52 protein-coding genes, 7 tRNA genes and 1 pseudogene (2 of these 60 cut by a window edge) are annotated in these 54,816 nt (G+C 71.4%); 22 read left to right on the forward strand and 38 right to left on the reverse strand.

Annotated features, from left to right (window positions below; all coding sequences use genetic code 11):
• Together P3G67_RS06600 and pgsA are read right to left on the reverse strand one after the other, a co-directional pair.
• Positions 1-157, reverse strand: partial view of a phosphatidylinositol mannoside acyltransferase gene (locus P3G67_RS06600; RefSeq protein WP_276092617.1) — the 5' end (the start) only. 782 nt of this gene lie to the left of the window's left edge; only the first 157 of its 939 coding nucleotides appear in the window; the start codon lies at positions 155-157; its stop codon lies beyond the left edge, outside the window.
• A complete protein-coding gene (gene pgsA / locus P3G67_RS06605; RefSeq protein ID WP_276092618.1) occupies positions 154-816 on the reverse strand; it encodes a phosphatidylinositol phosphate synthase in 663 nt (220 codons plus the stop codon). The genes P3G67_RS06600 and pgsA overlap by 4 nt, the downstream gene beginning before the upstream one ends.
• A gap of 289 nt (positions 817-1,105) precedes the next feature.
• On the opposite strand from pgsA, the gene P3G67_RS06610 reads away from it, so the two are divergent.
• Both P3G67_RS06610 and P3G67_RS06615 read left to right on the forward strand, forming a co-directional pair.
• Positions 1,106-3,304 (forward strand): elongation factor G-like protein EF-G2, encoded by a 2,199-nt coding sequence (locus P3G67_RS06610; RefSeq protein WP_276092619.1) that lies wholly within the window; start codon positions 1,106-1,108, stop codon positions 3,302-3,304.
• A 229-nt stretch (positions 3,305-3,533) separates the two neighbouring features.
• Positions 3,534-5,120: a hypothetical protein gene (locus tag P3G67_RS06615; RefSeq protein WP_276092813.1), complete on the forward strand. Its 1,587-nt coding sequence runs from the start codon at positions 3,534-3,536 to the stop codon at positions 5,118-5,120.
• Positions 5,121-5,231: 111 nt separating this feature from the next.
• Here P3G67_RS06615 and P3G67_RS06620 read toward each other — a convergent pair whose 3' ends face one another.
• The 4 genes from P3G67_RS06620 to P3G67_RS06635 form a co-directional block, all read right to left on the reverse strand.
• Positions 5,232-5,792 (reverse strand): HIT family protein, encoded by a 561-nt coding sequence (locus P3G67_RS06620; RefSeq protein ID WP_276092620.1) that lies wholly within the window; start codon positions 5,790-5,792, stop codon positions 5,232-5,234.
• Positions 5,793-5,874: 82 nt separating this feature from the next.
• Complete coding sequence (thrS, locus tag P3G67_RS06625) at positions 5,875-7,857, reverse strand: threonine--tRNA ligase (protein ID WP_276092621.1); 1,983 nt, start codon at positions 7,855-7,857, stop codon at positions 5,875-5,877.
• A 200-nt stretch (positions 7,858-8,057) separates the two neighbouring features.
• Positions 8,058-9,251, reverse strand: a complete 1,194-nt coding sequence (locus P3G67_RS06630) for a hypothetical protein (protein WP_276092622.1) — start codon at positions 9,249-9,251, stop codon at positions 8,058-8,060.
• Positions 9,251-9,817, reverse strand: a complete 567-nt coding sequence (locus P3G67_RS06635; RefSeq protein ID WP_269854940.1) for a DUF4365 domain-containing protein — start codon at positions 9,815-9,817, stop codon at positions 9,251-9,253. The genes P3G67_RS06630 and P3G67_RS06635 overlap by 1 nt, the downstream gene beginning before the upstream one ends.
• 242 nt (positions 9,818-10,059) lie before the next feature.
• Between P3G67_RS06635 and P3G67_RS06640 the strand changes: the two genes are divergently transcribed.
• Positions 10,060-10,788: an exonuclease domain-containing protein gene (locus P3G67_RS06640; RefSeq protein WP_269854941.1), complete on the forward strand. Its 729-nt coding sequence runs from the start codon at positions 10,060-10,062 to the stop codon at positions 10,786-10,788.
• Between the two features lie 114 nt (positions 10,789-10,902).
• Here the strand turns inward: P3G67_RS06640 and P3G67_RS06645 are convergent.
• From P3G67_RS06645 to P3G67_RS06655, 3 genes are all read right to left on the reverse strand, one after another.
• Positions 10,903-10,974: transfer RNA gene (locus P3G67_RS06645), tRNA-Val, on the reverse strand.
• 62 nt (positions 10,975-11,036) lie between these two features.
• Positions 11,037-11,510: an SRPBCC family protein gene (locus P3G67_RS06650; RefSeq protein WP_276092623.1), complete on the reverse strand. Its 474-nt coding sequence runs from the start codon at positions 11,508-11,510 to the stop codon at positions 11,037-11,039.
• A 68-nt stretch (positions 11,511-11,578) separates the two neighbouring features.
• Positions 11,579-11,650: transfer RNA gene (locus P3G67_RS06655), tRNA-Val, on the reverse strand.
• A 325-nt stretch (positions 11,651-11,975) separates the two neighbouring features.
• On the opposite strand from P3G67_RS06655, the gene P3G67_RS06660 reads away from it, so the two are divergent.
• The gene (locus P3G67_RS06660) at positions 11,976-12,389 is read left to right on the forward strand and encodes an SsgA family sporulation/cell division regulator (protein WP_003959770.1); all 414 of its coding nucleotides are present in this window, start codon (positions 11,976-11,978) and stop codon (positions 12,387-12,389) included.
• A gap of 207 nt (positions 12,390-12,596) precedes the next feature.
• Positions 12,597-13,139 (forward strand): annotated as a pseudogene (locus P3G67_RS06665) (CGNR zinc finger domain-containing protein); the annotation flags it as partial.
• Between the two features lie 355 nt (positions 13,140-13,494).
• Here the strand turns inward: P3G67_RS06665 and P3G67_RS06670 are convergent.
• Positions 13,495-13,968, reverse strand: a complete 474-nt coding sequence (locus P3G67_RS06670) for a hypothetical protein (RefSeq protein ID WP_276092624.1) — start codon at positions 13,966-13,968, stop codon at positions 13,495-13,497.
• A 164-nt stretch (positions 13,969-14,132) separates the two neighbouring features.
• On the opposite strand from P3G67_RS06670, the gene P3G67_RS06675 reads away from it, so the two are divergent.
• A complete protein-coding gene (locus P3G67_RS06675; RefSeq protein WP_276092625.1) occupies positions 14,133-14,651 on the forward strand; it encodes a DsbA family protein in 519 nt (172 codons plus the stop codon).
• 37 nt (positions 14,652-14,688) lie between these two features.
• On the opposite strand, the gene P3G67_RS06680 is transcribed toward P3G67_RS06675, so the two are convergent.
• Both P3G67_RS06680 and P3G67_RS06685 read right to left on the reverse strand, forming a co-directional pair.
• Positions 14,689-15,516, reverse strand: a complete 828-nt coding sequence (locus tag P3G67_RS06680) for a GNAT family N-acetyltransferase (protein WP_276092626.1) — start codon at positions 15,514-15,516, stop codon at positions 14,689-14,691.
• A gap of 44 nt (positions 15,517-15,560) precedes the next feature.
• Positions 15,561-16,382: an aminotransferase class IV gene (locus P3G67_RS06685; protein ID WP_276092627.1), complete on the reverse strand. Its 822-nt coding sequence runs from the start codon at positions 16,380-16,382 to the stop codon at positions 15,561-15,563.
• A 188-nt stretch (positions 16,383-16,570) separates the two neighbouring features.
• Between P3G67_RS06685 and P3G67_RS06690 the strand changes: the two genes are divergently transcribed.
• From P3G67_RS06690 to P3G67_RS06710, 5 genes are all read left to right on the forward strand, one after another.
• Positions 16,571-16,643 (forward strand) — tRNA-Gly (locus P3G67_RS06690).
• Positions 16,644-16,670: 27 nt separating this feature from the next.
• Positions 16,671-16,741, forward strand: a tRNA-Cys gene (locus P3G67_RS06695).
• A 1-nt stretch (position 16,742) separates the two neighbouring features.
• Positions 16,743-16,814 (forward strand) — tRNA-Val (locus P3G67_RS06700).
• Between the two features lie 42 nt (positions 16,815-16,856).
• A tRNA-Val gene (locus tag P3G67_RS06705) sits at positions 16,857-16,931 on the forward strand.
• Between the two features lie 24 nt (positions 16,932-16,955).
• Positions 16,956-17,027 (forward strand) — tRNA-Val (locus P3G67_RS06710).
• Between the two features lie 199 nt (positions 17,028-17,226).
• Here P3G67_RS06710 and P3G67_RS06715 read toward each other — a convergent pair.
• A complete protein-coding gene (locus P3G67_RS06715) occupies positions 17,227-17,433 on the reverse strand; it encodes a hypothetical protein (protein ID WP_276092628.1) in 207 nt (68 codons plus the stop codon).
• A 292-nt stretch (positions 17,434-17,725) separates the two neighbouring features.
• Positions 17,726-17,968 (reverse strand): hypothetical protein, encoded by a 243-nt coding sequence (locus P3G67_RS06720; protein ID WP_276092629.1) that lies wholly within the window; start codon positions 17,966-17,968, stop codon positions 17,726-17,728.
• 277 nt (positions 17,969-18,245) lie between these two features.
• On the opposite strand from P3G67_RS06720, the gene P3G67_RS06725 reads away from it, so the two are divergent.
• The 3 genes from P3G67_RS06725 to P3G67_RS06735 all read left to right on the forward strand — a co-directional run bounded on the left by P3G67_RS06725 (position 18,246) and on the right by P3G67_RS06735 (position 22,473).
• A complete protein-coding gene (locus P3G67_RS06725) occupies positions 18,246-19,538 on the forward strand; it encodes a serine/threonine-protein kinase (RefSeq protein ID WP_276092630.1) in 1,293 nt (430 codons plus the stop codon).
• A 578-nt stretch (positions 19,539-20,116) separates the two neighbouring features.
• A complete protein-coding gene (locus tag P3G67_RS06730) occupies positions 20,117-21,310 on the forward strand; it encodes an acyl-CoA dehydrogenase family protein (protein WP_276092631.1) in 1,194 nt (397 codons plus the stop codon).
• A complete protein-coding gene (locus tag P3G67_RS06735) occupies positions 21,307-22,473 on the forward strand; it encodes an acyl-CoA dehydrogenase family protein (protein WP_276092632.1) in 1,167 nt (388 codons plus the stop codon). The genes P3G67_RS06730 and P3G67_RS06735 overlap by 4 nt, the downstream gene beginning before the upstream one ends.
• Here the strand turns inward: P3G67_RS06735 and P3G67_RS06740 are convergent.
• The 5 genes from P3G67_RS06740 to P3G67_RS06760 form a co-directional block, all read right to left on the reverse strand.
• A complete protein-coding gene (locus P3G67_RS06740; protein ID WP_276092633.1) occupies positions 22,440-23,258 on the reverse strand; it encodes a TrmH family RNA methyltransferase in 819 nt (272 codons plus the stop codon). The two genes, P3G67_RS06735 and P3G67_RS06740, sit on opposite strands and share 34 nt — an antisense overlap.
• Before the next feature lie 53 nt (positions 23,259-23,311).
• Complete coding sequence (cobA, locus tag P3G67_RS06745; RefSeq protein ID WP_276092634.1) at positions 23,312-24,538, reverse strand: uroporphyrinogen-III C-methyltransferase; 1,227 nt, start codon at positions 24,536-24,538, stop codon at positions 23,312-23,314.
• Between the two features lie 198 nt (positions 24,539-24,736).
• Entirely contained in the window at positions 24,737-28,054 is a 3,318-nt protein-coding gene (gene cobT / locus P3G67_RS06750; protein WP_276092635.1) for a nicotinate-nucleotide--dimethylbenzimidazole phosphoribosyltransferase, read from the reverse strand.
• 561 nt (positions 28,055-28,615) lie between these two features.
• A complete protein-coding gene (cbiE, locus tag P3G67_RS06755) occupies positions 28,616-29,830 on the reverse strand; it encodes a precorrin-6y C5,15-methyltransferase (decarboxylating) subunit CbiE (RefSeq protein ID WP_276092636.1) in 1,215 nt (404 codons plus the stop codon).
• Between the two features lie 141 nt (positions 29,831-29,971).
• The gene (locus P3G67_RS06760) at positions 29,972-30,622 is read right to left on the reverse strand and encodes a GNAT family N-acetyltransferase (protein ID WP_269854955.1); all 651 of its coding nucleotides are present in this window, start codon (positions 30,620-30,622) and stop codon (positions 29,972-29,974) included.
• 215 nt (positions 30,623-30,837) lie between these two features.
• Here P3G67_RS06760 and P3G67_RS06765 point away from each other — a divergent pair, with 215 nt between their 5' ends.
• Entirely contained in the window at positions 30,838-31,608 is a 771-nt protein-coding gene (locus tag P3G67_RS06765; protein ID WP_276092637.1) for a class I SAM-dependent methyltransferase, read from the forward strand.
• A gap of 36 nt (positions 31,609-31,644) precedes the next feature.
• Here the strand turns inward: P3G67_RS06765 and P3G67_RS06770 are convergent, their stop codons facing one another.
• From P3G67_RS06770 to P3G67_RS06790, 5 genes are all read right to left on the reverse strand, one after another.
• Complete coding sequence (locus P3G67_RS06770; protein ID WP_276092638.1) at positions 31,645-32,499, reverse strand: MetQ/NlpA family ABC transporter substrate-binding protein; 855 nt, start codon at positions 32,497-32,499, stop codon at positions 31,645-31,647.
• A gap of 163 nt (positions 32,500-32,662) precedes the next feature.
• Positions 32,663-33,340 carry a methionine ABC transporter permease gene (locus P3G67_RS06775; RefSeq protein ID WP_269854958.1) on the reverse strand — a complete coding sequence of 226 codons (678 nt, stop codon included), beginning with the start codon at positions 33,338-33,340 and terminating at the stop codon, positions 32,663-32,665.
• Entirely contained in the window at positions 33,337-34,395 is a 1,059-nt protein-coding gene (locus P3G67_RS06780) for a methionine ABC transporter ATP-binding protein (RefSeq protein ID WP_276092639.1), read from the reverse strand. Before P3G67_RS06780 ends, P3G67_RS06775 begins: the two co-directional genes overlap by 4 nt.
• A 106-nt stretch (positions 34,396-34,501) precedes the next feature.
• The gene (locus P3G67_RS06785) at positions 34,502-34,627 is read right to left on the reverse strand and encodes a hypothetical protein (RefSeq protein ID WP_269854960.1); all 126 of its coding nucleotides are present in this window, start codon (positions 34,625-34,627) and stop codon (positions 34,502-34,504) included.
• 276 nt (positions 34,628-34,903) lie between these two features.
• Entirely contained in the window at positions 34,904-35,557 is a 654-nt protein-coding gene (locus tag P3G67_RS06790; protein ID WP_276092640.1) for an HAD-IA family hydrolase, read from the reverse strand.
• A 116-nt stretch (positions 35,558-35,673) separates the two neighbouring features.
• Here P3G67_RS06790 and P3G67_RS06795 point away from each other — a divergent pair, with 116 nt between their 5' ends.
• Positions 35,674-36,042: a hypothetical protein gene (locus P3G67_RS06795; RefSeq protein ID WP_269854962.1), complete on the forward strand. Its 369-nt coding sequence runs from the start codon at positions 35,674-35,676 to the stop codon at positions 36,040-36,042.
• Positions 36,035-36,481, forward strand: a complete 447-nt coding sequence (locus P3G67_RS06800) for a hypothetical protein (protein WP_276092641.1) — start codon at positions 36,035-36,037, stop codon at positions 36,479-36,481. Before P3G67_RS06795 ends, P3G67_RS06800 begins: the two co-directional genes overlap by 8 nt.
• A 7-nt stretch (positions 36,482-36,488) precedes the next feature.
• Here P3G67_RS06800 and P3G67_RS06805 read toward each other — a convergent pair whose 3' ends face one another.
• Positions 36,489-36,992 carry a GNAT family N-acetyltransferase gene (locus P3G67_RS06805; protein WP_269854964.1) on the reverse strand — a complete coding sequence of 168 codons (504 nt, stop codon included), beginning with the start codon at positions 36,990-36,992 and terminating at the stop codon, positions 36,489-36,491.
• 250 nt (positions 36,993-37,242) lie between these two features.
• Positions 37,243-37,758, reverse strand: coding sequence for a sigma-70 family RNA polymerase sigma factor (locus P3G67_RS06810; RefSeq protein WP_391858208.1), 516 nt, complete (start codon positions 37,756-37,758; stop codon positions 37,243-37,245).
• Positions 37,759-37,961: 203 nt separating this feature from the next.
• Here P3G67_RS06810 and P3G67_RS06815 point away from each other — a divergent pair, with 203 nt between their 5' ends.
• Positions 37,962-38,630, forward strand: a complete 669-nt coding sequence (locus P3G67_RS06815) for a lysophospholipid acyltransferase family protein (RefSeq protein WP_269854965.1) — start codon at positions 37,962-37,964, stop codon at positions 38,628-38,630.
• Positions 38,631-38,742: 112 nt separating this feature from the next.
• On the opposite strand, the gene P3G67_RS06820 is transcribed toward P3G67_RS06815, so the two are convergent.
• The 4 genes from P3G67_RS06820 to P3G67_RS06835 all read right to left on the reverse strand — a co-directional run bounded on the left by P3G67_RS06820 (position 38,743) and on the right by P3G67_RS06835 (position 43,600).
• Positions 38,743-40,281, reverse strand: coding sequence for an MFS transporter (locus P3G67_RS06820; protein ID WP_276092642.1), 1,539 nt, complete (start codon positions 40,279-40,281; stop codon positions 38,743-38,745).
• Complete coding sequence (locus P3G67_RS06825) at positions 40,278-40,826, reverse strand: TetR/AcrR family transcriptional regulator (protein ID WP_276092643.1); 549 nt, start codon at positions 40,824-40,826, stop codon at positions 40,278-40,280. The genes P3G67_RS06820 and P3G67_RS06825 overlap by 4 nt, the downstream gene beginning before the upstream one ends.
• A 132-nt stretch (positions 40,827-40,958) precedes the next feature.
• Positions 40,959-42,383: an argininosuccinate lyase gene (gene argH / locus P3G67_RS06830; protein ID WP_276092644.1), complete on the reverse strand. Its 1,425-nt coding sequence runs from the start codon at positions 42,381-42,383 to the stop codon at positions 40,959-40,961.
• The gene (locus P3G67_RS06835) at positions 42,380-43,600 is read right to left on the reverse strand and encodes an argininosuccinate synthase (RefSeq protein WP_269854969.1); all 1,221 of its coding nucleotides are present in this window, start codon (positions 43,598-43,600) and stop codon (positions 42,380-42,382) included. The genes argH and P3G67_RS06835 overlap by 4 nt, the downstream gene beginning before the upstream one ends.
• A gap of 281 nt (positions 43,601-43,881) precedes the next feature.
• Between P3G67_RS06835 and P3G67_RS06840 the strand changes: the two genes are divergently transcribed.
• Positions 43,882-44,265 (forward strand): DUF488 domain-containing protein, encoded by a 384-nt coding sequence (locus P3G67_RS06840; RefSeq protein WP_276092645.1) that lies wholly within the window; start codon positions 43,882-43,884, stop codon positions 44,263-44,265.
• On the opposite strand, the gene P3G67_RS06845 is transcribed toward P3G67_RS06840, so the two are convergent.
• Both P3G67_RS06845 and P3G67_RS06850 read right to left on the reverse strand, forming a co-directional pair.
• A complete protein-coding gene (locus tag P3G67_RS06845) occupies positions 44,237-45,715 on the reverse strand; it encodes a sensor histidine kinase (RefSeq protein WP_276092646.1) in 1,479 nt (492 codons plus the stop codon). The genes P3G67_RS06840 and P3G67_RS06845 overlap by 29 nt on opposite strands.
• Positions 45,712-46,464 carry a response regulator transcription factor gene (locus P3G67_RS06850; protein ID WP_276092647.1) on the reverse strand — a complete coding sequence of 251 codons (753 nt, stop codon included), beginning with the start codon at positions 46,462-46,464 and terminating at the stop codon, positions 45,712-45,714. Before P3G67_RS06850 ends, P3G67_RS06845 begins: the two co-directional genes overlap by 4 nt.
• 126 nt (positions 46,465-46,590) lie before the next feature.
• Here P3G67_RS06850 and P3G67_RS06855 point away from each other — a divergent pair, with 126 nt between their 5' ends.
• The 3 genes from P3G67_RS06855 to P3G67_RS06865 are packed head-to-tail and all read left to right on the forward strand — an operon-like array spanning position 46,591 to position 49,264.
• A complete protein-coding gene (locus P3G67_RS06855; RefSeq protein ID WP_276092648.1) occupies positions 46,591-47,961 on the forward strand; it encodes a ferredoxin reductase family protein in 1,371 nt (456 codons plus the stop codon).
• A 15-nt stretch (positions 47,962-47,976) separates the two neighbouring features.
• A complete protein-coding gene (locus tag P3G67_RS06860) occupies positions 47,977-48,432 on the forward strand; it encodes an FMN-binding protein (RefSeq protein WP_276092649.1) in 456 nt (151 codons plus the stop codon).
• Between the two features lie 31 nt (positions 48,433-48,463).
• Entirely contained in the window at positions 48,464-49,264 is an 801-nt protein-coding gene (locus P3G67_RS06865) for an FAD:protein FMN transferase (protein ID WP_276092815.1), read from the forward strand.
• Here P3G67_RS06865 and P3G67_RS06870 read toward each other — a convergent pair.
• From P3G67_RS06870 to P3G67_RS06895, 6 genes are all read right to left on the reverse strand, one after another.
• Entirely contained in the window at positions 49,194-49,724 is a 531-nt protein-coding gene (locus P3G67_RS06870) for an arginine repressor (RefSeq protein ID WP_269855158.1), read from the reverse strand. The two genes, P3G67_RS06865 and P3G67_RS06870, sit on opposite strands and share 71 nt — an antisense overlap.
• 5 nt (positions 49,725-49,729) lie before the next feature.
• Positions 49,730-50,923, reverse strand: coding sequence for an acetylornithine transaminase (locus tag P3G67_RS06875; RefSeq protein WP_276092650.1), 1,194 nt, complete (start codon positions 50,921-50,923; stop codon positions 49,730-49,732).
• Entirely contained in the window at positions 50,920-51,825 is a 906-nt protein-coding gene (gene argB / locus P3G67_RS06880; RefSeq protein WP_269854976.1) for an acetylglutamate kinase, read from the reverse strand. The genes P3G67_RS06875 and argB overlap by 4 nt, the downstream gene beginning before the upstream one ends.
• Positions 51,822-52,973, reverse strand: coding sequence for a bifunctional glutamate N-acetyltransferase/amino-acid acetyltransferase ArgJ (gene argJ / locus P3G67_RS06885; RefSeq protein ID WP_269854977.1), 1,152 nt, complete (start codon positions 52,971-52,973; stop codon positions 51,822-51,824). Before argJ ends, argB begins: the two co-directional genes overlap by 4 nt.
• A gap of 79 nt (positions 52,974-53,052) precedes the next feature.
• Positions 53,053-54,081 (reverse strand): N-acetyl-gamma-glutamyl-phosphate reductase, encoded by a 1,029-nt coding sequence (argC, locus tag P3G67_RS06890; protein WP_276092651.1) that lies wholly within the window; start codon positions 54,079-54,081, stop codon positions 53,053-53,055.
• A gap of 219 nt (positions 54,082-54,300) precedes the next feature.
• Positions 54,301-54,816, reverse strand: partial view of a dihydrofolate reductase family protein gene (locus P3G67_RS06895; protein ID WP_276092652.1) — the 3' portion only. Its footprint extends 48 nt past the window's final position; only the last 516 of its 564 coding nucleotides appear in the window; the start codon falls outside the window, past its right edge; its stop codon occupies positions 54,301-54,303.

Genomic DNA, 54,816 nt, shown 5'->3' on the forward strand with positions numbered 1-54,816 from the left:
GCGCGAGATTCGCCTCCAGGCGCAGTACTCCCTTGCCGCGCCTGCGCCAGGTCAGATCGGCTATGCCCCGGCCCAGTGCGTTCGCCACGGGCTCGGGCAGCCGTTTGACCGCGGTCCATCCGGCCCCGTACAGCGCGTCGGTGAGCTTCTCCTTCACGCCGGGTTCCCCTCCCCTTCGCGTGCCGCCGCGTCGGCCTCCGCCGCCTCGCGGCGCACGGTGACCACGCGCTGCACCATGGTCACCAGGCTGCCCGCGGCCACGATCCACAGCGCGATCGGCAGCAGCACCTGGATGCCCGGTACACCGAACTTGTGCAGCCCGGAGACGCCGCAGGCCACCAGTGAGATCACCAGCCGCTCGGCGCGCTCCACCAGCCCGTTGACGTTGACCGGCAGCCCGATGGCCTCGCCGCGCGCCTTGGTGTACGACACGATCTGGCCGCTGGCCAGGCAGAAGATGGTCACCGCGCACAGCACCAGGCTGTGGCCGCCCCCGGCGTACCACAGCGCGAGACCTCCGAAGATCGCCGCGTCCGCCACCCGGTCAAGGGTGGAGTCGAGGAACGCCCCCCAACGGCTGGAGCGGCCCAGCTGGCGGGCCATGTTGCCGTCGACCAGGTCGGAGAAGACGAACAGCGTGATGACGACGGTGCCCCAGAAGAACTCGCCCCTGGGGTAGAAGGCCAGCGCCCCCGCCAGCACGCCCCCCGTACCGACGAGGGTGACCGCGTCGGGGCTGACGCCCAGACGCAGCAGCAGTGCGGCGAACGGTGTGAGGACACGCGTGAAGAAAGCACGCGCGTACTTGTTCAGCATGGCCTTCCCGACAGGTCAGTGGTACCGGCTTGGCCCCTTTCGGCCCCGGCGGCCCCATCGTAGCCAGGCGCCGAGTGCGGCCGGTCACAGGCACCCGTCCGGTACGGGCGGGGGTACGACGTATGGACGCAAACGTAAGGGCGTGGGAAGGTCGAATAACCGCGGGCGCCACCGGAGCCGCCTGATCAGTCCCGTGGCCTTCGCGTTCGCGCCTGCAGCGAGCCAGCCCTGCCCTCATGAGCCGCGGGCTCGACGAGGGCAGCCACCATGCAGTGACTGGAGGCAAGCGATGGGCGACAGGCGAGACGCACATGCTGGAGCCGCCGGAGGCGCACCGGCGGCCGACCGGCCCGAAGGACTGCGGAACGTGGTGCTGGTCGGCCACAGCGGAGCGGGCAAGACGACGCTGGCGGAGGCGCTGGCGCTGGCCGGTGGGGCGATGAACCGGTGCGGCCGGGTCGAGGAGGGGACGACGGTCTCCGACTTCGACGAGATCGAACACCGGCAGCAGCGTTCCGTACAGCTCTCCCTGATCCCGGTGGACTGGGGCAACGTCAAGATCAATCTGCTGGACACCCCCGGGTACGCGGACTTCGTCGGGGAGTTGAGGGCCGGTCTGCGCGCGGCGGACGCGGCCCTTTTCGTCGTCTCGGCCGCGGACGGCGTGGACGGCGCCACCCGGATGGTGTGGGAGGAGTGCGCGGCGGTCGGCATGCCCCGCGCGGTGGTGGTGACCCACCTGGAGAACGCCCGCGCCGACTTCGACGAGATGACCGCCATCTGCCAGCGCGTCTTCAGCGGCGAGGACCCCGATGCGGTGCTGCCGCTGTACCTGCCGCTGTACGGCGAGGAGGGGCCCGACGGGCACACCCCGGTGGCGGGGCTGATCGGGCTACTGTCGCAGCGGGTCTACGACTACTCCTCGGGCGAACGGGTCGAACGCGACCCCGACCCCGAGCACCTGCCGCTGATCGCGGAGGCCCGCAACCGGCTCATCGAGGGGATCATCGCCGAGAGCGAGGACGAGACCCTCATGGACCGCTATCTCGGCGGCGAGGAGATCGACTTCAAGACCCTCATCCAGGATCTGGAGCGCGCCGTGGCGCGCGGCACCTTCCACCCGGTGCTGGCCGCCGCGCCACCGGCCGAGGGCGCCCGGCAGGGCCTGGGCACCCTGGAGCTGCTGGAGCTGGTCACCGGCGGCTTCCCGACCCCGGCCGAGCGGGAGACGCCCGCGGTGACCACCCCGCAGGGCGCACCGCGCCCGCCGCTGCCCTGCGACCCGGACGGGCCGCTGGTCGCCGAGGTCGTCAAGACCTCCTCCGACCCCTATGTGGGCCGGATCAGCCTGGTGCGGGTCTTCTCCGGGACGCTGCGCCCCGACGAGACGGTGCACGTGTCCGGGCACGGCCTGGCGGACCGCGGGCATGAGGACCACGACGTGGACGAGCGGGTCGGGGCGCTGTCCTCCCCGTTCGGCAAGGTCCAGCGCCCGGTGCCCAGGGCCATCGCGGGCGATCTGGTGTGCGTGGCGAAGCTGAGCCGCGCGGAGACCGGCGACACCCTCTCCGCGAAGGACGATCCGCTGCTGATGGAGCCGTGGGTCATGCCGGATCCGCTGCTGCCGGTGGCGATCGAGGCGCACAGCAAGGCGGACGAGGACAAGCTGTCGCAGGGCCTGGCGCGGCTGGTCGCCGAGGATCCGACGATGCGCCTTGAGCAGAACCAGGACACCCACCAGGTGGTGCTGTGGTGTCTGGGCGAGGCGCATGTGGATGTGGCGCTGGAACGGCTGCGCGCCCGGTACGGGGTGCAGGTGGACGCGGTGCCGTACAAGGTGTCGCTGCGCGAGACCTTCGGTGAGAAGGCGGCCGGGCGCGGTCGGCACGTCAAGCAGTCCGGTGGGCACGGGCAGTTCGCGATCTGCGAGATCGAGGTGGAGCCGCTGCCGGTGGGCTCGGGCATCGAGTTCGTGGACAAGGTGGTCGGCGGCGCGGTGCCGCGGCAGTTCATTCCTTCGGTGGAAAAGGGCCTGCGGGCGCAGGCCGCCAGGGGCGTGGCGGCCGGCTACCCGGTGGTGGACATCAGGGTCACCCTGCTCGATGGCAAGGCGCACTCGGTGGACTCCTCGGACGCCGCCTTCCAGACCGCGGGCGCGCTGGCGCTGCGGGAGGCCGCCAAGGAGGCCCGCATCCATCTGCTGGAGCCGGTCGCCGAGGTGCAGGTACTGGTCTCGGACGAGTACGTGGGGCCGGTGATGAGCGACCTCGCCGGACGCAGGGGCCGGGTGGTGGGCACCGAACCGGCGGGTCCCGGGCGGACGTTGGTGCGTGCGGAGGTGCCGGAGATCGAGATCGGCCGGTACGCGATCGACCTGCGGTCGATCTCGCACGGAACCGGCCGGTTCAACCGCTCGTACGCCCGGCATGAGCCGATGCCGTCGCAACTCGCCGCGAAGCTGCGGGAGGAGCAGGAGGGGAGCAGGTAACTCCCGTCCCACGCAGCTCGGGAGACGTCCTTCGCATCGCACCACTGACGGGTTGGTCACCGTCCGGATACGCTGTGCTCGTAGATCGGACGGTGTGCCAATCCGATCCGCGATGACGGTAGTTGACGGCCCGCCGCGGGCCGTCGGGTGAGGGAGTTGGGGGGCGGAAGTGTCTTTCTCCGGCGTGGAGTTCGACTTCAGCCCGGGCGCTCAGGTGCCGCTCACCGGTATGGGTGGGGAGACCGCCGCCACACAGGCGCTCTCCTCCGCCGCGTACCGGGACGGGCCGGTCGAGGACCTGGTGAAGATCAACCCCGAAGCGGGCGTCAGACCACCGAAGTTGTCCCTCTTCGAACCCAACCTCGGCGAGGCGTTCGCCCGTGCCGTACAGGTGCGGATGCTGGGTGGCGCGCGCAAGGAGACCGTTCAGTCGTTCGGCATGGACCCGCAGACCGTGGTGGTGCACTGCCTGGCGGCCAACCGGATCCGGCAGCAGCGCGACCGCCGGCTGACCGTTGTGATGGGCGTGTGCGGGCTGCTGTTCCTGCCCGGTGTGCTGATCTGGCTCGGCGCGTTCCAACTGCGCCGCACGCTCGGCAAGTTGGCGGGCCGGGTCAGCTCACTGGGCGGCCTGGTGCTCGCGGTGGTGGTGGGACTGGCCGCGCTGTTGCTGTTGCGGCCACCGCTGACCGGGTTCTTCGGGCTGTACCTGCGGGTGATGCTGCTGGTTCCGATCCTCGGCTGGTACGTCGCCAAGCGGATCTGCGAGAAGACCGCGGTGGACCTGCGGGAGCGCTGGGCGTCGCTGCTCGGCGGGGGCGGGGTCGGCGCCAGGATCCCGGAGGCGGTACCGCAGCACCCAAACCAGACCCGCGCCGAGCTGATGCGGCAGTCACTGGTGGCGCTGGCCACCGAGCAGAGCAGCAACGTGGTCTTCTACGCCGGCCCCAAGGGCATCCTGGGGATGGGATCGCGGTGGGGCGTGTGGCAGTTGGCGGAGGAGCTGGAGCCGCGGCCCGACACCGACATCCACCCGTTCCGCAGCTGGGACGTGATCAAGGCCATCCAGGACCGGCTGCGCGATCTGGAGCGCGGTCCACTGCACACCGGCGGTTTCCCCAAGCCGACCGTACGGCACTGGATCGTGGCGCCGGTCGGGGAGAACGCCAAGGAGGTCAACCGACCCACCGGGCCCGAGGTCGAGGGCTTCACCGTCAAGGACTTCGAGATACAGCGGATCTGCAACGAGCAGCAGTTCGGCAGCGGCAACCGGCACTACCTGGGGGTGCAGTTCGTGCTGTGGGACGGTCAGTTGGTGATCAACCTGCTGATCACGGTGACGGTGCTGCACTACACCCTGCGGATCGAGGTGACCGGGCATGCGCTCGGGCCGGTGAACTCGCTGTTCATGGGCGGCCCTTCACCGAAGACCAAGGAGGTGTCCAAGACCGTCAAGTTCTGGGAGACCCGGACCGTACACCTGCCGCTGGTGGACGCCGGGGAGGTGGTACGGCTCGCGGCGCGGGCGCCGTTCACCTGGTTCCCGCCGGTCCTGGACTTCCTGGGCGGCCAACTCGCGCTGCCCGAGCCGTTCGGGCTGCGGCACGCGTGGGCGGACAAGCCGTGGAAGCACCGCTTCATGGCGGACGACGCGTTGCGCGCGGCCACTCCCGTGCTGCGGGCGGTGAACGCCGCGGCGATCTCCGTGCTGGAGGAGAACGGGGTGAACACGGAGCGGTTCACCAATCGCTCCCTGGTCCTCAGCGGGTTGGTCCAGGCGGCGGAGCCCAAGGCCGCGGACGCTTATAACGCGTAACGGCCGGGTTTTCTGCCGCCCGCCCTTCGGTCCTCAAACGTTGTCCTCAAACGCCGGACGGGCTGATAGATCAGCCCGTCCGGCGTTTGAGGACGACGCGCGCAGCGTGGATCAGTCGTGTGGCCAGTGGGCCGCCAGCATGGCTCGCGTGTCCGCGAGGAGTTGCGGCAGCACCTTCGTGTGGCCGACCACCGGCATGAAGTTGGTGTCCCCGCCCCAGCGGGGCACGACGTGCTGGTGCAGGTGGGCGGCGATACCGGCGCCCGCCACCGCACCCTGGTTCATGCCGATGTTGAAGCCGTGCGCTCCGGACGCCGAGCGCAGCGCGGTCATCGCCCGCTTGGTGAACTCCGCAAGCTCCGCCGTCTCGCCCTCGTCGAGGTCGGTGTAGTCCGCGACGTGCCGGTACGGCACCACCATCAGATGGCCGCCGTTGTACGGGTAGAGATTCAGCACCGCGTAGACCGTCTCACCGCGCGCGATGATCAACCCGTCGACGTCGGACTTGGCCGGAATCGCACAGAAGGGGCAGCCGTCACCGGCCTCCGGACCGGTGGGCTTGTTCTCGCCCTGGATGTACGCCATGCGGTGCGGGGTCCACAGGCGCTGGAACGCGTCCGGCGTCCCCACTCCGATCTGGTGCTCCGGCTCAGTCGTCATGTTGTGCAGCATATTCGCCCGCGACGCGGTGCGAAGCGGCGAGGGGCGGACCGCAACGGTCCGCCCCTCGTTACCCCGGCCGCGCGGGGACCAGTCACACCTGGATACGGCGCTCCACAGCATCAACGATCTCGGCCAGCGCTTGGTCACTGGGGATGCCGTTCTTCTGCGAACCGTCGCGGTAGCGGAAGCTCACCGCGCCGTTCGCCACGTCCTCGTCACCAGCGATGATCATGAACGGGATCTTCAGCTTCTGCGCGTTGCGGATCTTCTTCTGCATCCGGTCCGACGAGGAGTCCACCTCGACCCGCAGCCCCTTCGCCCGTGCCTGGGCCGCGAACTCCTCCAGGTACGGCACGTGCGCGTCACCGATCGGGATGCCGACCGCCTGGACCGGCGCCAGCCAGGCCGGGAACGCGCCCGCGTAGTGCTCGGTCAGCACGCCGAAGAAGCGCTCGATGGAGCCGAACAGTGCCCGGTGGATCATCACCGGACGCTGGCGTGAGCCGTCGGCGGCCTGGAACTCCAGGTCGAACCGCTCAGGCAGGTTGAAGTCCACCTGGATCGTGGACATCTGCCAGGTGCGGCCGATGGCGTCCCGTGCCTGCACGGAGATCTTCGGTCCGTAGAACGCGGCGCCACCCGGGTCCATCACCAGGTCGAGTCCCTGCTTCTCGGCCGCCTCGCGCAGCGTCTGGGTGGCCTCCTCCCAGACCTCGTCGGAGCCGATGAACTTCTCCGGGTCCTTGGTGGACAGCTCCAGGTAGAAGTCGTTGAGCCCGTAGTCACGCAGCAGGTTCAGCACGAAGGTGAGCAGCGAGTCCAGTTCGTCGGCCATCTGCTCCTTGGTGCAGTAGATGTGCGCGTCGTCCTGGGTCAGACCGCGCACCCGGGTCAGACCGTGCACCACGCCCGACTTCTCGTACCGGTAGACGGTGCCGAACTCGAAGAGGCGCAGCGGCAGTTCACGGTAGGAGCGGCCCCGGGACCTGAAGATCAGGTTGTGCATGGGGCAGTTCATGGGCTTCAGGTAGTACTTGTGGCCCTCGTCGAGCTCCATGGGCGGGTACATGCCGTCCGCGTACCAGTCCAGGTGGCCGGAGGTCTGGTACAGCTCCTGCTTGGTGATGTGCGGGGTGTTGACGAACGAGTACCCGGCCTCCTCGTGGCGCCGGCGCGAGTAGTCCTCCATCACCCGGCGGATGACACCGCCCTTGGGGTGGAACACCGGCAGGCCGGAGCCGATCTCCTCGGGGAAGGAGAACAGGTCGAGTTCGGCGCCGAGCTTGCGGTGGTCCCGCTTCTCGGCCTCGGCCAGCCGGTCGAGGTACGCCTTCAGCTCGTCCTTGGACGGCCACGCGGTGCCGTAGATCCGCTGCAGCTGCGGGTTCTTCTCGCTGCCGCGCCAGTAGGCGGCGGCGGAGCGCATCAGCTTGAAGGCCGGGATGATCCGGGTGCTGGGCAGGTGCGGACCGCGGCACAGGTCCTTCCAGCACAGCTCGCCGGTCTTGGCGTCGAGGTTGTCGTAGATGGTCAGCTCACCGGCACCGACCTCGGCCGAGGCGCCCTCGGCGGCCTCCGCGGCGGAGCCCTTCAGGCCGATCAGCTCCAGCTTGTACGGCTCGGCCGCCAGTTCCTCGCGGGCTGCCTCGTCGCTGACCGCGCGGCGGGAGAAGCGCTGGCCGCGCTTGATGATCTCCTGCATCTTCTTCTCGATGCGCTTGAGGTCCTCGGGGTGGAAGGCCTCGGCGACGTCGAAGTCGTAGTAGAAGCCGTCCTTGATCGGCGGGCCGATGCCGAGCTTGGCCTCCGGGAAGATCTCCTGCACGGCCTGCGCCATGACGTGCGCGGTGGAGTGGCGCAGGATGTTCAGCCCGTCCTCGCTGTCGATGGTGACGGGCTCGACCTCGTCGCCGTCGGAGAGCGGGTAGCCGAGATCCTTCAGCTCACCGGCGACACGGGCAGCGACGACGGAGCGGTCCCCTTCGAAGAGGTCCGCGGCCGTCGTCCCCGTCGTGACCACGCGCTCTTCCCGTTCCACGGAATCGCGTTTGATGATCACACGGAGCTCTGACACCGGTTTCTCCTGACTCATGACATGCGGTCGGCAGCGGACGCTGCACCGCTGAATCGTACCGAGCGGGACCGCCACGGCGCTAAGCCATGATCGTCATGAGCTGCCGCCGAGGGTCCGAGGGCTCGCCCCACGGACATTCCGCGGCGACGGCGAGCAACCACGACGGTGGCGACCGGCGGTGCCGAACGCACCGCGACCCCCTAGTCGACGGCGTCAGCGGCCTCCTGCAAGGACTTGAGCAGTCGGTCGCGCTCGGCGGCGTCCACATGCAGAAGCGTCACGCCGCTCGCCCCCGACAAGCGGCGAAAGCCGCGCCCGGGCTCCAGTTCCCCGCTGACCCGGATCGGCAACCCCACCAGATGGGCGTGGGCGGCGACGCGGTAGTCGTCCGCCGCCAAGCGCATGCGAACGTGCCGTACGTCCGCACCCCCGAGCACCCGCAGCCGCACCGAACCGCCCTCCGCAGGACGGGCACTGCGCAGCCGGACCACGGTCCCGGTCACGGTGACCGGGACCGGCGGCTCCGAGGCGGCGTAGCGGGCGGCGGCCTGGTGCAGCGCGGGCAGGTCGCCCGGCGAGAACTCCACCGGCTCCGGGCGGGCGGCCACTCCGAGTGGCAGCCCGGCCGCCGGGGACCAGGCAAGGGCGATCTCGGCGCCCTCGCTGTCCCGCACCAAGTGCGCGACGGCCGTGACGAGTTCATGGCACACGCCCAGCTCCACCGCCGCGTCGAAGGCCTCAAGGCGGCCGGTCGCCCGCTGGTAGTCCACCGCGTCCCGGGCCGCCTGCAAGGCGCGCAGCAGCGTGATCGTGACGTGCCGCTCGTCCGGCGCCGGGGCGTACGCGGTCAGCAGATGACCGCCGGAGGACGGGCCGATCAGCACCCGCTCCAGATAGGCGGTGGCGTACCGCCCGTGCCGTTCCCCGAAGTATCCGGCGTTGCCCTGGGCGGCCCGCGCGGCAGCCGAGAGCATGCCGCGCACCGCGTCCCGCAGCCGCTCCGCCGCCGTCCACGGCACCGCCCCGGCGCACCGGGGCACGTCCCGCCGCCAGCGGATCTCGTCCCCCGGCACGGACAGGGCCAGCAGCACCTCGCGGGCCGAGGGCGCGCCGGAGTGAGCCAGCGCGGTCAGCGCCTCGCCGACGAGGTCGGTGCAGTCCCCGTACTCCGTGCTCGCGGGCACCAGCAGGCTGGTGGCCGCCAGACCGCTTCGGGTGCCGCTGCCGGGCGGGGTCCAGCGGGTGTACCGGCCGCTCTCGCCGCCCCTGCGCTGCCAGCCGTGCCGGGCGAGCAGCGCGGTGAGCACCTGGGGGTCGACGCGCTCGGGGTCGGGCAGTTCCGCCGCGGGTGGTTCGGGTTCTGACGGCTCGGGGTCCGGTCCGGTGAGTCGCATCAGGGTCTCCCTCCCGCCCCGACCCGCGTCATGATCTCGCACAGCGCCCGGTCGTCGAAGATGCGGGTCGTGGGGATCCGCACGGTGGTCTTGTACCTGCCCGTCACCGGCTGGCCGGCGAGGTTCGTCCAGTAGCAGCAGTGCCTCAGCTCCATGCGGTCGTGCCCCGCGCGCAGCCACTGCTCCTGGCTGCGCGGCACCAGCATCACGACGAGGATCTTGTGCACCGACACCGGTGTCCTGGCCAGCTTGGCGAGGTGGGCGTTCTCCAAGGTGAAGGAGAAGAACGCCCCTGGTGGGTTCGGTGCCACCTGGTAGGTGCACTTGAGCTGCACCTTGATGGTGACCTCGTCGTCCACCGCGTGACCGCGCGAGCTGTGGCTGAGGTGCCAGTCGATGCCGTTGTCGGGAAAGGGCTGGGCGAGCGAGCATCCGGCCGCCGCGGCCACCGCATGCAGATAGCCCACCTGAAGGGTCTCCATACAGCTGGTGGTGGCGAGTCCTCCCCGTAGCGGTGCCGTCCGTTCGGGAAGCAGCCCGCCGGGTTCGGGCTGAGCGAGCGCCATGGCTGCTGCCGTGCCTTCCGGGCCTTGCGTGAATCGTTTCCCCGCGACGAACCGTACGGCGGCTGGGGCGGTTTGGCCGCCCAGGAATCGAACGGGCCGTCAACTCTGTCTTCTCCGGCGGGAGTGATCCGCAAACAGGTGCGAACCGGTGCGCGCCACGACGGTTCGATGACTTGGCGTCACGGGTAGGAAACGGACAGTGGGTTGTCCGTCGGATCAAGAGGGCGGAAGGGGTGGCGGTCATGGCACGTTGGTTCGAAGGGCCCCTGGCCGCGTTCGACACCGAGACCACCGGGGTGGACGTGGAGCACGACCGCATAGTGTCGGGCGCCCTCGTCGTACAGGACCGGGCAGACGCCGAACCCCGCTTTCTGCGCTGGCTGGTCGACCCCGGTGTGCCGGTGCCGGAAGCCGCGCGGGCGGTGCACGGGCTGACCGATGCCCATCTGCGGGAACACGGCGCCGCGCCGGGTCCGGCCGTGGAGTCGATGGCGCGGGCGCTGGCGCACGAGTCGGAGCCCGGCACGCCGCTGGTGGTGATGAACGCGCCGTTCGACCTGACCCTGCTGGACCGTGAGTTGAGGCGGCATCGAGGGCTCGGCCTGTTCGGCTACCTGGAGCGCACAGCGCTGTGCGTACTGGACCCGAGGGTGCTGGACAAGTACGCGGACCGCTATCGCAAGGGCCGCCGCACCCTGAGCGACCTGTGCGCGCACTACGGCGTCCCGCTCACCGACGCGCACGACGCGGCGGCGGACGCGCTGGCGTCACTGCGCCTGGTGCGGGCGATGGGCCACCGCTACGCGGAGCGCGGCATCGGTCTGATGTCACCGGCCGAACTGCATGTCCGCCAGGCTTTGTGGCATGCGGCACAGGCTCGCGGCCTGGAAGCCTGGTTCGCCAGAAGCGGTTCCCCGGAACGCTGCGACCCGGCGTGGCCACTACGCCCGGAACTGCCCGCTGCGGCTTAGCCGCCTCAAGCCCGTTCGGCGTCTGAGGACCGGGGTCCGGGGAGAAGGCCCCGAAGATTCCCCATAACCAACAAGACCGGTCAGCGACTTGAAGCTGACCGGTCTCACTCGGGGTGGGCGATACTGGGTTCGAACCAGTGACCTCTTCGGTGTGAACGAAGCGCTCTCCCACTGAGCTAATCGCCCCGGTTGTTCCGCGGTTGTCCCCGCGGCACGTGCAGAACAATACAGTGCGCGGGACGTTGTGTTCAAACGCCGTTCTCCCGCGCTTGTTCCGATCGCTCGGCGAGCAGGGCGCACAACCCCCGGCGCCCGGCGCGCATCATCAGCGCGTGGTTGGCCCGGAAGAACAGCCGACCGGGAACGGAGAGCCATCGCATCACGGGTTTGCGGACGATCACCTGCTGCTCGAACGTGGCCCGGGTCCCGGTGCCGCCGGGACCGAGCGTCCACCGTGCCCAACCCTCAAGATCACCGGTCATCGCGATCTCCAGCACCCCCGCCGCCGGATCGCGCCGCGCCTCGCGGGCGGTGACCACCAGCTCGTACGGGAGGACGGAACGGAAGCGGGCGGTGCCGCTCCACTCGTCGATCGGGTCGACCCGGCGTACCTGCGGCCACCACCGGGGATACTCCTCGGCGCGTTCCAGCACCGCGTAGACCTCCGCGGGGGGAGCGTCCAGCCGCCAGACGTCACGAAAGCGGTACCGGCACCAGTCCATGGCGCCCAGTGTGACGGCAACGCACGAGGGCCTGGAAGCCTTCTCGGCTTCCAGGCCCTCGGTCGGGGTGGGCGATACTGGGTTCGAACCAGTGACCTCTTCGGTGTGAACGAAGCGCTCTCCCACTGAGCTAATCGCCCCGGCGCGGAGACAACATTACCGCATGTCAGCGGGGGCTCTTGACCACCTCGGTGCCACCGGTCGTGCTTCGGTGCGCCCGCGCCCGCCTGGAGACACCGCCGGAGGTGAAGCGCTACCGTCACCCTTCGTGATCACAACGGTACAGTCGACCGATCCGACCGCTCACCGCATCGGCCCATCAGGGCAGCCCAGGACTGGTCCGAACGAAGTACCAGAAACCTCACAAACCAGTCAGAGGGGTTTACAACGTCCTCGCAGGTGGCATGTCGATTTCGCCGACGTGCGAATCCCCGAGCGCACACTGAGCGAAAGGCCTTGGCGCTTATGAACACCACGGTCAGCTGCGAGCTGCACCTGCGCCTCGTTGTGTCGAGCGAATCCTCACTGCCCGTACCCGCGGGCCTGCGGTACGACACGGCCGATCCCTACGCCGTGCACGCCACCTTCCACACCGGTGCCGAAGAGACGGTCGAATGGGTGTTTGCCCGCGACCTGCTCGCGGAGGGGTTGCACCGTCCCACCGGAACCGGCGATGTCCGTGTCTGGCCCTCCAGGAGCCATGGCCAGGGCGTTGTCTGCATCGCCCTGAGCTCTCCAGAAGGCGAAGCACTGCTGGAAGCCCCGGCCCGGGCGCTGGAGTCGTTCCTGAAGCGGACCGACGCCGCCGTACCGCCGGGCACCGAGCACCGTCACTTCGACCTCGATACCGAGTTGTCCCACATCCTCGCGGAGAGCTGAGCCCCCGCCCGCTGCCCGCGGCCGTCCTACTCGGGGGGACGACGCGGGCCTGACATCGCGCTTCTGCGTGTGCGGCGGGCACGGCCGGATCGGCGGGCTGATCCAGGTGGCGACAGCGCACGGTCCACTTGAGTAAAGTCACCCGGCAACAACCGCGGGCCCGACCCGCCGGTGCGCTGTCCGACCCTCTGGCCAGGGAGCGAAGCCGTGCTGATCAACCATGACACCCGGTGCGCCCTCGACCGCGTCGTCGACCTGCTCAACACCGCGCCGGAGAGCGAGGGCCGGGAGAGGCTGGACGGCCTGGAGTCGCTGCGCGACTTCGTGGCGCGCAACCGGGTCAGCGATGTCGGGCGGCTCGCGGAGTCGGATCTTCCAGCGGTGCGGGCGGTACGCGCCCGGTTCGGCGAGGTGCTGACCGCGACCGGCAGTCGCAAAGCGGCGGCCCTGATCAACACCATGGTCGCGGAGGCCGGGACCACCCCTCGGCTGACCGACCACGACGACTACGACTGGCATGTGCACTACTTCGCCCCCGGCGCCTCGCTGGCCCAGCAGCTCGCCGCGGACGGCGGGATGGCACTGGCGTTCCTGGTGGTCGCGGGGGAACGGGACCGGCTGCGCCGGTGCGCCGCGCCGGACTGCCGCCGCGCGTTCGTCGACCTGTCCCGCAACCGCTCGCGCCGCTACTGCGACAGCCGCACCTGCGGCAACCGCCTGCACGTCGCCGCGTACCGTGCCCGCCAGCGCGCCGAGCGGTCAGAAACCGAGCAGGTCGTAACAGGCGCCGAAGAAGATCAGGGTGCCGATCACCCCGAGAAACACCATGAGCGGCGGCTGGGAGAGCGCGAAGAGGCACCCACGGGAGTCGTCGTTCATCTGGTACGCGGCCTCGACAGGTCGTAAGTCACTCGACAGGGGGCAGGCCCGCACAACAGTACGTCCCTGTAAGCCTCAAGTCGCTTACGCCGGAGGGGAGTTGGCGGCTGCCATAACGATCATCGCGTAATGCGGCCGCCCAGAGGGCCCAACACGCTGACCCGCGGGGGGTGGTTGTGGGGCACATAACGGCGTGGCGCCGTGGCGCCACGCCCAACGCACTTGATCAGATGCCGTGTTTCCGAAGGATTTCCTCAATGTCCCCCATTTCGGAGGAAAGTTCATCGTTCGCCGCGCCCTTGCCCTTCGCCTTGACCGCGGGCTTCGACCGGCCCAACCGCGGTGCGGAAGCGGCGGCGACCGCCTGACCGCCCCGCGACGCCCGGGCGGCCTCGCGCTCGGCGCGTGTGACCTGCTTCGAGTCGCCGAACCGGGTGGAGACGTAGAGCGCCACGGCCAGAGCCAGCACCGCGAAGCCCGCCCACACCGTCGGCTTGAGCACCAGGCCGCTCGCCCAGCTGCCGACCGCACTGCCGATCTTGCCCGCCAGGGTGATCAGCCCCGCCTCGTACAGTCCGACGGGCAGCAGTGCCAGTGCCGCGATGCGGGTCGCCCGGCGGAACCGGCGGCGCCAGGCGGTCAGCAGCGCCACAGCGAGTCCCGCGCCGGACAGGGCGACGCACACGGTGGCGGTCAGCATCGCCCACTCCTCATGCCGATTCCGGACATGGCCACTCCAATCAGCCGGATGTGCGTCATCTCCATCGTGCACCGGCCGCGGCGCCGCGGGCCATGCCCGGACCCCGGCTTCAGGGAGATCTCGGGGTGATGATCCTCCCCGCGACCTACTGAGAGACTGGCCGTATGAACGAAGCCAAACCCCGCAGCGCGACCCTCGACTTCTGGTGCGACCTGCAGTGCCCGGACTGCCGCACCGCCTGGCAGCAGGATCTGCGGGAGCTACGCGACCAGTACGGCGACCGGCTGGAGATCCAGCTGCGGCACTTCCCCCTGGAGAAGCACAAGTACGCCTTCGCCGCGGCGCAGGCCGCCGAGGAGGCCTTCGTCCAGGGCAGCGGCTGGGAGTACGTCGAGGCGGTACTGGACCGGATCGAGGAGTTGGAGCGGCAGGGCGAGCCGCTGCTGGTGCGCATCGCCGAGGAGTTGGGGCTGGACGACGAGGAGATGGACACCGCCCTGGTGGACGGCCGCCACATCCTCACCGTCGACGCCGACCACGCCGAGGGCAAGGCGATCGGTGTGACGGGCACGCCGACGTACGTGATCGCGGGCGTCCGCCTGGACGGCGGCAAGAGCCAGGCGGGACTGCGCGAGCGCATCCGGCAGCTCGCGGACGAGGCCCTGGCTTCGCCCTCGGCGTAGCGGCTCGACCCAGGGCTTGGGCGCGGGTCGGGAGGGCCTAGAGCAGGGGCTTGGCGAGGTACACCGTCGTGGAGCGGTAGCCCAGTGACTCGTAGAGTCGCTGGGCGGGCGTGTTCCCGGCGAACACGTGCAGGCGGAGGCTGCGGACACCGGCCGCCAGGCACTCGCGTTCCGCCAGCAGCATCAGCGTGCGGCCGTGGCCCTGGCCGCGTCGTGCCGCGGCCACCTCGACGCTGTAGACCCAGGCCGAGTCGGCCGACCCGAGTCCCAGCCACAGCCAGCCGACGTCCTCGCCGCCCTGCGTGAGCACCCTGAGCACCGCGTCCGCGGTGTGCGGGCCGTCCGGCAGCAGCGTCCGGGACTCGCCGTCGGCCTCGGCCGACGCCTGCTCGTACGGCACTCCCCGCCGCACCCAGCCGTCGATGTAGCGTGCCCGGTCACGCTCATGCCAGGCCGGGTACTCGTCCTCCCTCATCGGCCGCACCACGACGCCCGGCGGCAGGTCCGGCGGGGTGCGCGGCAAGAGCTTGACCATGCCGTGGCTGCGCTCCACGTAGCCCAACGCGCCGACAAGTCGCAACGCGATCTCCGCATCGGCCGGGACCCGCAGCTCCACCCGCCGGCACCCCCAGCCGCGCAGCACCTCCTCAGCGGCGAGCGCCGCGACCGTACCGCGACCGCGTCTGCGGTCCGGCTCGTCGATGTCCAGCGAGACGATGCGCCCGACCTCGGGGCCGAACCGCCGGTCCGTGGCGAGCTGGATCGTGCCGACCGGGCGGCTGTTGACGCACACCGCGAACCGGCGCGATCGCCCTCCGTCCGCCTCACGCCGCTCCGCCTCCGCGGGCCGCAGGGTGGTTGTCATGGCTTCGCTCCCCCTCCCGTGGCGGCCTCCCGCCACCCATCACCTCACGGATTGCCGTCCGCCGCCGACCGTTCGGCGAACACCCGGGCCGCCTTGGCGGTGACCGGGCCCGGCGCGCCGGGCAGTTCGCGGTCGTCCACCCGGTGCACCGCCTGCACATCGCGTGTCGAGGAGGTCAGGAAGACCTCGTCGGCGATGTCGAGCACATCGAGCGGCAGATCGGCCTCGCGCGCCCCGGCCCAGTCGATCACCAACTGCCGGGTGATGCCCGCCAGACAGCCGGAGTCCAGCGGCGGCGTGACCAGTTCGCCGCCGAGGACGACGAAGACATTGGTGCCGGTGCCCTCGCACAGCCGCCCCCGGGTGTTGCCGAAGACCGCCTCGGAGGCACCGCGCTCCCGGGCGCGGGCGAGGGCGACCACGTTCTCCCCGTACGAGGTGGTCTTCAGGCCGGCGAGGGCGCCGCGCTCGTTGCGCGGCCAGGGAACGGTGACGATCGCGGTGGTCTCCGGCCGTCGGGCCGTCCGCTCCAACGCGACGACCAGCGTCGGCTCGCCGTCGCCGCGTGCGGAGCCGAGCGGCGCGATGCCGCCGGTGTAGGTGATCCGCAACGCCCCGTAAGGCGCCGGGTTGGCGTCGAGCACCGCCAGGCAGGCCTGGCGCACGCGGGCCGGGTCCGGCTCGGGCAGCCCGAGACCGCGCGCCGAACGGGCCAGCCGGACCAGGTGCCGGTCCATGGCGAAGGCGGTGCCGTTGGTCGCCTTGAGCGTCTCGAACACGCCATCGCCCACGGTCAGACCGTGGTCCAGCACGGACACGGCGGCACTGGCCGCGTCCCTCAGTTCACCGTCGACCCAGATCTTCACCGTCGCCGTCCTTCGCTCATGCGCCCCTTCCGTTGTCGACGCTACCCCCGCCCACCCTCTACCTGCCCGGCACGCTGCGGAAACGGAATTTGAGCTGACGCGGAATTCCGCTAGAGTTCAACACGTCGCCGGGACGCGGAAGCGAACCGGCGGAGATCGCTCCCGGACGGTGTCCGGGGGAGACACACGCGGACGTGGCTCAGTTGGTAGAGCATCACCTTGCCAAGGTGAGGGTCGCGGGTTCGAATCCCGTCGTCCGCTCGGAGGGGGTCCTTGGATCCTCGACATGGTGGAGTGGCCGAGAGGCGAGGCAACGGCCTGCAAAGCCGTCTACACGGGTTCAAATCCCGTCTCCACCTCGGACGATTAGCTCAGCGGGAGAGCGCTTCCCTGACACGGAAGAGGTCACTGGTTCAATCCCAGTATCGTCCACTGGGTCCGCGAGGACCCAACGGTGCCCCTGCGGTACCACCCGCGCGATTAGCTCAGCGGGAGAGCGCTTCCCTGACACGGAAGAGGTCACTGGTTCAATCCCAGTATCGCGCACCAGGCCCCACCAGGGCCTTTGCACAAGGACGATTAGCTCAGCGGGAGAGCGCTTCCCTGACACGGAAGAGGTCACTGGTTCAATCCCAGTATCGTCCACACCATGGCTGAGGGCCGGAGCGATGCTCCGGCCCTCAGCCGTTTCCGCCAGCCCCGTAAAGACACCGAGAAAAACACCGAGGCCCGGACACCTCCCCCAGGTGTCCGGGCCTCGTGCCGTCCGCTACGCCCCCCGTCCCCACGGGGTCCTGTCGCCGGTTTCCCGCCCGGGCCGCTCTCCCGGACCTCGAACGCTTCGTCAGCGCCCCATCAACCCAGCTACGGACGACGCCTGTACGACCACGGCGTGCCAGCCACCGCATGCCACGGCGAGCAGCACAGCCAGTGGGGCCGCCATGGCCACCGCCACCAGCGGGTGCCGGGTCCCCGTCCGGCTTCCCGCGAGCAGCGCGGTGGACCTCAGCTCGCGCACACGCTTGACCGCACGTGCCGCCGAGTCCGTCATGGCCGCTCCCCCTGACCCTTCTCTTCCACACCGTGATCGTTCGCACTGCTCTCCAGCTTTGGCGGCGGCGGGCATCTGACCTCGGGGGACGAGTGCTCCTCCCGCCGCTTGACCTCAACACTAGGCGCGCGGAGCGGCCTGGTCGTCATGCCCTCGTACAGCTTCGCGGGCCTCCCGGAGGATGACGCCGGAGCGGCCGGAATACTCCCCTGGTTGGAGACGCCCGCCCGCGTCCCTCAGGGAATCCCCGAGGGGGCGCCCCCGAGAGCGCCCCGGCGGGCGTCAACCGACGCTACGCACCGGCCTCTTCCTCCACATCATCCCTGGGTACCGGCTGCTCCACCAGCGCGAGCACCCGGTTCGCCATGAACCGCGCGGTGCGCACCACGGAGCCGCTCCTGGTGACTTCACTCACTTCGACCACCCCTCGGCGCACCGCCGTCTCCACCCGGCGCCCGGCCCTGGTGGCCACCACCTCATAGGTACGCGTGGTGTCCCCCGCATCCACCACTATCTCCACACGATCACCTTTCATGCCGTCAATCCCCCTAATCCGACCGGCTGTTGGTGGCGTGGGGCGACTCCGCCCGATCGCGCCGGCGGACTCGTCCCCACCAGACCAGGATTCCACCGGCCACTGACAATCCGTCCGTTGACGCGTGCGGCGCCTCTCCGCGTCCCGGCCGGTCAGTCCGTAAGCTGTGCCTCGTCAGACGGACCGGGCGGGTGTCACACGGCGTACGGCGCGACCATCGAGCACGGTGGGGGGCGACGGGCGGGCAGGGCCTTCCCACCGGAGGTAGGGGAAGGACATGGCGATGATGCGGCTCCGGCGCGAGGATCCGCGTGTCGTCGGCTCGTTCCGGCTGCACAGGCGGCTCGGCGCCGGCGGGATGGGCGTGGTCTACCTGGGCGCCGACAAACGCGGACAACGGGTGGCGTTGAAGGTGATCCGCCCGGAGTTGGCGGAGGATCAGGAGTTCCGGCAGCGGTTCGCCCGCGAGGTCTCGGCGGCGCGCCGGATCCGTGGCGGCTGCACCGCGCGGCTGGTGGCGGCGGATCTCGATGCGGACCGGCCGTGGTTCGCCACCCAGTACGTGCCGGGTCCCTCGTTGTACGACAAGGTGAGCGCGGAGGGGCCGCTGCCCGCCGCCGAGGTCGCGGCGATCGGCGCGGCGCTCGCCGAGGGGCTGGTGGCGGTGCATGACGCGGGGGTGGTGCACCGGGATCTGAAGCCGTCGAACATCCTGCTCTCCCCCAAGGGTCCGCGCATCATCGACTTCGGCATCGCGTGGTCCACCGGCGCGACCACCCTGACGCACGTCGGCACCGCGGTGGGCTCCCCCGGGTTCCTCGCGCCTGAACAGGTGCGCGGTGCGGCGGTCACCCCGGCAACGGATGTTTTCGCGTTCGGCGCGACGCTGTGTTACGCGGCGGCGGCCGACTCCCCCTTCGGACAGGGCAGTTCGGAGGTGATGCTGTACCGGGTGGTGCACGAGGAACCGGATCTGCGAGGGGTACCGGACTCGCTGGCGCCGCTGGTGCACGCCTGTCTGGCGAAGGAGCCGCAGGACCGGCCGAGCACGGCCCGGCTGGCGGAGCGGCTCTCTGAGATCGCCGCCCGGGAGGCGCGGGGGCTCGGAGTGCCCAAGGCGCCCGTTGCGCGCAGTGACCGGCCGGTCGGCCGCCGCGCCCAGGAGTACGCCGAGCAGCGCACCGAGCGGCGCGTGGTGCCCCCGGACCGGGTTTCCGGGAGCACTCCGGTGCGTACCGGTACGCCGCGCACGCCGGCTCCCCGGCCAGCCGCGGGACGGGGTGCGGCCCGGCCACCGCAGCGGACTCCGGCGTCCCGGCCCTCTTCGGGCCGCCATCCCGCCGCTCCGCCGCGGCCTTCGGCGGGCCGCGGCGGCCCGGCGACGCTACGGCGGACCGGGCGGCGGGATCGCAGACTGCTGCGGCAGCGGTTGATCGTGTTCGTGACGGTCACACTGCTGGTCGCGTTGGGCATCGCGGTGGCGCAGGGCTGCCAGGGGCCAGCCCGCGGACTCGGGGTCGTCGGCTCGCCGACGGCCCCCACGGCCCGGCCCTCCGACGCGGCGCCGTAGCCCCTTTCCGCCTTTCTGACGGGGCTGACCGGGGGGTGCGGTGGCTGGTTCGCCATGGGTGCCGCACCGCCGGGCGGCCACGCGTGGGCTGGTCGCCGTCGGATCGTTCGGGACACGCCCGCGGAGCCCCGCAGCGGCTTCTGCGGGGCTTCCGGGTGGGGATCCCGTCGAGTGCGCGGGTGATTCGGCACCGCCAGGCCGCGACGTCGTGGCCGCTCGCCGCCGTGGCGGACTTCTTCGGGCACGCCCCCAGTAGCTGCCCCGGTGCGGGGCGCCTTGAGGCGCGCATCTGTCCCCGGTGTCGACGTGCCTCGCCCGGGGATCGGCTCGGGAACCCGTCCGGCGGACCGGAGTTGAGAGCTGGGGGCGCGCCCGAACAACCGCGCCGCGATCCGCGAGTGACCCCCACGGTGCGCCCCGGCGGCCTCGCGTCCGCCCCGGTCCAGGCCGAAGAACGAGCCCGGCGCAGACCGACCCGAAATCCGGCCCCCGGACCCTGGCGCGTTGCGCCGGGCTTCGATAGGTTTCCAAGCGCTTGCTTAGTTCGAGGGCGTGGTGGCCCGGAGAGGACGTGGCTTATGGCGGAGAACGGACCGGACGCGGCGGAGGTGCTGCGGCGGGTGCGGGTGCTGCTCGACGCGTACGACCCCGGCAGCACCGAGCGGCTGGAGTTCCTGCGGGCCCGCTTCGACGCCGGGCTCGCCTGGGTGCACTTTCCGCCGGGGCTCGGCGGGCTGGGCGCGCCGCGCGCCCTCCAGAGCGTGGTGGACGCCGAGTTGGCGGCGGCCGGCGCGCCCGACAACGACCCGCGCAGGATCGGCATCGGCCTCGGCATGGCCGCCCCGACCATCCTCCGGTACGGCACGGACGCACAACGCGAGCGCTTCCTGCGTCCCTTGTGGCTCGGCGAGGAGGTGTGGTGCCAGTTGTTCAGCGAGCCCGGCGCGGGCTCCGACCTCGCCGGACTCGGCACCCGCGCGGTGCGCGAGGGCGAGGACTGGGTGGTCACCGGCCAGAAGGTCTGGACCTCCAACGCCCACAACGCCCGTTGGGCGATCCTCATCGCGCGCACCGACCCCGACGTACCCAAGCACCGCGGCATCACGTACTTCGTCTGCGACATGACCGATCCGGGCGTCGAGGTCCGCCCGTTGCGGCAGATCACCGGCGAGGCGGAGTTCAACGAGGTCTTCCTGACCGGTGTGCGGATCCCGGACACCCTGCGGCTGGGCGAGGTCGGCGACGGCTGGCGGGTCGCGCAGACCACGTTGATGAACGAGCGGGTGGCGATCGGTGGTTCGCCCCTCCCCCGCGAGGGCGGAATGATCGCCAGTGTCGCCGCGACCTGGCGCGAGCGCCCGGAACTGCGCACACCCGAACTGCACGACCGGTTGCTGCGGTTGTGGGTCGACGCCGAGGTCACACGGCTCACCGCCCAACGCGTGCGCCAGCAACTCGCCGTCGGCGCGCCCGGACCCGAGGGCTCCGGGATGAAGCTCGCGTTCGCCCGACTCAACCAGGCCGTCAGCGGGCTGGAGTTGGAACTGCTCGGCGAGGAGGGACTGCGCTACGGGGACTGGACGAACGCCCGCCCGGACACGGTGGACTTCTACGGGCGCGACGCGGGATACCGCTATCTGCGCGCCAAGGGCAACTCCATCGAGGGCGGCACCTCGGAGATCCTGCGCAACATCATCGCCGAGCGGGTGCTCGGCCTGCCCTCGGAACCGCGTACCGACAAGGACGTCGCCTGGAAGGACCTGCCCCGATGAACACCGATGGCCTTGACCTGCTGTACTCCGACGTGGAGGACGACCTGCGCGCGGCGGTGCGCGACCTGTTGGCAGACCGCTGCCCGGCCTCGGCGGTGCTGGCCCGCTGCGACAGCGACACGCCGTACGACCTGGAGCTGTGGCGGACGTTGCAGGTGCAGCTGGGGCTGGCCGGGCTGCTGGTGCCGGAGGAGTTCGGCGGCGAGGGCGGCTCGGCCCGGGAAGTCGGCGTCGTACTGGAGGAGTTGGCCGCCGCGGTGGCTCCCGTGCCCTTCCTCGGCAGTGCGGTACTGGCCACGAGCGCGCTGTTGGGCTGCGACACCGCGGACGGCCAGGTCGCGGCGCTGCTCGGGCGGTTGGCGTCCGGCGAGTCGACCGCCGCGCTCGCGGTGCCGCTGTCCGCCGCGCCCGGCGGCGCGTTCCCGCAGGGCGTGGAGGCTGACGCGCACGGCGCGTTGAGCGGGCGGGTGACCAGCGTCGCCGACGCGACCGTGGCGGACGTACTGCTGGTGCCCGCCGTCGGCTCCGAGGGGCCGGGGCTGTACGAGGTCGCGTCCGACGCGCCCGGTGTCCGGATCAGCGCCGCGACACCACTGGACCTGACCCGGCCCATCGCCGACGTCGAGTTGGCGGGGGTTCGGGCCACCCGGCTCGCCGCAGGACGGATCGCCGAGGCGGCGGTGGACCGGGCGCTGCTGGCCGGCGCCGGGCTGCTCGCCTCGGAGCAGGTCGGGGTGGCGCAGTGGTGTCTGGACGAGACCGTCGACTATCTCGGCCAGCGGCGGCAGTTCGGGCGTGTCGTGGGTTCGTTCCAGGCGCTCAAACACCGCTTGGCGGACATCTGGCTTGAGGTGGTATCGGCGCGCGCCGCCGCACGGGCCGCCGCCGACGCACTGGCCCACGGCGCCCCCGACACCGCCGTACTGGTTCACGTTGCCCAGGCGTACTGCGCACCGGTGGCGGTGCACGCCGCGGAGGAGTGCGTGCAACTGCACGGCGGCATCGGCATGACCTGGGAGCACCCGGCCCATCTCCGCCTGAAGCGGGCCAAGTCCAGCGAGATCGCGCTGGGTACGCCGGGGCGGCACCGGGCGGCGCTCGCCGCCCTGGTGGACCTGCCCCCGGCGGCTCAGGCGACCGGGCGACCGGCCGTCACCGCGTAGAAGGCCACGGCCGCGGCGGCGCCAACGTTCAGCGAGTCCACGCCGTGGGCCATCGGGATGCGCACCCACTGGTCCGCGGCGACCAGCGCCCGGGTGGACAGACCCTCACCTTCGGCGCCGAGCATGAGGGCCACCCGCTCCATCCGGTGCGGTGCCACCACGTCGATGTCCTCGGCCTTGGCGTCCGGGGTGAGGGCGAGAAGCCGGAAGCCGCGCTCCCGTACGGTCTCCAGATCGCGCGGCCACTGCTCCAGCCGCGCGTAGGGAACGGAGAAGACCGCGCCCATCGACACCTTGACCGAGCGGCGGTAGAGCGGATCGGCGCAGTCCGGGGAGAGCAGTACCGCGTCCATGCCGAGCGCCGCGGCGCTCCTGAACACGGCGCCGATGTTGGTGTGGTCGTTCACCGCCTCCATGACCACGACCCGCCGTGCGTCGGCCAGCAGTTCCGACGCGTCCGGCAGTGGTCTGCGCTCCATCGACGCGAGGGCGCCGCGGTGGACGTGGTAGCCGGTGACCTGCTCGGCGACTTCCGGGCTCACCGCGTAGACCGGCGCCGGGACTTCGTCGATGACGTCGCGCATCGTGTCGACCCACTTCGCCGACAGCAGCATGGACCGCATCTGGTAACCGGAGTACCGGGCGCGACGGATGACCTTCTCACCCTCGGCGATGAAAAGGCCTTCGGCCGGTTCGCGGCGCCGTCTCAGCTCCACGTCGGTCAGGCAGGTGTAGTCGCCCAACCGCGGGTCGGCGGGGTCGTCGATCGTGATGAGCTCAGCCACAGGGTGATACTGCCTTGTCCCGCTCGGTGTGCCAACGGCCGGGGCGGCCCGCGTTACCCACGGTTACCGGAGTCGAGGGAGACGACGTCGCCGATGACGATCACCGCGGGCGGCCGGACGCCCTCGGCGGCCACGGTCCGCGCGACCGTCGCCAGCGTGGCGTCGACCCGGCGCTGGGCGGCGGTGGTGCCCTCCTGGACTATGGCGACCGGTGTGTCGGCGTCCCGGCCGTACGCGACGAGGGTGCGGGCGATCTCGCCGATCCGCTCGACCGCCATCATGAGCACCAGCGTGCCGCGCAGCCGGGCCACGGCCGCCCAGTCGACCAGTGAGCTGGGGTCGTCCGGTGCGACATGTCCGCTCACGACGGTGAACTCATGTGCCACACCGCGGTGGGTCACCGGGATCCCGACCACCTCCGGCACGCTGATGGAACTGGAGATTCCGGGCACCACCGTGCAGGCGATCCCTGCCTTCGCCAGTGCCTGTACCTCCTCCATGCCGCGTCCGAAGACGAACGGATCGCCGCCCTTGAGCCGCACCACGGACCGGCCCGCCTTGGCGTGCTCGATCAGCGCGGTGTTGATGGCCTCCTGGGCCATCGCCCGTCCGTAGGGGATCTTCGCCGCGTCGATCACCTCGACGTGCGGCGGGAGTTCGTCGAGCAGGTCGCGCGGGCCGAGACGGTCGGCGATCACCACGTCGGCCTCCGTGAGCAGCCGCCGTCCACGCACGGTGATCAGGTCCGGGTCGCCGGGGCCGCCGCCCACCAGCGCCACGAAGGGGGTGCGCGCCCGGTGGTGCGGGGCGGCGAGCGTACCGTCGCGCAGGCCCTCCACCACCGCGTCCCGCACAGCGGCGGAGCGGCGCGGGTCGCTGCCGGTGAGCACGGCGACGGTCACGCCCTCGCTGCGGCCGGTCGCCGGGGTCCAGGCGGTGGCGGCATCGGCGTCGTCGCTGCGTACGCACCACACCCGGCGCTGTTCGGCCTCGGCGGACGCGGCGGCGTTGACCTGCGGGTCGTCGGTGGCGACCACGGCGTACCAGGCTTCGGCGAGGTCACCCGGCTGGTACCCGCGGCGCTCCCAGCGGATCTCGCCCGCCTCCGCCATCGCCTCCACCGACGCGGTGGCCGACGGCGAGACCAGCACGACGTCCGCGCCCGCCGCGACCAGCGAGGGCAGCCGACGCTGGGCGACCTGGCCGCCGCCGAGCACGACGACACGCCGTCCGGCGAGCAGCAGTCCTACGGGGTATGCGGGCACGTCGTTACGGGTCATGGCGAGTGGCTCCTTCCCCTCCCGGGGGTTTCTGACATTAGCGGGTCACCCGCATACACCAAGCCTGTGGCCTGGCTACTTCACTTCCGGGGCAAGGCCCCGTCGGCTCCCCCACCACGACGGTGTGGCGGCGGGGCAACGCCCTCCCAGGAGGCCGGACAAGCCCCGGAGGCCGGGGAGGGCCAAGCCCTCCCCGGGTCAGTCCTTCTCGGTGACGCCCGCGGAGTCGAACGTCGCGACCTCGTGCATCACCCGGGCCGCGCTCTGCACCAGCGGCAGCGCCAGCAACGCGCCGGTGCCCTCGCCGAGCCGCAGGTCGAGGTCGACCAGCGGGCGCAAGCCCAGCTTGGTCAGCGCCGCCACATGGCCGGGCTCCGCGCTGCGGTGACCGGCGATGCACGCGGCCAGCGCCTCCGGCGCGATGGCCCGGGCCACCAGCGCGGCGGCCCCGGCGCTGACCCCGTCCAGGATCACCGGCGTGCGCAGCGACGCACCGCCCAGCACCAGGCCGACCATGGCGGCGTGCTCCAGGCCGCCGATCGCGGCGAGCACACCGATGGGGTCGGTCGGGTCGGGCTGGTGCAACTCCAGGGCCCGGCGCACCACATCGACCTTGCGGGCGTGCATCTCGTCGTTGATCCCGGTGCCGCGGCCGGTCACCTCGGTCGGGTCGGCGCCGGTGTAGACGGAGATCAAGGCCGCGGACGCGGTGGTGTTGGCGATGCCCATCTCACCGGTGAGCAGCGCCTTGTTGCCCGCCGCCACCAGGTCGCGGGCGGTCTCGATGCCGACCTCGATCGCCCGCAGCACCTCTTCGCGGGTCATCGCCGGACCGGTGGTGAAGTCACCGGTGCCGTGCCGGACCTTGCGCGGCAACAGGCCGGGCGTGGTGGGCAGTTCGGCTGCCACGCCGACGTCCACCACGCACACCTCGGCTCCGACCTGGTTGGCGAACGCGTTGCACACCGCGCCGCCACCAAGGAAGTTGGCCACCATCTGCGCGGTGACCTCCTGCGGCCAGGCGGTCACCCCCTGGGCGTGCACCCCATGGTCACCCGCGAAGATCGCCACGGCGGCGGGCTCCGGGATCGGCGGCGGGCACTGCCGGGACAGCCCGCACAGCTGCGCGGAGATGATCTCCAACATGCCGAGCGCACCGGACGGCTTGGTCATCCGCTTCTGCCGCTCCCACGCCTCGCCGAGCGCCTTGGCGTCCAACGGGCGGATGCCGCGCAGGGTTTCGTCGAGCAGGTCGTGCGGCTGCTCACCGGGCAGCGCCCGGCGGCCGTACTCCTCCTCGTGCACCACCCAGGACAGCGGACGGCGCTTGGACCAGCCCGCCTGCATCAGCTCGGGCTCCTCGGGGAACTCGTCCACGTACCCGACGCACAGGTAGGCGACGACCTCCAGGTGCTCGGGCAGGCCGAGTTCGCGGACCATCTCGCGCTCGTCGAAGAAGCTGACCCAGCCGACGCCGAGCCCCTCGGCGCGGGCGGCCAGCCAGAGGTTCTCCACCGCCAGCGCCGAACTGTACGGGGCCATCTGCGGCTGCGTGTGACGGCCCAGGGTGTGCCGGCCGCCACGCGTCGGGTCGGCGGTGACCACGATGTTCACCGGCGTTTCGAGGATCGCCTCGATCTTCAGCTCGCGGAACTGCTTGGCGCGGGCCTTCGGCAGCGACTTGGCGTAGGCGTCGCGCTGCTTCATCGCCAGGGCGTGCATCTTCTCGCGGGTCTGGGTGGACCGGATGACCACGAAGTCCCACGGCTGCGAGTGCCCGACACTGGGCGCGGTGTGCGCCGCTTCCAGTACCCGCAGCAGCACCTCGTGCGGAATCGGGTCCGGGCGGAAGCCGTTGCGGATGTCGCGGCGCTCCCGGATGACACGGTGCACGGCCTCGCGTACGGCCTCGTCGTAGCCGGTGGCGATCCCGACCGGCTCGGCCTCTCCCGACGCGGGTTCGGCGACGGGCGGTACCGGCTCGGCGGCGGAGGGCTGTTCGGCCCCCTGCGGCCGAGGTTCCGGCGCGGCCTGCGGCTCGGCGACGGTCCGCTCCGGCTGCTCGTCGGCGGCCGGTTCCGCGAGCGGCTCGGGGGTGTCCGCGGCGGGCTCGTCGGTCGTGGGCTGCTGCGGTGCGGCGGCGTCTGAAGCGGGCGCTTCGCCCGAAGTGTCCGTCTCCGGTGTCGAGTTGTTCGGCGCCGCCTCGGTCACCGGCTCGTTCTGGACCAGTACCGGGGCGGGCGGGACGATGGGCTCGCGGTCCAGGTCAGCGAGGCCGCCCGGCTCGTCGGCCGGGGCGTTCTGCGGCGTCCCGGGGACCGGCTCGGCGACCACGGGGGGCGTGACGGGCGTGCCCTGCAGGGGAGCCGGCTGCGCCTCGGCGACCGGCGCCACGGGCTGCGGCTGGGCGGGCGTCTCCTCGGCGGGCGCGGCGGCGCCCTCCTCCGGGGCGGCGGCCGGAGCGTCGGTTTCCGGCGCGGCCTGAACGGGGTCCTGCGCCACAACCTCCGCCGAAGCCGCGGGCTCCGCCGAGGCCGCGAGCGGGTCGGCGGCAGCGGCCGGAGCCGCGGCCTCCTCCCCCACCTGCCGCACCGGCTCCACCGGAACCGGAGCCTCAGCCGCAGCCGGAGCCTCAGCCGGAACCGCGGTCTCCGCCGCAGCGGGCGCCTCGGCAACCGGCGCTTCCACAGCCGGAGCCGAGACCTCAGCCGCGCTTGGAACGGGCGCTTCGGCCTCGACCGGCATGGCGTTCACGGGCTCGTCCGCGCCCACCGCCTCGGCGTCGCCGACCGCGGCTCCCGCCGTCGCGTCCGCGGCGACCCACGGGCCACCGGACACCGGCGCCTCCGCGGTCTGCTGGGCCGGGATCGCGGCGGCCTGCTCGGCCGGGGAGTCGAGGTACGCGGGCTCGGCGGCCTGGTCAACCGTGTCCGGGGCGAGCTGCGGCTCCGGCTGGTGCACGGGCACCGCAGCGGCGGGCGCGGGCGCCGGGCCGCGTTCGGAAAGCGAGCGCACGGAGACCCCGCCCACGGCCTCCGTCGAGGGGTTGGGCATGCCGACGGGCGTCGGCGGCCCCATGTTCAGCGGGCGGCGGGGCGGTGCGGCCTGCCCGGCCGTGCCGGAGGTCGAAGTGGCGGGCGCCGTGAAGTCGGCCGCGCCCGAGTGCTGTTCGCCGTCCAGCGGTGCGACGGCCGGGTCCATCGCGACCGGCTCGGGCTCGACGGGCGCCGGTGCGACCGGCTGCTGCGGCACTGCCGGCGCCACCGGCGGTGACGGTTGCGCGGGGACCGGCTGCGGGTCGCCCCACGAGCCCTGCGGGGCGGGCATCAGCAGCAGGTCGTCCTCGTCGTCGACGGCCACCGACGGCTCGCCGTCCGGCTGGTCGAGGAAGGTGAACACGGGTGTGGCGGGGGCCAGGAACGCCTCGGTGCTCCAGCCGTGTCCGGACTGCGGCGCGCCCGTGGCCGCCGCGTCGGTCAGCCCGGCGTGCGGCTGCGGAACCGCTTCTGCGGCCATGGTTTCGGGCAGTCCCTCAGCGGGGACCCACCCCGTGGCCGGGTTCGCCTCCGCGCCCGCTCCGTGGGCGGCTCGCTCCGCTTCACCGTCCACTCCGCGAGCGTGTCGGCTCGCCGCTCCGGCACCGGTGTCAGTCATGCGTGCCCCTCGCCCATCGGTATCGATCCTTCCAGCCCCGTGATGCGCCGGCGGCTTCGGCGGTACGAGCCGGGCCTTCGGACCGACCGGCGGCAGGCTCGCGGTACGCGCTCCTGTGCCGGGCGGTCACAGGGAGAACGAGCACGCGTGGCGATGCGTGACGACCCCCCGGACGTTCATTGTCCCGGTCGGCCGTGCGCCTCGACCACCCAACTCGCCATCCGGGCGCTGTGGACTGCGCCACTCCGCTGGCCTGCGGCACGGGGAACCCGCCGCCGACGCCGCGCTCACCGCCGGGGACGAGGCGGGCCGACACCGTGTCAACACCACATCGCCACCGGTAGGCGGCACAACGGTCCGCCAGCCTACCGCGCGATCACCCGAACGTGGTCCAAGCCCCCGCCACCATCAGACAAATGTTCGTCACATTCGTGTGCCGCACAGCAGGAAGACCGTCGAGCGTTCCCGCTCCGCCCACTCCTCGTCGAGTTCCACCGACTGGAGTAGCGCACGCTCCACCGCGTAACCGGCTTCGGCCAGCACCTGACCAACGCGCTCCGCTTCGTCGCGTGTTGTCGCGCTGGCGGCGATACGTTCCGGTTTACGCGCCGCGCAGGCCGCGACCACATCCGCCCCGCCACCGCCGACGCGCACGACGTCCGGCTCCGGCAGGTCCTCCAGGACGTGCGGCGCGGCGCCCTCCACCACCTGCGGTTGCACGCCGTAGCGGCGGGCGTTGGCGGTGATCCGGGCGCAGGCGTCGGCGTCCTGGTCCACCGCGATGACCGCGGCGCCGAGGCGGGCGGCCTCCACCGCCAACGCGCCGTTGCCCGCTCCGATGTCCCACAGCAGGTCGCCGGTGCGCGGCCCGAGCCGGGCCAGTTGCAGGGCGCGCAGCTGCGCGGACCGTTGGGCGCCGGCGGGGCCGGGTGCGGGTTCCTGTGCGTACCGCTCCTCCGGCAGCGCCCAGCCGCGTAGTTCGCCCGGGTAGCCGGGGTCCTGGCCCGCGATCCAGCCGCTGCTCTCGGTGGCCGAGCCGCCGCCGATCACCAGCACCACGTTGGGGTCGCGCCAGGTGTGGTCGGCGACCTTGTCCGAGGTGAGCACGGTGACCTCCTCGCGCTCGGTGCCCAGCGCCTCGCAGATGACGAACGTGCGGTGCACTCCGCCGAGCAGCAGGGCGAGTTCGGCGGGCCCGGCGCCCGGCGCGGTGAGCACCGCGACCTTCGGGTACGCCCGGACCACGTTCACGGCGCGCCGCAGCGTGCGGCTGTGCGCGACGACGACGCGGGCGTCGTCCCACGGCATTCCGGCGCGGGCGAAGGCCTGGGCGACGGAGGAGACGGCAGGCACCACCTCGACCTCCAGGCCGTGCTCGGGCTTGCGCAGCGCCCGTACCACACCGAAGTAGCCGGGGTCGCCGTCGGCGAGGACCACCGCGGTGCCGCGGTGCGCGGCGATGCGGCGGGCGGCGAGGTCGATGCTGCCGAGCAGCACGCGCTCGGCGTCGGCGGGCACGTCGGGCAGCGCGAGGTGGTGGCGCGCTCCGGCCACCAAAGTGGCCGCGCCGAGCGCGGATAGTGCCGCCGCGGTAAGCGGCGTACCGTCCCACCCGATCACCGTGACCCGGTCCGCCATCGTCGTCCTTCGTTCGGCGTGTCGTTGACTGTGCTGTCGGGGCGTTGTCGCCAGAACCAGGTGCAGACCTGGCATGACACAGTATCCCGGCCGGATCTGGCCAGGCACGGGAGCACCCGGTGCACACGCCGAGCGGGCGGATCAGCGCCAGTCGGGATAGGCGGCGTATCCGGAGTCGTCCATCACCCGGCCCGCGACCCCGTCGAGGTCCTCGGGCAGCAGGCTCCACACGATCAGATCGGTGCGCGACTCGGTCCAACGGCCGTCCGCGCACCGGCTGCGCACTATGCCGGCGTTGCGCAGCACGCCCTCGCTGATGCAGCCGATCTTCTGGGCCACCTGCTGGGAGGCCGTGTTGTCGGCCGCCGTGCGCAACTCCAGGCGTTCGAAGCGCTGGTCGTGGAAGAGCCATTGGGCGGTGGCCAGCACCGCCTCCGAGGCGTAGCCCTCACCGCGCGCCCAGGGGGCGGTGATGTAGCCGATCTCGGTGCTGCGGCAGCGCCAGTCGGTGTCGTACAGGTGGATGGTGCCGACCAGCCGCTGGGTGAGGAACTCGCTGACCGCGAAGACGATTCCGCGCCCCGAGGCGCGTTCCGCGGGCGCGGTGCTGGTGACCCAGTGCCGGGCGTCGGACCTGGTGTACGGGTGCGGCACGGGCGACCAGGCGACGACCAGTTCGTCGTTCATCATCTCCGCCAGCGCCGGGATGTCCTCCTCGTCGAACGGACGCAGGGAGAGCCGTTCCGTACTGATCGAGATGTCCGGGAAGATGTCCGGGAAGGTGGTTGTCATTCGCCGCTCCTCGCCGAGCCCCGTGGAAAGAGCCGTGTAAAGAGCACAGCATGCAACATCGGGCGCGGTCCGCGCAGTGCGGGGTACCGGGCCGCCGATCCGTGCGCGGTGTCCGTGCGGCCGTGGATTGCCGCTGGTCCAAAGGGCCTTCGGGGTACCGTGCGGACCCCGCCCGTACCCCTTCCCGTCACTGGCTCCTGCTACCGTCTGCCCGCGTGACGATCCACCACGCAGCAGGAATCGGTTACCAGCGTTCGGCGGGCGGCTATGAGCGGTCGCGGCCCTCCTACCCCATGGCCTCGCTCGCGGAGCTGGCCGACGCGCTGCCGCTGGAGGCCGGACGCACGGTCGTCGATCTGGGCGCGGGTACGGGGAAGTTCACCCGTCTGCTGGCGCTGACCGGTGCCGAGGTGATCGCGGTGGAGCCGGTCGCTCAGATGCGTGACCGGCTGGCGGAACTGCTGCCGGGGGTGGCGGTGACGGCCGGTACGGCGGAGGCGACCGGCCTGGCGGACGGCTGCGCGGACGCCGTGGTGGCGGCGCAGTCCTGGCACTGGTTCTCCGGTGGGCAGGCGCTCTCCGAGGTGGAGCGCCTGTTGCGGCCGGGTGGTGCGCTCGGGCTGGTGTGGAACACGTATGACACCTCGGTGCCGTGGGTGCGCGAGTTCCAGGACATCTACTTCCGCTGTGCGCCGCGTGATCTGCCCAGTCCGCTGGACGACGGTTGGCGGCAGGTCTTCACCGGCCGCCCCGGCTGGAGCGAACTGCGCGAGCGGCACTGGCCGAACCCGCACCCCACGACGGTGGCGGACGTGGTGGAGCGGATGATGTCGTCCAGCCACATCGTGGTGCTGGGCGGGGCCGAGCAGGAGCAGGTACGGGCGCAGGCCGTGGACCTGCTCAAGCGCCAGGGTGCGATGCGTGATGACGACCGCCTGGAGATGCCGTACACCACGGATGTGTACTGGGCGCACTGGCGGCCGTAGCGTCGCAGCGCCACGGCCGCCGGTGCACGGTGCCTCTCAGGCGGCGGGCTTGCCGAAGGCCGGGACGACCGCGCCCTTGAAGGTCTGCTCGATGTACTGCTTGACCGCGTCGGAGTTGAGCAGCCTGGCGAGCTTCTGGACCCGCGGGTCGTTCTGGTTGCCCTCCTTGACCGCGAGGAAGTTGGCGTAGGGGTTGCCCTCCGCCTTCTCCAGCACCAGGGCGTCCTTGGACGGGTTGAGGTTGTCGCCTATCGCGTAGTTGCCGTTGATGATCGCGGCGTCCACGTCGTCGAGGGCGCGCGGCAGCTGGGCGGCCTCCAGCTCCTTGAACTTCAGGTGCTTGGGGTTGTCGGCCACCGACGCCGGGGTGGCGTCGTTGCCGGTGCCGGGCTTGAGGGTGAGCAGCCCGTTGGCGGCCAGCAGCTTGAAGGCGCGGCCCTCGTTGGTCGTGTCGTTGGGGACGGCGACGGTGGCGCCGTCCTTGATGTCCTTGACCGACTTCGCCTTGTGCGAGTACAGGCCCAGCGGCTCCAGCTCGACGTTCACCACCGGCACGATGTGGGTGCCGTTCTTCTTGTTGAAGTCGTCCAGGTAGGGCTTGTGCTGGAAGAAGTTGGCGCCGACGTCGCCGTTCTCGGTGGCGGTGTTCGGCAGCACGTAGTCGGTGAACTCCCTGACCTCCAGCTTGAGTCCGGCCTTCGCGGCCAGGTGGTCCCGGACGAAGTCGAGGATCTTGGCGTGCGGGGTGGGGCTCGCGGCCACGATCAGCGGCGCGTCGGCACCCTTCTGCTGCGCGCTCGAACCGTCGGACGAGGACGCGCAGGCGGTGGCACCGAACGCGAGGGCCGCGGCGGCGAGCAGGGAGGTGGTGAACTTGGTTGCGGTACGCACGAAAAGTGCCTTTCGTTATGGGCGCTGGGCCCGATTTCCTGTACTGCGGGGAAACTTCGGGGGCTGCTCCCCCAAGCCCCTGGCTTTTTCGGGGAACTTCGCCCCCCGTCGCCCTGTCCGGGGCCGCGTCCCCAGGCGCCCCTCGGGGCCTGTGCCCGGTCGCCTACGCTGCCGCGGCTCGTCTGCCGCGGCGGGCCAGGGAGCTGGCGGCCAGGTCGCCGAGCAACTGGATGGCGGTGACCAGGACGACCAGGATGACCAGAGTGATCAGCATGACGTTGGTCTCGAAGCGCTGGTAGCCGTAGCGGATCGCCAGGTCACCCAGGCCGCCCGCGCCGACCGCGCCCGCCATCGCGGTGTAGCCGACCAGCGCCACCGCGGTGGTGGTCAGCCCGGACACCAGCGAGGGCAGCGCCTCCGGCAGCAGCACCTTGCGCACCACGGTCCAGGTGCCGCCGCCCATCGACTGCACCGCCTCCACAAGGCCGTGGTCGACCTCGCGTATCGCGGTCTCCACCAGGCGGGCGAAGAACGGGATGGCGCCCACCGCCAGCGGCACGATCGCCGCCTCGGCGCCGATGCTGGTGCCGATCACGTACCGGGTGAAGGGGATCAGCGCGACCATCAGGATGATGAACGGCAGCGAGCGGCCGACGTTCACGATCGCTCCGACGACCTTGTTGACCGCCGCGTTCCGCAGCAGTCCACCGCGGTCGGTGAGCACCAGCAGCACACCGAGCGGGAGTCCGACGATCACCGCGATCGCCGCGGACCACAGCACCATGTAGATGGTGTCCCAACACGCGGGCAGCAGCATCGGCTGCAGCTCGTCCCAGGTCACTTCGCGGCCTCCTTGACCAGCGTGTCGTCAGCCTTCGGCGTGGCGGCGCCGTTCACCGGCGCGACGTCGACCTGGAGGCCCTTCTCCCGCAGGAACCCGATGGGCACCACGTTCTCCTCGAAGCGGCCGGGTAGTTCGATCCGCATCCGGCCGACCTGGCGACCGCCGATGGTCTCCATCGCCGCGCCGAGGATCGAGATGTCGATGTTGTAGGTGCGGGCGAGTTGGGAGATGACCGGCTGGGTGGCCGCCTCACCGTGGAAGGTGAGGTCCACCACCGTGCGGCCCTCCTCGGAGGGCTCGCCGCCAACCGGGAAGAGTTCCTGGGCGAGTTCGGAACCGGGGGTCGCCAACAGTTCGGCTACGGTGCCGGATTCCACGATGCGGCCTTCCTTCATCAGCGCGGCCGAGTCGCAGACCGCCTTGACCACGTCCATCTCGTGGGTGATCAGCAGGACGGTCAGTCCCAGCTGCTGGTTGAGATCGCGCAGCAGTTGGAGGATGGAGCGGGTGGTCTCCGGGTCGAGCGCCGAGGTGGCCTCGTCGGACAGCAGCACCTTGGGGTCGCCCGCCAGCGCGCGGGCGATGCCGACCCGCTGCTTCTGGCCGCCGGACAGCTGTGCCGGGTAGGCCTTCGCCTTGTCGGCGAGGCCCACCAGGTCCAGCAGTTCCAGCGCCTTGCGGGACCGCTCCTGCCCTGAGATGCCGAGGATCTCCAGCGGCAGCTCGACGTTGTCCTGCACGGTGCGCGCGGACAGCAGGTTGAAGTGCTGGAAGACCATGCCGATCTGGCTGCGGGCGCTGCGCAGTGCCGCGTTGGCACGCCGGGAGCGACCGGCCAGCGCGGTCAGGTCGGTTCCGGCGACCTCTACGGTGCCGGAGGTGGGGCGCTCCAGCAGGTTGACGCAGCGGATCAGGGTGCTCTTTCCGGCGCCGCTGCGGCCGACGACGCCGAACACCTCGCCCTCGCGGACGTGTAGATCGACGCCGTCGAGAGCGACTGTCTCCCGACCTCGCGAGTGGTAGACCTTACTCAGGCCCGTGGTGGTGATCACTGGGTTTCCGTCACTGTCGAGTACGTGCCGGGGCGTCCGTCACGTACGGATGTGTCCGTCTCGGATTACGGCAGGGCGCGGCCCGGGTACACCAGGCGGCGGTGTGTCAGAGGGAGTGGGTGCCCGGCGGCTGCGGGTCGTGGGCGAGTCGGCAGCGCTTGATCGCCGCGAGGCACATGTGCCGGCTCGCCGCCGTGGCCATGGCGAAGGCTCGGGGCACTGGATTGGTCATCGGGTGTCCGTGGTGCGGGAGCGGTCCGGATGCGGACGCCGCTCTGCTCTGTCCGTAGGGGTTGCTCGCTTCGGGGCGCGAGGCTCAGGCAGGGGCCCTCAGAGTTCGCACATTCGACACATACGACGAACACCGGGCGTCATCGCCTCGGTCGCACGGCTGCGGCTGTTCGTCGTCGTCATGCGCCCCAGTAAACCAGACAGCACTCGAACGTTCCGCATTCCGATCCGATTGTCCGCCATGCGGACAGCGCGGTGGTGTCCGGTGGCGGTGTGCTCAGCCGTCGCAGCGCAGCGTCACGCCGACCTCGTCCACCTGCGCGGACACCTGCGAGAGGTCCCTGACCAGCACATCGGCGTCCAGCTCCGCCGGGTCGTGGGTTGTGGTCAACGCCACCGTGCGCATCCCGGCCGCGCGGCCCGCCCGCAGGCCCGCGGGCGCGTCCTCGAACACCGTGCACCGACCCGGCCGGAACCCCAGCTTCTCGGCGGCGAGCAGGAACGGCTCCGGATCGGGCTTGCCACGCCGCACGTCACCGGCGCTCACCAGTAGGCCGGGGGCTATCCCGGCCGCCGCCAGCCGCGCCTCGGCCAGCCGCCGGGTGGCCGAGGTCACCACCGCCCACCGCTCGGCGGGCAGCGAGGCCAGCAGTGCGAGGGTGCCGGGCAGCACCACCAGACCGTCGACGTCCTGGACCTCGAGCTCCTCGATCCTGGCCAGCGCCTCCGGGACCCGCTCGGCGGGCAGCAACTCGGCGATGATCTCGACCGCGGGCCGCCCGTGCAGTTGCACCCGGGCGAACCGCTCGGCGCCGATCCCGTACTCCCGCGCCCAGCGGGTCCAGCAGCGGACGACGGAGTCCAGCGAGGAGACCAGCGTTCCGTCCATGTCGAACAGCAGGGCGTCGGTGCGGAAGTGCGAGGGGCTCATGATCCGCGACCCTATGTGGCCGGGTGGGGGCGGCGCATCCGGACTTTCGTCCCGTAATAGAGTCACCGCATGCTCGTACACCCCTGTCCGGTCCGTTCCGCGGTGCGGAGCGTGCGGTGATCGGCGCGCTCACCGTGGCGGTCACCGTCGCCGCGCTGCTGCTCGCCGCGTGGTGCGGATACGCGACCGCCCGCGATCAGTCCACCAAGGACTGGCACTTCATCGGCATGGCCGTGGTGTCCGTACTGGCACTGGCCCAACTGGTGGTGGGCATCGTGGAGTTGGCCGGCGGCCACAAGCCGCACGGCGGCACGGTGATCTTCGTCGCCTATCTGGTGGGCGCGGCGCTGACCGTTCCGGCGGCGGGCTTCATGTCGCTGCTGGAGCGCACCCGTTGGGGATCGGCGACGGTGGCCGCAGGCGGAGTGATTCTGGCCGTGCTCCAGGTGCGGCTGCTGGACATCTGGGGAGGCGGTCATGGCTGAGAGCCAGGCCACACAACGGCCGCGGAAGATCGGCGAGGGTCCGGGACGGCTGATCGTCTCGCTGTACGCGGTGTTCACCGTCGCCGCCGGATCGCGTTCGCTCTACCAGTTGATCGCGCAGTTCCACGAGGCGCCGCTGGCGTATGTGCTGTCCGCGGTGGCCGCGGTGGTCTACGCGTTCATCACGGTGTCGCTGGTGCGCGGCGGGGAGTCGGCCCGGCGGCTGGCGATGGTGTGCTGCGCGGTGGAGCTGGCGGGCGTGCTCGCGGTGGGCACGCTGACCATCGTGGACTCCTCCGCGTTCCCCGACCAGACCGTGTGGTCCTACTACGGGATGGGCTATGTGTTCATTCCGCTGGTGCTGCCGGTGACCGGGATGCTGTGGTTGCGCAAGGCCGCCCCGCAGCGGTTGAGCACGGCGGGGCAGCCCCAGGCGTAGTGGCCGGTCAGGCGCTGGCGGCGAACGAGGACGCCTCGACCGCCTTCTCCATGGTGACCAGGCTCAGTCGGCGGTTGATCTCCTCGGTGCCGATCTGCGCGTAGCCGAGCCGGCGGTACAGGCGCAGGTTGCCCTCGTTGCGGTGGCCGGTGAACAGCTGGAAGCGCTTGGCCTCGCGCTCCGCGGCGAGCCGCTCCTCGATGGCCCCCAGCAACCGGCCGCCCAGGCCGTGCCGTTGCATCCGCGGGTGGACGATCAGCTTCGCTATCCGGGCGGTGCCGTCGGAGTCGACCGTGCCGCGCACCGAGCCGACGACCTCCTCGCCGAGCCTGGCCACCAGTACGCAGCCCTCGCCGAGTTCGGTGCGCAGCGCGGCCAGGGTCTGGGTCAGCGGTTCGATGCCGTAGTCGCCGTACAGCTCGGCTTCCCGCTGGTAGCAGAGGTACTGGAGTTTGAGGATCTTCTCGGCGTCGTCCTCGGTCGCCGTAGAGATGGTCACGCTCATGCCCATGTGCGCAGGCCTCCCCTTTGTGTTCTCCCGGACGCGGGTGGGTGAGGGTGTACGCCCGGGATGTCTGCCCTGTTTGCCGGAGGCGGCGCGGGTTCGCCCCGCCTCCGTGGCGCCGATGATCGCACAGTCGTCCGGACGGGGAGAGCGAGCGGTTGGCCCGTCTCTGCCCCGCTTCGGGTGCTGTTCCGGACACGTCTCAAGCGCCCTGCCGCCGACTGTTTACCGCTCCTTACCCCGTAGTTGCGGCCTTTCAATCCTCCGAACCGAGCCTGGCCCGCAGGCAACCCAGACAGCGCGAGCGCAGCGGACCGAGGCTGCCCTGTGAGATTCCCAACTCCCGGGAAATTTCTCGGTAAGTGGGGTCGGAACGGGACAACAGTGCGGATAACAGCTGCGGGCAGCGGCCCGGCAGCTTCCGGATGACGGCGCGCAGCGAACGGCGCAGCTCGGCGTCGAGCGCCTGGTGCTCCACCGACGGCCCGGCCGCCAGGTGCCCCGGTTCGTACGGCAGCTCGCGCCGCGCCCTGTGCCGGGCCTCGCGCGCCTCCCGGTGTACCGCCTCGCGCAGCCACGCCGCGCTGTCGGTGGGCGCCCGGCCGCGCTCCAAAAGCCTCAGCCAGACGGCCTGTTCGAGGTCGGCCGGGTCCAGCCCGCCGCTCCCGGCCTCCGCGGCGGCCTCGGCGGCCAGCAGCGGGGCGTACGCGTTGATCAGGTCGAGCATCGGCGCCATGTCAGAGGAGATGCCCAGCGGATGGCGGGCGCGCACCGTGTTACACGGAGATCACTCGCACGAGGGGCAGGGAAAGGTTTCGGCGCCGCTTGTCAACCGTGCGTACCAAGTGGGTGAACCTGGCGTGGAACTCGTCAGTAGCCGCGAGTATCGTCCCCGTCAGGAGTGACGCGGTGGCTGCCGCTCCACTTCTTCCGCCTAGCGTTTCCCATATCGGCTGACCCCGACCGGAGGGCCCGTTGTCCCGCATTCTGCTCAAGGCGCTGCTCGGATTCCTGATGCGCGTCCTGTTCCGCCCACGGGTGGAGGGTGTGCAGAACATCCCGGAGAGTGGTGCGGTGATCCTCGCCGGGAACCATCTCACCTTCATCGACTCGCTGTTCCTGTCGCTGGTGGTGGATCGACCGGTCTACTTCATCGGCAAGGACGAGTACGTCACCGGGCGGGGCGTCAAGGGTCGGCTGATGGCCTGGTTCTTCACCACCTCGGGCATGATCCCGGTGGACCGGGACGGCGCGAACGGCGGGGTCGCGGCGCTGATGACGGGCAAGCGGGTGCTGGAGGAGGGCAAGGTGTTCGGCATCTACCCGGAGGGCACCCGCTCCCCCGACGGCCGTCTGTACCGGGGCCGCACCGGCGTGGCCCGGCTGGCGCTGATGACCGGCGCGCCGGTGGTACCGTGCGCCACCATCGGCACCGACCGGGTCCAGCCCGGCGGTGCGGGCATGCCGCGCATCACCCAGGTGACGGTGCGGTTCGGCGAGCCGCTCGACTTCTCCCGCTACGAGGGCATGGACCGGGACCGGTACGTCCTGCGCGCGGTGACCGACGAGGTCATGAGCCATGTGATGCGTCTGTCCGGCCAGGAGTACGTGGACGTCTACGCCACCAAGGCGAAGGCGGCCTAGCCTCGGGCGGCTAGGCCGCCCCTTCGCGGCGGGGTGCGCCGGTGCTCGGCGCCCCCGCCTTCCGGCTGTTCGGCGGAACCTCGTCGGGCCTTGGTGCGTTCGGCACCGCCGCCTACGAGCGCAGCGTCTGCCCGCGCAGCATCCGCCAGGCCCAGACAGCGGCGAGCAGCAACACGATCGCACCGACCGCGGCGGCCCCCCGCACCCCGTCGGTGAAGGCGCTCTGCGCGGCGACCCGCAGCGCGTCACCGGTCTGCTGCGGCAGCAGATTCGCCGCCTCCATCGCACCCGGCAACGACTGCCGCGCCTGCTCGGCCGCACCCGCCGGTACTCCGTCGGGGATGGCGATGCCCGCGTACCGACTGGTCACGATCGACCCCAGGAAGGCGATGCCGAGCGCGGCGCCCAACTCGTACGCCGTCTCCGAGACGGCCGACGCCGCACCCGCGTTCTCCTTGGGCACCGAGGACAAGATCACGTCCGCGGTGACGGTGAAGGAGAACCCCGCGCCGATCCCGACGACCAACAGCACCGCGCCCACCAGCGGATATCCGCTGTCCGGGGTGAGCGCCAACAGCGCCGCCAGCGCCACCCCGATGGCCGCGAGTCCTCCGGCGACCACGGCGCGCACCGAGTAGCGGCGGGCCGCCTTGCCCGCGAGCAGACCGGTGACCACGGCGCCCACGGTGGCCGGCAGCTCCGCGAGCCCGGCCTGCAGCGGCGAACGCTCCTGCACCAGTTGGAGGAACTGGGAGAGGAAGAACACCAGCCCGGACATGCCGAGCACGGTGAGCAGATCGGCCAGCACCGACGCGCTCAGGCCCCGGTTGCGGAACAGGCGCATGTCCAACAGCGGTGCCGGGATGGTCAGTTGCCGCCGTACGAACGCGGCGACGCACAGCAGTCCGACCGCACCGGCCGCCAGGTGGCCCGCTCCGACCCCGTAGGCGGCGGTCTCCTTGACCGCGTAGACGATGCCGGCCATACCGACCAGTGACAGCAGCACACTGGGCAGGTCCCAGGGCCCGGGTGCGGGGTTGCGGGACTCCGGCAGCAGCTTGGCGCCGAACACGATGAGCACCGCCATCACCGGGATGTTGATCAGGAAGACCGAGCCCCACCAGAAGTGTTCCAGCAGGAAGCCGCCGACCACCGGACCGGCCGCGGCGCCCGCCATCGAGGCGGAGCCCCACACACCGATGGCGAAGCTGCGCTCACGCGGGTCGCTGAACAGGTTGCGGATCAGCGCCAGGGTGGACGGCATCAGCGTCGCGCCCGCGACACCCAGCAGCGCCCGGGCGGCTATCAGCATGCCGGGCGTGGCGGAGTACGCGGCCAGCACCGACAGCGCACCGAACGCGGCGGCGCCGCTGAGCAGCAGCCTCTTTCGGCCGATGCGGTCGCCGAGGCTGCCCATGGAGACCAGCAGTCCGGCGATGACGAAGGAGTAGACGTCACCGATCCACAGCAACTCGGTGGAGGACGGCCGTAGTTGCTCACTGAGGAACGGCATCGCCAGGCCCAGCACGGTCGCGTCCACCGCGACCAGCAGCAGGGCCAGGGTCAGTACCGCGAGCGCCCACCAGCGCGCGGGGTGCGGACGCCGGGGCGCCGCTTCCGTGGGGGTGGACTCGGACACCTGCGAGGTCATGACCGCTCCCGCAGCATTCCGCCGAGCAGCAGTTCGCCGACCATGCGCGCCGAGTCGCGCGAGGCCACCTTGCCGTCCTGCACACACCAGCCTGAGGCGGCGATCAGCGCGTACAGCGCCTCGCACAGCCAGGCGGGGCTCAGGTCGTATCGGAAGAAGCCCTGCTCCTGGCCGCGCCGGAACAGCGCGGAGACCCGCTCGTCGATCCTGCCCCATCCCTCGTCGATCTCCGCGACCTCGTAGAGCTGGTTCTCGCCGTAGAGGAAGGCCAGGAAACCGGAGACCGGCATGGCCTCCCCGATCAGCCGCCGCACCGCCTCGACCGGATCGCCCTCCTCGATACGGGCGGCGTCCAGCCGCTCCTCCAGTTGCTCGACGCCGAGCGCGCCAAGCGCCCGGACCAACGCGTCACGGCCCGGAAAGTACCGGTGCAGGGTCGCCCGGCTGACCCCCGCCGCCTTGGCGATCTCGTCCATGGAGGCGGTCGCCTTACGCGTCAGCAGCGCGGCGGCCTCCCGCAGCACCTGTTCACGATCGAAACTCATGAGACCAGAATAATGCATACGAGACATGAGTGTCTCAATTTGAATGTTCGCGCCTCGCCGTGCGGCGGCTCCGACGACTCCGGCCCGGTCTCCGCGTGTCGCGGCGGCCGGGCCGGAGTGGGATCTGGTGGCTCAGTTCTTGGCGTTGGACCAGGCTCGCTGGATCGCCAGGTCCTCGTGTACCTCGGCGAGCTGGGTGGCGACGGCGGAGGGGGCCGTGCCGCCGCGGCCGTCCCGGGCGGCCAGCGCACCGTGCACGTTCAGGACGCTTCGCACGTCGGGGGTCAGGTGCTCGGAGATCGCGGCGAACTGATCATCCGTCAGCTCATCCAGTTCGATGCCCTCGGTCTCGCAGACCTTGACGCACTCGCCCGCCACCTCGTGCGCGACTCGGAACGGAACACCCTGCTTGACCAGCCACTCCGCGACGTCGGTCGCCAACGAGAAGCCCGCCGGGGCGAGTTCCTCCATCCGCTCGCGGTTGACGGTGAGCGTCTCCATCATGCCGGTGAACGCCGGAAGCAGGATCTCCAGTTGGTCGCAGGAGTCGAAGACCGGCTCCTTGTCCTCCTGAAGGTCCCGGTTGTACGCGAGCGGCAGCGCCTTCAAGGTGGCCAGCAGACCGGTCAGATTGCCGATCAGGCGGCCGGACTTGCCACGGGCCAGCTCCGCGATGTCCGGGTTCTTCTTCTGCGGCATGATCGACGAGCCGGTGGAGAAGGCGTCGTGGAGGGTGACGAAGGAGAACTCCTTCGTGTTCCAGATGATCACCTCCTCCGCGATCCGCGACAGGTCGATGCCGATCATCGCGGTGATGAACGCGAACTCGGCGACGAAGTCCCGCGACGCGGTGCCGTCGATGGAGTTGGCGGCCGATCCGTGCTCGAAGCCCAGGTCGGCGGCGACCGCCTGCGGGTCGAGGCCGAGCGAGGAACCGGCCAGCGCCCCCGAGCCGTACGGGGAGACCGCCGTGCGCTCGTCCCACTGCCGCAGCCGCTCCGCGTCCCGGGACAGCGCCTGGACATGCGCCAGCACATGGTGTGCGAACAGCACCGGCTGGGCGTGCTGGAGGTGGGTACGGCCGGGCATGGCGACGTCGGGGTGCGCCTCGGCCAGTCCCACGAGGGCGTGCTGCAGGTCGGCGATCAGGCCGCCGATGATGCGCGCGTGGTCCCGCAGGTACATCCGGAACAACGTGGCGATCTGGTCGTTGCGGGACCGCCCCGCCCGCAGCTTGCCGCCGAGTTCCGGGCCGAGCCGCTCCAGCAGGCCGCGTTCCAGCGCCGTGTGCACGTCCTCGTCGGCGACGGTCCCGGTGAAGGAGCCGTCCGCCACATCGGCTTCCAGTTCGTCCAGGCCGACCAGCATCCGCTCCAGTTCGTCCGCGGTCAGCAGCCCGGCCTTGTGCAGCACCCGGGCGTGCGCCCGGGATCCCGCGATGTCGTACGGCGCCAGCCGCCAGTCGAAGTGGACGGAGGCGGAAAGCCTTGCGAGTGCGTCGGCCGGTCCGTCCGCGAACCGGCCGCCCCACAGACGTACGTCGTTCTTCTCACTCACGAGGCGAGGTCCGCGTCGTGCGAAGCGCGCAGATCACGCTGTGCGGCGATCTTCGAGGACATGCCGAACAGTTCGATGAAGCCCTTGGACATCGACTGGTCGAAGGTGTCGCCGGTGTCGTAGGTGGCGAGGTTGAAGTCGTACAGCGACGACTCGGACCGCCGGCCGGTGACGACCGCCCGGCCACCGTGCAGCGTCATCCGGATGTCACCGGAGACGGGCTCGTTGGCCTCGTTGATGAAGCCGTCCAGCGCCCGCTTGAGCGGGGAGAACCACAGGCCGTCGTAGACCAGTTCGCCCCACCGCTGCTCCACCTGCCGCTTGTAGCGGGCGAGTTCCCGCTCGACGGTGACGCTCTCCAGCTCCTGGTGCGCGGTGATCAGGGCGATGGCGCCGGGGGCCTCGTAGACCTCCCGGGACTTGATGCCGACCAGCCGGTCCTCGACCATGTCGATCCGCCCGACGCCCTGCGCACCGGCCCGCTCGTTGAGCTGCTGGATGGCCTGCAGGACGCTGACCGCCTTGCCGTCGATGGCCACCGGGACGCCGTGCTTGAAGGTGATGACGACCTCGTCGGGGTCGCGCGGGGTGGCCGGGTTCTCGGTGTAGTCGTAGATGTCCTCGATCGGCGCGTTCCAGATGTCCTCAAGGAACCCGGTCTCCACGGCCCGGCCGAACACGTTCTGGTCGATGGAGTACGGGGACTTCTTGGTGGTGGCGATCGGCAGGCCCGCCTTCTCGGCGAAGGCGATCGCCTTGTCCCGGGTCATGGCGTAGTCCCGCACCGGGGCGACGCACTTCAGATCGGGGGCGAGGGAGGCGATACCGGCCTCGAAACGCACCTGGTCGTTGCCCTTGCCGGTGCAGCCGTGGGCGACGGTGTCGGCGCCGTGCTTCTTGGCGGCGGACACCAGGTGCTTGACGATGGTCGGCCGGGACAGCGCCGAGACCAGCGGGTACCGGTCCATGTACAGGGCGTTGGCCTTGATCGCCGGGAGGCAGTACTCGTCGGCGAACTCGTCCTTGGCATCGGCGACCTCTGCCTCCACCGCGCCGCAGGCCAGCGCCCGCTTGCGGATGACGTCCAGGTCCTCGCCGCCCTGGCCGACGTCGACGGCGACGGCGATGACCTCGGCGCCGGTCTCCTCGGCGATCCAGCCGATGCAGACGGAGGTGTCCAGGCCGCCGGAATAGGCGAGTACGACGCGCTCGGTCACGGCTTTCTCCATTCACAGTGCAGGTGGGGCAGGGCATCCGAGGGGACATCCATGCGGTACGTGGCATAAGTATGCAGGGTGCCGCATGGAAAATCAACGCGGCGCGGCAGGAGCATGCGCCTCCGGCGCGAGGCCAGGACTTCGAGGGGGCTTCTCCAGGCGCCGGGAGGGCCGACGCGAAGCCCAAAAAGACCGCGCCGGCGGAGGCCGGCCGGGTCTGGCCGCAGCCCAGGCGGCCGGGCGCGGCCAGCGTTAGCGTGCAGACGTGGGCGGAGGCTGCCATGACTGAGCGACGGCACGATGTGCGGGTGCGGCGGGTCTATGACGAGCCGCGGGTCGAGGACGGGACTCGGGTGCTGGTGGACCGGGTCTGGCCCCGCGGCCTGGCCAAGGAGCGCGCTGGACTGGACGAGTGGGCGAAGGACGCGGCGCCGTCCACCGAACTGCGCAAGTGGTACGGGCATGAGCCCGAGCGGTACGCGGAGTTCCGCAGGCGCTACCAGGACGAGCTGGCCGACCCCGAACACCGGGCGGCGGTCAGGCGCCTGCGGGACCTCGCAGCGAAGGGACCGCTCACCCTGCTGACCGCGACCAAGAGTGTCGAGCGCTCACAGGCTCCCGTACTGGCTGAACTGATCAAGCGCGGTGCGGGAGGCGCAGCGTGAAGACCGTCCGGCCGGGACGGCTGTCGATCTCCGCGCTACCACCGTGCGCGGCGGTCACCCCGGCGACGATGGCCAGGCCCAGGCCCGCGCCGCCGCCGGAGGCGTGACGGCGGGAGTCGGCCCTGGTGAACCGCTCGAAGACGGTGGCCTGTGCGGCCTCGGGCACGCCGGGTCCGTCATCGGTGACGGTCAGCACCGCGTGCGAGCCGGTGTCCCGCAGCCCCACCTCGACCGTCGTCCCCTCCGGGGTGTGCACCCGCGCGTTGGCCAACAGATTGGCCAACGCCTGGTGCAGTCGGTGCCGGTCACCGCAGACGGCGACCGGCTCCTCCGGCAGGTCCAGCGTCCACCGGTGACCGCGCCCCGCCACCCGTGCGTCGTCGGTCGCGTCCAGCACCAGCCGTGTCAGGTCTACCGGGTCCCGCTCCAGCGGCCGTCCCGCGTCCAGCCTGGCCAGCAGCAGGAGGTCGTCGACCATCTCCCCCATCCGCCCGGACTCCGCCGCCACCCGCCGCACCGCGTGGGTGATCTCCGGCGGCACCGGGCCGGGATGCCGCAACGCCAGCTCGGCGTGGCCGCGGATGGAGGCGACGGGGGTGCGCAGCTCATGGCTGGCGTCGGCGGCGAACCGCCGCAGCCGCTCCTCGCTGGCGTGCCGCTGCGACAGCGCGTCCTCGACATGGCTGAGCATGAGGTTGAACGCCGAGCCGACCCGCCCGACCTCGGTCCGCGGATCCGCGTCCGGCACCCGCGCGGGCAGCGTCACCTCACCGCTGGCCAACGGCAGCCGGGTCACCGACGCCGCGGTCGCCGCCACCCGGCTCAGCGGGCGCAGGCTCCAGCGCACCCAGAGCGCCCCGGCCACCCCCGCCACCAGCAGCACCGCGCCGAACACCGTGGCCGACACCAGCTCAAGCCGGTGCACCGCCGCCTCGACGTCCTCCAGAGGCAGCCCGGTGACCAGTACGTCCCCGTCGTGTCCCCGCACCGCCGCCACCCGGTAGCGGTGCAGCGTCGACAGCTGCACGTCCTGGGCGTGCCCGTCCGTGGGCAGGGCGGCCAGCGCCTTCTCGTCGGCGGCGTCCAGCGACACCGCGGTGTCGGCGCCCGAGGACCGCACCACGGCCACGTCGGTCACCCGCCCGTGCAGCAGCCGCGCCCCGAAGGTGCCGGGCGCCTGCCGACGGGTGTCCGCCCGTACTCCCCCGGCGCCGCCGTCCGCGGGGTCGCCGCGCCCGCCGTGCTCCAGGCTGGCCGGGAACCGGCCGCCCGCCTCGCTGAGCTGCTGGTCCAACTGGTTGCTCAGGAAGCCGCCCAGCGACAGCACCGCCGCCACCCCGACCGCCGCGCAGCCGACCGCGAGCAGCACGACGAGCCCGCAGGTCAGCCGGGCCCGCAGGGTGCGAGGGCGGAGCCGGGAGGCGATTCGGCGCAGCGGCGGTCGGGTCACCGGTCCGCCGGTTTCAGCACGTAGCCCGCGCCTCGGACCGTGTGGATCATCGGGGTGCGGCCCGCGTCGATCTTCTTGCGCAGGTAGCTCACATACAGCTCCACCACGTGCGCCTTGCCTCCGAAGTCGTAGGACCAGACCCGGTCGAGGATCTGCGCCTTGCTGAGCACCCGGCGCGGGTTGCGCATCAGGTAGCGCAGCAGCTCGAACTCGGTCCTGGACAGTTCCACCAGATCACCGGACCTGGTCACCTCCCGGGCGTCCTCGTCCATCACCAGGTCGCCCACGATGAGAAGTGAACCATCCTCGTCGCGAAGACGCGTCATGCCCGCCCTGCGCAGCAGCCCGCGCAGCCGGGCGACCACCTCCTCCAGGCTGAACGGCTTGGTGACGTAGTCGTCGCCGCCCGCGGTGATCCCGGCGATACGGTCCTCCACCGCGTCCCGCGCCGTGAGGAACAGCACACACACCTGCGGCTGCTCGGCGCGCAGCCTGCGCAGCACCTCGAAGCCGTCGACGTCCGGAAGCATGACGTCGAGCACGACGGCGTCCGGCCGCAGCTCGCGGGCGGCAGCCAGCGCCGAGGCGCCGTCGGAGGCGGTGCGGACCTGCCAGCCCTCGTAGCGCAGGACGCCGGAGAGCACATCGGCCAGATCCGGCTCGTCGTCCACGACCAGGACGCGGACGGGGGTGCCGTCCTCACGGGTGAGCGAGGGCGGGCGGCGGGAAGTGATGCTGGGGTTCGTCATGATGGCTACAGGATCGCGCGGCCACCTCTGAGTTTGCTCTGAAGGTACTCTGCGGCCGCCTGCTCAGAGGGTAATCAGAACTGCCCGGGGCACAGTGGACCGTCCGGATATCGGAAGGAGCCGCTGGTGACCACCACGTATGACGGCCGGGCGGTGCGCAGGCACGCCGCTCCACCGCTACGCGCCCGGCGCGACCCCGCCCCGGTGGTCCTGGCCCTGGTCTACGCGGGCGCGGCGGCGGTGCTCGCCCTGTGGTGGACCGGCACCGCCACGGTGGTCGGCGCCGACGGCTGGCTGGTCGGCGCGGGCCGCATCGCCGGGCTGCTGACCGGCTACGCGTGTGCGGTGCTGGTGGCGCTGATGGCCAGGGTGCCCGCGCTGGAGCGGCGGGTCGGCAGCGACCGGGTGGCGCGCTGGCACGCGTCGGCCGGGCGGTGGACGGTGAGTCTGCTGGTGGTGCACGCGGTCTGCGTGCTGCTCGGGTACGCGATGCAGGACCACAGCCCCGTGGTGCGCGAGACGCTGAACGTGGTGCTGCACTACCCGGACATGCTCAAGGGCACGCTGGGCGCCGCGGTCCTGGTGGCCGTCGCGGTGGTCTCGGCGCGTGCGGTGCGTCGCCGGGTCTCCTACGAAACCTGGTACTACCTGCACCTGTTGACGTATGCGGCGGTCTTCCTCGCCTTCTTCCACCAACTCTCGCTGGGCGCGCAGTTCACCGGAAACGGCATGGCGCGGGCCGCCTGGTACCTGCTGTACGGCGGGGCCGCGGGCCTGGTGCTGTGGTACCGGGTGCTGGCCCCGGTCCGGCTCAACGCCCGCCACCGACTGCGGGTCGAGTCGGTGGTACGGGAGGCGCCGGACGTCCACTCGGTACTGATCCGCGGCGAGCATCTGTCCGAACTGGGCGCCGAGGCCGGGCAGTTCCTGCGCTGGCGCTTCCTGTCCGGGTCACTGCGCTGGACCTCGACGCCGTACTCGCTTTCCGCCGCGCCCCGCGACGACTTCCTGCGGATCACCGTCAAGTCGGCGGGCGGCCACAGCGCGGCGGTGGCGGGGCTGCGCCCGGGCACCCGGGTGTGGGCCGAGGGACCGTACGGGGCGCTCACCGCGGGCCGCCGTTCGCGCCGCAAGGTGCTGCTGATCGCCGGAGGCGTGGGCATCACCCCGCTGCGCGCGCTGTTCGAGACGCTGCCCGCCCGGCCCGGCGAGCTGACCCTGCTCTACCGTGCCAGTACCCCCGAAGGCCTGGCGCTGTGGGGCGAGTTGGAGCGGATCGCCGACGCCCGCGGGGCGAGGGTGTACAGCGCGGTGAACGCTCCGGACGGCCGCCGCGCCGACCTCAGCGCCGACGCGCTGCGCGCCGTGCTGCCGGACATCGCCGAGCACGACGCCTTTCTCTGCGGCCCACCGGGCTTGATGGAGCAGGCCCACGCGGCGCTGCGGGCGGCCGGGGTGCCCGGCCGCCGTATCCACCACGAGTCATTCGAACTGTGAACCGGAGCCCCGAAGTTGACCAGGAACCCACTGCGCCGGGTGGTGCTCGGCGCCGCCGCGACGGTCTCCGGGATCGTGCTGCTGCTCGCCCTCAAACCGCACTCCGCCCCACCCCCGGCGCTGGCACACGCCACCGTCCCGGCCGGCCCCCGGCCGTCGTCGAGCGGCGCGCCGGGAGCAAGCGGCCCGAAGCACACGGGAACGGTCACCGGCGACACCGAGCAGACCGACTACGGCCCGGTACAGGTCCAGGTGACCCTCGCCAACGGCCGGATCACCGGCGTCACCGCCCTGCGGACACCCTCGGACAACCCGCGTGACCAGGAGATCGCCTCGTATGCGATACCCCAGTTGACCCGGGAGGCGATCGCCGCGCAGAGCGCGCACATCGACGCGGTGTCCGGGGCCAGTTACACCAGCGCGGGCTACATCCAGTCCCTGCAGAGCGCGTTGGACCGGGCCGGTGGCTGAGCGGCGGCGGTTGCGGCACGTCGAGGAGGCCATGGGCACGGTCTTCTCGTTCGACGTCGCGTACGGAGCCGGGCTCAGGGTGCCCTCCGCCGTCGAGGCCGCGGTGGCCTCGCTGCACACCGTGGACGCCGTCTTCTCCACGTACCGGCCGGACAGCCAGCTCTCCCGGCTCGCCCGCGGCGAACTCGGCCTCGCGGACTGCGATCCGCGGGTGGCCGAGGTGCTGGGGCTGTGCGAGCGGGCACGGGAGCGGACCGACGGCTGGTTCAGCACCGGCTACGCGGGCGGTCTGGACCCGACGGGCCTGGTCAAGGGCTGGGCGGTGGAGCGCGCGGCGCGCATGATCGCGGAGGCGGGCGCGTACGGGGTGTGTGTCAACGGCGGCGGGGACATCCAGCTGCTCGGCGAGCCGGAACCCGGTCGGCCCTGGCGGGTGGGCGTCACCGATCCGCTGCGGCCGGGCGCACTGGCCACCGTGGTGGAGAGCGCCGGGGAGCTGGCGGTGGCCACCTCGGGCACGGCGGAGCGCGGCGCCCATGTCCTCAACCCGCACACCGGGCGGCCACCGGAGGGCGAAGCGGTCTCGGTGACCGTGGTGGCCCGTTCGCTGACCGACGCCGACGCCTGGGCCACCGCGGCCTTCGCGATGGGCTCCCGGGCGCGGCGGTGGCTCGAAGACCTGCCGCACGCCGAGGCGTTCGCCGTCACCGCCGACGGCCGCGGCTGGCGAACTCCCGGGTTTCCAGCGCCGGTCAGGACCTCTAACGGTCTCGTTGGGCGAGCCGCAGCAGATGGTCGGCCAGCGCCTGGCCGCCCGTCGGGTCGCGGCTGATCAGCAGCACGGTGTCGTCGCCCGCGATGGTGCCCAGGATGTCGTGCACCTCCGCCTGGTCGATCGCCGAGGCCAGGAACTGGGCGGCGCCCGGTGGTGTACGCAGCACCACGAGGTTGGCCGACGCCTCCGCGGAGATCAGGAGTTCACCCGCCAGCCGGGCCATCCGCTCCTCCTTCACTGACTCGCCCAGCGGTGCCATCGGGGTACGGAACCCGCCCTCCGACGGCACCGCGTAGATCAGCTCACCACCGGTGTTGCGGATCTTGACCGCGCCCAGTTCGTCCAGGTCGCGCGAGAGCGTCGCCTGGGTGACGTTCAGACCGTCGTCGGCCAGCATCTTGGCGAGTTGGCTCTGCGACCGCACCGGCTCCCGGTTCAGGATGTCCACGATCCTGCGGTGTCGCGCGGTACGGGTCTGCGGTACGGCCTGGCCGCCGCCCTGCTGCCCCTCGGTCATGGTCGTCATTCTCCGGATCGTCGTGCCCCGTAAGCCACCTCAAGGACACCGGGCAGCGCCCGGAGGAACGCGTCCGCCTCGTCCTCCCCGATGATCAGCGGAGGGGCGAGTCGTACCGTGTCGGGTACTGCGGCGTTCACCAGGAATCCGGCGTCCTGAGCCGCCTGCTGCAACTCGGCGGCGAGGGGCTCTGTGAGCACGATACCGATCAGCAGTCCCGCACCGCGTACCCGGTCGACCAGCGGATGTCCCAGCGCCTCGATGCCGTCCCGCAGCCGCTCCCCGGTGCGCTTGACCCGCTCCAGCAGCCCGTCGCCCTCGATGGTGTCGAGTACCGCGAGGGCCGCCGCGCACACCACCGGGTTGCCGCCGAACGTCGTGCCGTGCTGGCCGGGCGTCAGCAGTACGGCGGCGTCCCCGAAGGCGACGGTGGCGCCGATCGGCAGCCCACCGCCGAGACCCTTGGCGAGCGTGACCACATCGGGCTCGACGCCCTGTGCCTGGTGGGCGAACCAGTGGCCGGTACGGCCGATGCCGGTCTGCACCTCGTCCAGCACCAGCAGGGTCCCGGTGGCCCGGGTGATCTCCCGGGCCGCGGCCAGATAGCCTTCGGGCGGTACGACGGCGCCGTTCTCGCCCTGGATCGGTTCCAGGACAACCGCCGCGGTCCGTTCGGTGACCGCCGCGCGCAGCGCCTCGGCGTCCCCGTACGGCACATGGGTGACGTCACCGGGCAGTGGCCGGAACGGGTCCTGCTTGGCGGGCTGTCCGGTGAGGGCGAGCGCCCCCATGGTGCGGCCGTGGAAGCCGCCCCGGGCCGCGACCATGTGGGTGCGGCCGGTACGCCGTGCGATCTTGAACGCTCCCTCGACCGCCTCCGCACCGGAGTTGCAGAAGAAGACCCGGCCCTGTCGGCCGAACAGTCGCAGCAGCCGTTCGGCGAGGGCCACCGGCGGTTCGGCGACGAACAGGTTGGAGACATGGCCGAGTTGGGTCATCTGCCGGGCGACGGCGTCGGCGATCGCCGGGTGCGCGTGGCCCAGCGCGTTGACCGCGATGCCGCCGACGAAGTCCAGGTACTCCTTGCCGTCGGCGTCCCACACCCGGGCGCCCGCGCCGCGCGCCAACGGCAGCCGCGGAGTGCCGTAGTTGTCCATCATCGCGCCCCGCCAGCGCCGGGTCAGCTCGGCGTTCGTCATTTCCGTCCCCCTTGCGGGCCGTCCGGCACGACCATGGTGCCGATGCCCTCGTCGGTGAAGATCTCCAGCAGGATGGAGTGCTGTACCCGTCCGTCGATCACCCGGGCGGTGTTGACGCCGTTGCGCACCGCGTACAGGCATCCCTCCATCTTGGGCACCATGCCGCTGGCCAGCTCGGGCAGCAGCTTCTCCAGTTGGCTGGCGGTGAGTTGGCTGATCACGTCGTCGCTGTTGGGCCAGTCCGCGTACAGCCCCTCCACGTCGGTGAGCACCATCAGCGTCTCGGCGCCCAGGGCGGCGGCGAGCGCGGCGGCGGCGGTGTCGGCGTTGATGTTGTAGACCTGCCCGTCGTCGGCGCCGCGGGCGATCGAGGAGACGACCGGGATCCGGCCGTCGTCCAGCAGGGCCTGGATGGCGCCGGTGTCGATCGCGGTGACCTCGCCGACCCTGCCCAGGTCGACGCGCTCTCCGTCGATCTCGGTGTACCGCTTGACGGCGCTCATGGTGTGCGCGTCCTCGCCGGTGAGGCCGACGGCCAGCGGGCCGTGCTGGTTGAGCAGGCCGACCAGCTCGCGCTGCACCTGACCGGCGAGCACCATCCGCACCACGTCCATGGTCTCAGGGGTGGTGACCCGCAGTCCGGCCTTGAACTCCGAGGTCAGGCCCAGCTTTTCGAGCTGGGAGCTGATCTGCGGGCCACCGCCGTGCACGACGACGGGCTTGAGGCCCGCGTGCCGCAGGAAGACCACGTCCTGCGCGAAGGCGGCCTTCAACTCCTCGTCCACCATGGCGTTTCCGCCGAACTTGATGACAACCGTCTTGCCGTGGTGGCGGGTCAGCCAGGGCAGCGCCTCGATGAGGGTCTGCGCCTTGGGCAGGGCGGTGTGCTTGCGGGTGCTCATGAGCTGTACGCGCTGTTCTCGTGGACGTAGTCGGCGGTGAGGTCGTTGGCCCAGATGACGGCGGAGTCGCCGCCCGCGGCCAGGTCGGCGATGATGTGCACCTCGCGGTAGCGCATGTCGACCAGTTCCCGGTCCTCGCCCACCGAGCCGTTCTTGCACACCCACACGCCGTTGATGGCGACGTTGAGGGCGTCCGGGTCGAACTCGGCGGAGGTGGTGCCGATCGCCGAGAGCACCCGGCCCCAGTTGGGGTCCTCGCCGTGGATGGCGCACTTGAGCAGGTTGTTGCGGGCGATGGACCGGCCGACCTCGACCGCGTCGTCCTCGCTCGCCGCGTTGGTCACCTCGATGCGGATGTCCTTGGAGGCGCCTTCCGCGTCGCCGATGAGCTGCCGGGCGAGGTCCGCGCAGACCCGCTCGACGGCGGCGGCGAACTCCCCGTACGGCGGGGTGGTTTCGGAGGCGCCGGAGGCGAGCAGCAGCACGGTGTCGTTGGTGGACATGCAGCCGTCGGAGTCGACCCGGTCGAAGGTGGTACGGGTCGCGGCGCGCAGCGCCTTGTCCAGGGTGGGCGCGTCCACGTCGGCGTCGGTGGTGAGGACGACGAGCATGGTGGCCAGGCCCGGTGCGAGCATGCCCGCGCCCTTGGCCATTCCACCGACCGTCCAGCCGTCGCCTTCCACGACCGACGTCTTGTGCACGGTGTCGGTGGTCTTGATGGCGATGGCGGCCTTCTCCCCGCCGTGCGCGGAGAGTTCACCGGCCGCCTTCTCGACTCCCGGCAGCAGCTTGTCCATCGGCAGCCGCACGCCGATCAGTCCGGTGGAGGCGACGGCCACCTCACCCGCGCTCAGCCCGAGCACCTCGGCGGCCTTCTCCGCGGTGGCGTGGGTGTCCTGGAAGCCCAGCGGCCCGGTACAGGCGTTGGCGCCACCGGAGTTGAGGACGACGGCGGAGACCGTGCCGCCCTTGAGTACCTGCTGGGACCAGAGCACCGGCGCGGCCTTGACCCGGTTGGCGGTGAAGACACCGGCCGCGGCCAGGCGCGGGCCGTTGTTGACGACGAGGGCGAGGTCGGGGTTCCCGTTCTCCTTGATCCCGGCGGCGATGCCCGCCGCGGTGAAGCCCTTGGCTGCGGTGACACTCACTGCGCTTCTCCGTTCGCTTCTCCGCCCGCGAGGCGAAGGTTGAGGCAAGTCGTTGTCGGCGGCCCGGCGGCCCGGCGGCTCACGGGGCGATTCCGATCGTGGAAAGCCCAAGCTCCTCCGGGAGGCCCAGGGCGACGTTCATGCTCTGCACCGCGCCGCCCGCGGTGCCCTTGGTGAGGTTGTCGATGGCGCTGATGACGATGATCCGGTCCGCCGCCTCGTCGTAGGCGACCTGCAGCAGCGCGGAGTTGGAGCCGTGGACGGCCGCGGTGGACGGCCACTGCCCGTCGGGCAGCAGACGGACGAACGGCTCGTCCCGCAGCGCCTTCTCGTACGCGGAACGCAGCGACTGCGCGGTCACGCCCGGGGTGGCCTTGGCGCTACAGGTGGCCAGGATCCCGCGCGGCATCGGGGCGAGGGTCGGGGTGAACGAGACGGTGACCGGGCGGCCCGCCGCGGCGGAGAGGTTCTGCGCCATCTCCGGGGTGTGCCGGTGCCCGCCGCCGACGCCGTACGGGCTCATCGAGCCCATCACCTCGCTGCCCAGCAGGTGCGGCTTGGGCGCCTTGCCCGCGCCGGACGTACCGGAGGCGGCCACCACCACGGCCTCCGGCTCGGCCAGCCCGGCCGCGTACGCGGGGAACAGCGCGAGCGACACGGCGGTCGGGTAGCAGCCCGGCACCGCGATCCGCCTGGCCCCCCGCAACGCGGCCCGCCCACCGGGCAGTTCGGGCAGTCCGTACGGCCAGGTACCGGCGTGCGCGGAGCCGTAGAACCTCTGCCAGTCGGCGGCGCGCTTGAGCCGGAAGTCCGCCCCGCAGTCCACGATCAGCGTCCCGTCGCCGAGCCGCTCCGCCACGGCGGCGGACTGCCCGTGGGGCAGCGCGAGGAAGACCACGTCATGCCCGGCGAGCGCCTCGGGCGTCGTGGCTTCGAGCATCCGCTCGGCGAGCGGCACCAGATGCGGCTGCACGGCACCGAGCGGCTGTCCGGCGCTGGAGTTCCCGGTGACGGCCCCGATCTGAACCTGGGAGTGCCCCATGAGCAGCCGCAACACCTCACCCCCCGCGTACCCGCTGGCCCCCGCCACCGCTACCCGCAACGCCATCGAAACCCTCCTCGCCGATGGCATGACTATACGGCGCAGCGAAGTTTTATGCAATGACGCCGTTTGCGCACTCGGCCGGCACATGTGACTGAGCGCTTCGGTCGGCCCATGAGCGGTTGAGTTGGCCAGGTGAGCGCGGGAGACGCCCGCAGGTGTGACTGGTCGCGATGGATGTCACCTGGTCGCCTGGTGACCGCAGTTGGCACCGCGACGAGTTGGCTAGCGCGCCACGCGGTAACGGAGGTAGACGACTTTCGAGCCGAAGGTGCGGGTCTCCACGAGTTCGAGATCCACTCGGCGCTCGCGCTGGGGAAAGAACGGAATGCCACCGCCTACCAGCACCGGGTAGACCCTGGCCCGGTACTCGTCGATCAGACCCAGCGCGGCCGCCTCGGCGGCGAGAGTCGCGCCGCCGATAGCGATGTCGCCCTCCCCCGGTTCGGCTCGCAGCCGTTCGATCTCCGCCGCCAGGCCACCGGACGCCAGGCGGGTATTGCCCTGCACCGCCGACAGCGTGGTGGAGAAAACCACCTTCGGGAGCGCCTTCCAGATCGCGGCGAATTCGAACATCCCAGCGTCGAGCGATGGATCCTGGTCGGCGGTCTCCCAGTACAGCATCGTCTCGTACAGCCGTCGTCCCAACAGGTGGACGCCGGTCTCGCGTACCTCGTCGGTGGCGAAGCGGAAGACCTCCTCGTCGGGCGCCGACCAGTTGAAACCGCCGTCCGGCCCGAC

Origin of the sequence: Streptomyces silvisoli (genome assembly GCF_029269905.1) — a bacterium.
GTDB lineage: Bacteria > Actinomycetota > Actinomycetes > Streptomycetales > Streptomycetaceae > Streptantibioticus_A > Streptantibioticus_A silvisoli_A.

Excerpts from the sequence above, each read along its gene's own strand:
- P3G67_RS06850 (WP_276092647.1), bottom strand. The coding sequence starts at position 46,464 with ATGACGAACCCCAGCATCACTTCCCGCCGCCCGCCCTCGCTCACCCGT.
- P3G67_RS06805 (WP_269854964.1), bottom strand. The coding sequence starts at position 36,992 with ATGGGCATGAGCGTGACCATCTCTACGGCGACCGAGGACGACGCCGAG.
- P3G67_RS06785 (WP_269854960.1), bottom strand. The coding sequence starts at position 34,627 with ATGACCAATCCAGTGCCCCGAGCCTTCGCCATGGCCACGGCGGCGAGC.
- P3G67_RS06720 (WP_276092629.1), bottom strand. The coding sequence starts at position 17,968 with ATGAAAGGTGATCGTGTGGAGATAGTGGTGGATGCGGGGGACACCACG.
- cobT (WP_276092635.1), bottom strand. The coding sequence starts at position 28,054 with ATGGCCGCAGAAGCGGTTCCGCAGCCGCACGCCGGGCTGACCGACGCG.
- P3G67_RS06840 (WP_276092645.1), top strand. The coding sequence starts at position 43,882 with ATGACTGAGCGACGGCACGATGTGCGGGTGCGGCGGGTCTATGACGAG.
- P3G67_RS06650 (WP_276092623.1), bottom strand. The coding sequence starts at position 11,510 with ATGGACTGGTGCCGGTACCGCTTTCGTGACGTCTGGCGGCTGGACGCT.
- pgsA (WP_276092618.1), bottom strand. The coding sequence starts at position 816 with ATGCTGAACAAGTACGCGCGTGCTTTCTTCACGCGTGTCCTCACACCG.
- P3G67_RS06635 (WP_269854940.1), bottom strand. The coding sequence starts at position 9,817 with ATGGCGCTCGCTCAGCCCGAACCCGGCGGGCTGCTTCCCGAACGGACG.
- P3G67_RS06800 (WP_276092641.1), top strand. The coding sequence starts at position 36,035 with ATGGCTGAGAGCCAGGCCACACAACGGCCGCGGAAGATCGGCGAGGGT.
- argB (WP_269854976.1), bottom strand. The coding sequence starts at position 51,825 with ATGAGCACCCGCAAGCACACCGCCCTGCCCAAGGCGCAGACCCTCATC.
- P3G67_RS06735 (WP_276092632.1), top strand. The coding sequence starts at position 21,307 with ATGAACACCGATGGCCTTGACCTGCTGTACTCCGACGTGGAGGACGAC.
- P3G67_RS06610 (WP_276092619.1), top strand. The coding sequence starts at position 1,106 with ATGGGCGACAGGCGAGACGCACATGCTGGAGCCGCCGGAGGCGCACCG.
- P3G67_RS06670 (WP_276092624.1), bottom strand. The coding sequence starts at position 13,968 with ATGCTGACCGCCACCGTGTGCGTCGCCCTGTCCGGCGCGGGACTCGCT.
- P3G67_RS06820 (WP_276092642.1), bottom strand. The coding sequence starts at position 40,281 with ATGACCTCGCAGGTGTCCGAGTCCACCCCCACGGAAGCGGCGCCCCGG.
- P3G67_RS06870 (WP_269855158.1), bottom strand. The coding sequence starts at position 49,724 with ATGACCGAGGGGCAGCAGGGCGGCGGCCAGGCCGTACCGCAGACCCGT.
- P3G67_RS06875 (WP_276092650.1), bottom strand. The coding sequence starts at position 50,923 with ATGACGAACGCCGAGCTGACCCGGCGCTGGCGGGGCGCGATGATGGAC.
- P3G67_RS06620 (WP_276092620.1), bottom strand. The coding sequence starts at position 5,792 with ATGCTGCACAACATGACGACTGAGCCGGAGCACCAGATCGGAGTGGGG.
- P3G67_RS06715 (WP_276092628.1), bottom strand. The coding sequence starts at position 17,433 with ATGACGGACTCGGCGGCACGTGCGGTCAAGCGTGTGCGCGAGCTGAGG.
- argC (WP_276092651.1), bottom strand. The coding sequence starts at position 54,081 with ATGGCGTTGCGGGTAGCGGTGGCGGGGGCCAGCGGGTACGCGGGGGGT.
- cobA (WP_276092634.1), bottom strand. The coding sequence starts at position 24,538 with ATGACCCGTAACGACGTGCCCGCATACCCCGTAGGACTGCTGCTCGCC.
- P3G67_RS06725 (WP_276092630.1), top strand. The coding sequence starts at position 18,246 with ATGGCGATGATGCGGCTCCGGCGCGAGGATCCGCGTGTCGTCGGCTCG.
- P3G67_RS06730 (WP_276092631.1), top strand. The coding sequence starts at position 20,117 with ATGGCGGAGAACGGACCGGACGCGGCGGAGGTGCTGCGGCGGGTGCGG.
- P3G67_RS06640 (WP_269854941.1), top strand. The coding sequence starts at position 10,060 with ATGGCACGTTGGTTCGAAGGGCCCCTGGCCGCGTTCGACACCGAGACC.
- P3G67_RS06865 (WP_276092815.1), top strand. The coding sequence starts at position 48,464 with ATGGGCACGGTCTTCTCGTTCGACGTCGCGTACGGAGCCGGGCTCAGG.
- P3G67_RS06760 (WP_269854955.1), bottom strand. The coding sequence starts at position 30,622 with ATGACAACCACCTTCCCGGACATCTTCCCGGACATCTCGATCAGTACG.
- P3G67_RS06615 (WP_276092813.1), top strand. The coding sequence starts at position 3,534 with ATGGGTGGGGAGACCGCCGCCACACAGGCGCTCTCCTCCGCCGCGTAC.
- P3G67_RS06660 (WP_003959770.1), top strand. The coding sequence starts at position 11,976 with ATGAACACCACGGTCAGCTGCGAGCTGCACCTGCGCCTCGTTGTGTCG.
- cbiE (WP_276092636.1), bottom strand. The coding sequence starts at position 29,830 with ATGGCGGACCGGGTCACGGTGATCGGGTGGGACGGTACGCCGCTTACC.
- P3G67_RS06825 (WP_276092643.1), bottom strand. The coding sequence starts at position 40,826 with ATGAGTTTCGATCGTGAACAGGTGCTGCGGGAGGCCGCCGCGCTGCTG.
- P3G67_RS06790 (WP_276092640.1), bottom strand. The coding sequence starts at position 35,557 with ATGAGCCCCTCGCACTTCCGCACCGACGCCCTGCTGTTCGACATGGAC.
- P3G67_RS06630 (WP_276092622.1), bottom strand. The coding sequence starts at position 9,251 with ATGCGACTCACCGGACCGGACCCCGAGCCGTCAGAACCCGAACCACCC.
- P3G67_RS06675 (WP_276092625.1), top strand. The coding sequence starts at position 14,133 with ATGAACGAAGCCAAACCCCGCAGCGCGACCCTCGACTTCTGGTGCGAC.
- P3G67_RS06680 (WP_276092626.1), bottom strand. The coding sequence starts at position 15,516 with ATGACAACCACCCTGCGGCCCGCGGAGGCGGAGCGGCGTGAGGCGGAC.